Below are 55,006 nucleotides of genomic sequence, written 5' to 3'. Positions count from 1 at the left end.
ATCCGGATCGAGGCCATAGATCGAGCACTGGCCCTGCTCTCGGCACTCGCCGAGGCCGGGCCTGCCGGCGCGAGCCTCGCGCGGCTGTCGGAGCTGACCGGGGTGAACAAGTCGACCGCCCATCGCGCCCTTTCGACGTTCCGCGTCCGCGAGTACGCCACCCAGCTTCCAAATGGGGATTACAGGCTCGGCCCGGGTGCCGTGGGACTGGCCGACCGGTTCCTCAGCCGGGACAACCTCGTTGCCGTCCTGCATCCGGCACTCGTGCAGCTCTCACGGCAGGCCGAGGAACTCGTCCACCTGGGCTCCTGGTCCGACGACCAGGTGGTCTACCTGGACAAGGTGGAGCCGGCCACCCGCGCGATCCGGGTTTGGTCGGCGGTGGGCCAGCGTGTGCCGATTGCGACGACCGCTCTGGGACGCGCGCTTCTCGCAGCAAGGGGCACCCCCGACAGCCAGCTGGACATCTACCTCCACGGCGTCCCGCAGGACCGCGACCTCTCCGTCATGCACCTCCGCGAACAGATCTCGATGGCCCGGGAACGCGGCTACTCCACGGAGAACGAGGAGAACGAGCCGGGGGTGGCGTGCGTCGGGATGGCGCTCATGCGGGGCGACGACGCCGTCGCAGCCCTGTCCGTGACCTCGCTGGCGGCGCGGATGACGCCGGACCGGCAGGCGGAACTGGCCGCGATGATCCGAGAGGAACTACCGGCGCTCCTGCCCCAGGGAATCACCCTCTTCACTGGACTGGCCAAATAGTCAGGGCTCCCGCCTCCCCGGCTACGAGCGCCTGCGAGGTATGATCACCCCCACACCAGTCGGGGGCGTTGGCGCAGCCGGTTAGCGCAGGTGGCTCATAACCACTCGGTCGCGGGTTCGAGCCCCGCACGCCCCACCAGCAGTAAAAACCCTTGTCAGTTCGGTCTTTCTTGTGCGGCACGACCCGGATCCCGAATCGGGGAGGGGGCCGAGTGCTTGGAGGTAGCAATCAAATAGGATTCACATATGACCCGGGTCACGCCTCAAGTTGCTCTACTGGTGGATGCTGACAACGCCGCCCTCGGCAGCCTCAACCAAGTCCTGACGATCCTCGGCGAGCACGGAGAGGTAAATATCCGGCGCGCGTACGGCAACTGGTTCAAGTCCGCCCTCAGGGCCTGGGACACCGAACTGAACCGGAGAGGCATCCGGCCGATACAGCAGTCGGACCCCGTGAAAGGCAAGAACGCAACCGACCTCGCACTGGTGATCGACGCCATTGAACTTCACCACACCGTGACTCCGGACGTTTATGGGCCGGTTTCCAGCGACAGCGACTACACGCCGCTGGCGCATTTCCTGCGCGAGCGCGGCGCGAAGGTAATTGGGTTCGGAAACGCTAACACGGCCGCGTCGTTCCAAGCGGCATGCACGTTGTTCTGCGTCCTGGCGGATCCGAACGTTGGCAAGCCGAAGACCGAGCCAAAGCGACAGCCGACCTTGGCCCAGCTCCTCTCGGGAGCAATCACGAAGAACGCTGACAAGCAGGGGTGGGCTCGGGTCAGCGCAGTTGCGAACCACATGCGCCAGCAACACGGGCAGGCAGCCAAGGACCACGGGAAGTCGACGTGGACCAAGGTGCTCAAAGCCACGCCCGATTACGAGTTCCGCAACGAGGGCACGACGAACGTGGCCGTCCGCCCAGCAAGCCGCTGAAGTCGTCGCCTATTCCTGCCCCATGGCAGTCAGTGCTGCCTGGTCGCCCGAGGTGATGACGTGGCGGTCCTGCCGTCCTATCGTGGGGTGATGGCAAGGATCAAACGGCGCGAGGACACCAATCCTGACGAGGGAGAGCGCAAGTACGGCGACGTGGAGTTCGCCGATCCGGTGAACAACAAGTACCCGATCGACACCGAAGAGCATGTCAGGGCGGCGTGGTCCTACATCAACAAGGAAGGCAACGCTGACAAGTATTCCTCCGCGGAGGAGGTCGACCGGATAAAGGAACGAATCAAGACCGCGGGGAAACGGTTCGGCATTGAGTTCAGCGACGACTGATACGTCACCTGAGCGAAAGCGCGTGCTTGTGCTCCGAGTGATCTCAAACGCCCGCTGCGTGCCCAAACCTCATCCGCGGCACCCGGAACGACGGGTTTGGGACGCACACTGGGTACATGGTTCGGATCATCAGATTCATGTTCGACTGGGGTCACCCCTGGCCTCGCTCACCTGCCCGAGCAACATGGCACTCTCACTCGACAGGCTTGCCCGGCTGGCGGAACCCCCAGGGTCGGCTGCCGCTGCCACTGGTGACTCAAAGGCGGCAGAGTCGCAGACCGTCGATGGCCGAGACTTCAAACTGTGCGGCTCGATCCCCACAACGTCATCGGTAACGCTTTGCCGTGACGGTGAGCTGCACGTAGTGAAGGTCACTCAGCCGGGAACCGTATTCCGGTCACCTAGGATCATCGACATGGCCATCACCCGGGAAGAACTGACTGCGATTCTGGCCGAGGCCGACCCCGTTGGACTGGTCGCGGGCGGTGCGCCCCGCGACGAGTACGCCGCAGAGGCCGACGCCATCCTCGCCCTCAAAGGCGTCCCCACACTGACCGAGATCACCGGGGTCTTCGCGGTGAGCTTCAGTGAGCCAGGTGCGTGCTCCAGGGAGAAGGCGCGTTGGATCGCCGAGGAGATCGAACGCCGCGCCTCCCGCTGACGTTGGTCCTGCGCCAACCCGCGACGCCCGACGAGGGCCCGCCACACCTTCCCGTCAGAGATGAACTTCGACGTCCGCCGGGTTCTCGATCACGAGGAACAGGAAACTGATGAAACGGCGCGTCCCGGACGACGGCAGCAGTTCCTCGGGGGTGTCGTCGGCGACCGGCGGCTCGTGCAGCGAAGTGATCCGCAGCCCCGAGCCATTGACCGCCCGGTAGATGTCCTCAAGGGTGCGGTGCCACATGAACAGGCTCGCCTCCCGGCCAGCGAAGTCGTGCTTCAACTCGTACTGCTCGATTCCGAAGTATCTGTTCTCGGTCATCGCGAAGGCGAGCGGGTGGTTGACGGCCGCGATCAGCCGTCCCCCTGGTCGCAACACCCGCCTGACCTCCTGCAACGGGGCCTCCCAGTCCCGTAGGTAATGCAGAACGAGCGAGGCGCAGGCGACATCGAAACTGTCGTCGTCATACGGCAGCGGATCGGCGAGGTCTGCCACGCGCAGGTCCGCGGAGTCGCCGAGGCGACGCCTGGCGATGTCCAGCATGGCGGGGCTCAGGTCAAAGCCGGCAACTCGGGCACCTCGCTGCACCAACTGCTCGGCCATCGGACCGGCTCCGCATCCGATGTCGAGCACATCCAGCCCCTCCACGTCGCCCGCGAGGTCCAGCATCGCTGGACGCGCGTAGTAGGCGTTGAGGAGGCTGCGTTCATTCTCGGCGTTGTAGTGCTCAGCGAAACTGTCGTAGTCGGTCTCCATCAATCTCCCCGGACGGCGCGCTCGATCGTCGCGACATCGATCTTCTGCATTTCCAGCATCGCAGCGAACGCGCGCGCGGACACGCCGGGTTCGTCCGACTCCATGGCTTCGCTGAGGACCCGCGGGGTGATCTGCCACGAGACACCCCACCGGTCCTTGCACCAACCGCAGGCGCTCTCCTGCCCGCCGTTGCCGACGATGGCGTCCCAGTAACGGTCGGTCTCCGCTTGATCATCCGTGGCGATCTGGAAAGAGAAGGCCTCGCTCTGCTTGAACTCGGGGCCACCGTTCAGTCCCAGGCAGGGTATGCCACAGACCGTGAAGTTGACCGTCAGGACCTCACCCGCCTCGCCGCCGGGGAAGTCTCCGGGCGCCCGCTGCACGGCACCAACCTCGCTGTCGGGGAACACCGAGGCGTAGAACTCAGCCGCCGCCTCCGCATCCTTGTCGTACCACAAGCAGATCGTGTTCTTGGGGATCGCCATCACCATCTCCTTCGACTGGACAGGCCGACACAATAACTCGCCAAGGGACCACGGGACAGGGGGCAGCACGGATAGGTTGGCTGGAGAAGAACGTGACGGATCTCGCTGTCAAGTTTCGCGGAGGTCTATCAATGTATACCCCCCGGGGGTATGGTCAAGGCAGGAGGTACACCCATGAGCCACCAGCACCAGCATCCCGACCCTGAAACACGACATGACGGCCACGTGGAGCACACCGGAAGCCGGGTCGAAGACTCCAGACCTGAAGTCGACGTCGCCACAGCCGGACACGACGACCACACCCAACACACCGGACACGACGACCACACCCAACACACCGGACACGACGACCACACCCAACACACCGGACACGACGACCACACCCAACACGCCGGACACGGTGGGCATGCCGGGCACGGCGACCATGTGGGTCAGTTCCGTCGGCTCTTCTGGATCATGCTGGTCATCGGCATCCCTGTCGTCGGGTTCTCCGCGATGTTCGCCTCGTTGGTCGGCTACAGCGTCCCGGATTGGGCGATGTGGTTCTCCCCCTTGCTGGGCACGGTCATGTACGTGTGGGGCGGCAGGCCCTTCCTGACTGGCGCCGTCGGCGAGATCCGAGCGCGCAAGCCGGGGATGATGCTGCTCATCGGGCTCGCCATCACCGTCGCGTTCGTCGCTTCCTGGGGAGCGAGCCTCGGGCTGCTCCCTCACCAGCTCGACTTCTGGTGGGAACTCGCCCTCCTGATCGTCATCATGCTGCTGGGCCACTGGATCGAGATGCGGTCGCTGGCCCAGACCACGTCGGCACTGGACTCCCTCGCTGCACTGCTGCCTGACGAGGCCGAGCGGCTTGTCGGCGACGCGGTCGAGACCGTAGCGCCGTCCGAGCTGAGGGTCGGCGACCTGGTGCTCGTCCGTCCGGGTGGTCGCGTCCCCGCAGACGGGCGGGTGGCCGGCGGCTCGGCGAGCATGGACGAATCGATGATCACCGGTGAGTCGAAGACCGTGCGGCGGGCCGAGGGCGACACCGTCGTGGCCGGCACCGTCGCCACCGACTCCGGACTGCGCGTCGAGGTCACCGCCATCGGCGACGACACCACGCTCGCGGGCATCCAGAAGCTGGTGGCAGACGCCCAGTCCTCAACGTCCCGGGCGCAACGCATCGCGGACCGCGCAGCCGGCTGGCTGTTCTGGTTCGCCCTCGTCGCGGCAGTCATCACCGCCATAGTCTGGGGCATCCTGGGCCTCCCACAGGCAGGAGTGGTCCGTACCATCACGGTCCTGGTCATCGCCTGCCCCCACGCACTTGGGCTCGCCATCCCGCTGGTGGTCTCGATCGCAACTGAGCGGGCCGCCCGTGGCGGCGTCCTCGTCAAGGACCGGTTGGCACTGGAGAGCATGCGCACGGTGGACACCGTGCTGTTCGACAAGACCGGAACGCTCACCAAGGGAACGCCGGCCGTGACCGCGATCGAACCAGCCGACGGCTTCGATTCCGACGAGTTGCTCGCCCTCGCGGCAGCTGCAGAAACCTACTCCGAGCACCCGCTCGCGACAGCCATCACCAAGGCGGCGGCCGCCAGGGACCTGAGGGTTCCCAGGGCCAGCGACTTCTCGTCGTCCCCCGCCGTCGGCGTGAGCGCGGAGGTCGACGGCCGAAGTGTCAAGGTCGGCGGTCCTTACCTGCTCGAGCAGGAGGGCGCCCGCGAACTGGTCGTCGCCGAGCAGTGGCGAGGCGAAGGCGCCATCATCCTGCACGTCCTGGTGGACGGACAGGTGGCCGGCGCACTGAGGCTCGCCGACGAAGTACGACAGGAGTCGTTGGCGGCCGTCCGGCAGTTGCACGAGCGCGACGTCCAGGTGGTCATGATCACAGGCGACGCCGAGGCCGTCGCGGCCTCCGTGGCTGCCGAGCTGGGCATCGACCGGTACTTCGCGGGCGTCCGGCCCGAGGACAAGGCGCAGAAGGTGGCCCAACTCCAGGACGAGGGCCGCAAGGTGGCCATGGTGGGCGACGGCGTGAACGACGCTCCGGCGCTGGCCCAGGCCGACGTCGGCATCGCGATCGGTGCCGGCACTGACGTGGCGATCGCCTCGGCGGGTGTGATCCTCGCCAGCGACGACCCGCGCTCGGTGGTGTCAGTGATCAGGCTCTCCGAGGCCAGCTACGCCAAGATGAAGCAGAACCTGTGGTGGGCGGCGGGCTACAACCTGCTGGCTGTTCCGCTGGCGGCCGGTGTGTTGGCACCGTTCGGGTTCGTGCTGCCGATGTCGGTCGGCGCCATCCTGATGTCGCTGTCCACAGTGATCGTCGCCCTCAACGCGCAACTGCTGCGTCGACTGGACCTGACCCCCGGGGCAGCTGACTGACGCTTCACTGAGGGACGGGAGGAGGCCCGCTCTCGTCCCTCAGTGAAGCCGATGTGGCCGCGTTGAGCCTGTCGACTGCGCGCTCAATCCGTCGGGCGCGGCTGGTGTCACTGGGGGCGGTCACCACACTGTGCAGGACTGAGTACCTCTCCTGCTTGCCCAGTGCATCGAAGGCGGCCTGCGCGCCGGGCGACGCAGCGAGAGCCGCGGCCAGGTCGTCGGGGACCTCCACAGTGGAGGGCCCCGCGTAGGCACGTTGCCAGCGCCCATCGGCCTTGGCGCGTGCGACCTCAGCCTGGCCGCGTTGCCGCATCCGGCCCTCGTCGATCAGTCGCCCGACGATTCCCACGTTGCGCTGTGACCACAGCGACGCCTTGCGCCGTGGGGTGAACCTGACTCGGTAGACCGCGTCGTCGATTCTCTTGCTCTGGCCATCGATCCACCCGCTGCACAGCGCCTCCTCCACCGCCTGCGCGTAGCTGAGTGATGTCGGCGCTGTGGTCCCCTTCTTGGCCAGGAACAGCCAGACGCCGTCGGACTCCCCTTCGTTCCGGTCCAGCCACGCCCGCCAGGCATCCTGGTCCGGAAGGATCAGGACCTCAGGTTCTTCACCGGTCATGGCTGTGGCCTCAACTCCCCGACGTGCCAGCGTCCTCAGGACTTGACTAGCCGCGCGATCGCCGTCGACGCCTCTTTGAGCATCGCGTCCGCTTCCGGGCCACCGCCCTTGGCGGCGTCGACGACGCAGTGGGCGATGTGGTCATCCAGGAGCGCGAGGGCAACGTTTTCTAGGGCGGCCGTCATCGCGCTGATCTGGGTGAGGATGTCGATGCAGTACACGTCCTCGCTGATCATCCGGTGGACGCCGCGGGCCTGGCCCTCGATCCGCCGCAGGCGCGCGAGGTAGCGCTCCTTGTCACTCATGTAGCCGTGGTGGTGACCGTGCTCATGGTCCGGCTCGTGCGTGTGACCGGCAGCATGGTCGTGCCCCTGCGCGTCATCGGTGGACGCCTTCTCGGTGGTCTCGCTCATCCCAGTCTCCTCGCCAGCTCCTCCAGCCAGTCGGCCACACCGTCGGGCCCGTCACAGATGACGTCGGCCACCTCGACGAGGGCTGGCTGCTCTTCAGAAGAGCTTACGACGGCGCAGCAATCGATCCCCGCCGCCCTCAGCTCCGGGAGCAACTCGAAGGCCGGCAAATCCCCCAGGTCGTCTCCGACCATGGCCACCGCCGTGGGACGAAACTCCTCGACAAGGTCACGCAGCGCGTCGCCCTTGGTCTTGTTGGAGGCTCGCAGTTCCAGGACCAGCTTGCCGGGTTCGGCGTGCAGGCCGTGGCGCTCCCCGATGCGGCGGATCTCCGGCTCCAGCAGTCTTAGGGCGCCCACCGGGTCGTCGGCGCGTCGGGTGTGCACCCCGATCGCACGGCCCTTGTCCTCGAGGTGCACCCCGGCCACACCGCTCCCGCGGGCCGCGTGGTCCGCGAGCAGGGCGACGAGTTCCCGCTTCGCCGCCACCACGGCCCCTGGCGTCTCCGGCGCGTGCAACTCGCCTGTGGCCGCGTCGTATCGCTCAACCCCGTACTGGCCGAGCACCAGCACCCTCTCGAGGCCCGGCCGCCCGTCGAGCTCACCGAGCCGCCGCACCGCCTCGACGCCCCGGCCGGTGATGATGGCGATCTGTCCCAGACGCCCTCCCAGCTTCCCAAGGGCGTCGGCAGCCGCGTCGTGCATCCGCGAGTCCTCGGGGTCCGGGACCAGATTGGCCAACGTGCCGTCGAAGTCCAGGGCGAGCAGCGTCCGACGCGGCGCGGCGGTGACCTGGTCAGGGAAATCGGTGCCGGCTTGGGTCGAGGCATGCCATGTGGATGGGAGCATGACTCCAGCGTGCCACGTCACCCCGGTAGGGTGAACCAAACACATGGAGGTAGACAAGTGAACGACGAGAGGCCCATCGCTGAAGCTGGCGCAACGTTCGTGGTTGTGGCCAACCGGCTTTCCGTGGACCGGATCACAGACCCCGAGGGCGAGGTCTCCTGGCGAACCGCCCCCGGCGGCCTTGTGACCGCACTCGAGCCCGTGATGCGCAAACGGGGCGGCGCGTGGGTCGGATGGCACGGCGCCCCCGACGAGGAGGTGGAGCCCTTCCACCACGACGGCTACATCATCGAACCAGTTGCCCTCAGCACCGAGGAGGTGGAGGAGTACTACGAGGGGATGTCGAACGCGACCCTGTGGCCGCTGTTCCACGACGGCGTCGCCTTCCCCGAGTTCCACCGTGAGTGGTGGGATTCCTACGTCAAGGTCAACCAGCGCTTCGCGGACCACGCGGCACAGGTGTCCGCCAAGGGTGCGACAGTGTGGGTGCAGGACTACCAGCTACTCCTGGTCCCCCAGATGCTGCGGGACCAGCGCCCCGACCTGAAGATCGGGTTCTTCCTGCACATCCCGTTCCCACCCACCGAATTGTTCCTGCAACTCCCCTGGCGCAAGGAACTCATTGAGGGGATGCTCGGCGCCGACCTTGTTGGGTTCCAGGTGCCCGGCGGCGCCAGCAACTTCCTGAGGCTCGTCCGGACGCGCACCACCCACAAGGTGGACCGCGACCGCGTCCGCGTCGATGCCACCCACGTCTGCGTCGCACGGGCATTCCCGATCTCGATCGACACCGAGGGGTTCCGCGAGCTCGCGGAGTCGCCCGAGGTGATCGCTGAGGCCGAGGCGATCCGCGCTGAGCTCGGCAACCCGAAGACGATCTTCCTGGGCGTCGATCGCCTCGACTACACCAAGGGCCTGCGGCAACGGGTGCGAGCGATGGGCGAGCTGTTCACCGAGGGCGAGCTTGATCCCGAGAACACGGTGTTCTTCCAGATCGCCACTCCGTCACGGGAGCGCGTCGAGGAGTACCGACGCCTTCGCGACGACATCGACCTGCTGGTGGGCCGCATCAATTCCGAGGTGGGCGGCGTCGGCCGCCCGGCCATCGTGTACCGCCACTCGTCCTTCCCGCGCACCACGATGGCGGCCCTCTACCGGATCGCCGACGTCATGGTGGTCACGCCGCTACGCGATGGCATGAACCTGGTGGCCAAGGAGTACATCGCCTGTCATCCCACCGACACCGGCGCCCTGGTGCTCAGCGAGTTCGCCGGCGCCGCCCGCGAACTCCGCCAGGCCTACCTCGTGAACCCGTATGACCTGAACGGGATGAAGGAGGTGCTGATGCAGGCCTACACCGACGCACCGGCGGCCAAGCGTCGTCGGATGCGTGCACTGCGCAGGCAGGTAAACGAGCACACCATCAACCACTGGGCCGATGCCTTCCTGTCGGAACTGGACGAGATCGGGACCAACCGCGCCCGCCAGTCCTGATTTCTCACCGGCGCGGGAGGTCTGGTAACGTAACTGCTCGCGCGGTTGTTCACAGCCGCCGATCCCTGGTAGCTCAATTGGCAGAGCATTCGACTGTTAATCGAAGGGTTACTGGTTCGAGTCCAGTCCGGGGAGCCAGCAGGAGTTCATCTCCGACAAGGCGTTTCACCCTTCCGCCAGCACTTTCATCTTCCAGGGTGCAATCTGTCCACCCACCCGCACACGCGTCGAGCCGCTACGCTCTTGGCAACCTGTGGACGAGACCAAGGAGCTGGGCCATGGCCAAGATTTCAGTGATCGGTGGAACCGGATTTGCCGGCGGGGCGGTGGTCCGGGAGGCGGCCCGACGAGGCCACGAAGTGATTTGCCTGAGCCGCCACGAACCGGAGCCCCAGGTGCCCGGGGTCGAGTACCTGACCGGTTCTGCGCTGGATCATGATGTCCTGGCGCGGGTCGTGTCAGAGGCCGACGTCGTCTTCGAAGCCTTGTCGCCACGCGGTGACATGGCCGGCCGGGTGGAGGCCGTGTTCGAGGATCTCCTGACCCTGGCCGCGGAACACGGTTCGCGTCTGGGCGTGCTCGGCGGAGCGTCCTCGCTGCTGGTGTCAGAGAATGGCCCACGGCTGTTCGATGCCGGACCGGTGGCCCCTGAGGTCCTGCCGGAGGTTGAGTTGGGGATGCACAAACTCGAGAGACTTCTCGCAGCCCCGGAAGGCCTGGACTGGTTCTACTTGAGCCCGCCAGCGGAGTTCGGAGCCTGGGTGCCCAGCACCGAGACGGGCCAGTACCGCACCAGCGACGACGTCCTGCTCAGGGACAGCGAGGGCAAGTCGGAGATCTCCGCCGCAGACCTGGCCATCGCCGTCCTGGACGAGATCGAGCAGCCGGCACACCGTCGTCGGCGATTCCACGTCGCGCACTGATCCCCACGCGAGCCGAGCGGTCTCAGCCCAGCTTGATCGGCTTGCCGAATGAGGCCCGTTCAACCACCGGGTGGTGGCTGAGGATCGACACCCTGTTGAACGCGTTGATCGTGGTAGCGGCGTAGATCAGCAGGGCCAACTGGTCATCGGTGAGGTCCTCACGCATCGAGTCGTACTCCACCTCGGTCAGCCGCAGCTGGGAGACCAGCGACACCGCCTCCGCGATGTTCAGGGCTGCCTTCTCGATTCGGTTGAAAAGGTCCGTTTCCCGCCAGGTGGCCAGCACCGCGATCCGCTGTGGTGACTCGCCGGCACGCAGGGCGAGATGCGTGTGCAGGTGCAGGCAGTACGCGCACCCGTTGATCTGTGAAGCCCGCAGGTTGACGAGTTCGAGGGTCGACTTCTCGATCCCGAGTTCCGCGGCTCTCGCGCGCACCTCCGTGGCTACGGCGGTCATGGCCGAGTGAATGGTGGGAAGTTGCCTGTCGATGAAGACCCAGCGAGGTGCGTCCGCCATGAACGGACCCTACCGCCATTGGAGATCGCCGGGGGAGAGTCAGATACGCTCGGGACCCGGGCTCACCAGGCAGCGGATCTCCGGGTCAGGCACGGGGAATCAGGCCCACTCCGCCTTCAGGGCATCGGTGCGCTCGACGACGAAAGCCGCGGTGGCCGGATCGGCAAGACTCGCTCCCCCGCTCGCCGAGGCGTACCAGGTGATCTCGTCGCTGCCGTCGAGTCGTCTGCGACCAACGATCTGCACCGTGCCCCTGGTCAGGTCGTGCGATTCGGTGGCGACGGTGGAGGCCTGCACCCGCTCCCTGAACAGCTCCGGGAGCCTGCCGACAGAGTCCAATTCAGCCTCGATCCGGCGCCCATCCGTGATCGTCCACGTGAACGTCGAGACGTCGGCACGCCACGCTCCCCTGAGGACCTCCTCCCAACCCCAGATCTCCCACTCCCCCAAGTGGCGTCGCGCCAGGATTTCCCGGGCAGCGACAACGGTGGTCTCCGGCCCAGACCCGTGGGCAAGGACGGTGACGCTGCGACCCGCCGCCTGCTCGAGTTCTCGCAGGAGGGACTTGTCCAGGCGCGGCGAAATGAAACTCATGGCACCCATTGTGCCCCTCACGAGGGAGGCAGATAGATTCAGCAGAATCAGAAAGGACTGATCGTGCTGCTGGAGACACAGCTGGACCTCGCCTGGTGGACGGTGTTGCCCTTCGTCGCCTTGCTGTTGTGCATCGCGATCCTGCCGCTGGTGCCCGCCACCGAGCACTGGTGGGAGAAGAACAGCAGCAAGCTCATTGTCGCTCTCGCGCTCGGATTGCCCGTGGCCGTCTACATGACCGTGCTGGCTGGTTCTTCCCCAGTGGTTCACGCCATGGTTGAGTACGCACAGTTCATCATCCTGCTGCTGGCGCTGTTCACCATCTCCGGCGGCATCCACCTGTCCGGTGACATCGAGGCCAAGCCTCGCACCAACGTGACGTTCATAGCCATCGGTGCCGTTGTGGCGTCGTTCATCGGGACGACGGGCGCCGCGATGCTGCTGATCCGCCCACTTCTGAAGACCAATGCCGAGCGCAAGCTCAAGACCCACACGGTCATCTTCTTCATCTTCTCCGTCGCCAACGCAGGCGGCCTCCTGACCCCCCTGGGAGACCCGCCGCTGTTCCTCGGCCTGCTGCGCGGCGTCCCCTTCGAATGGACCTTCACGCTGTTCCCCCAGTGGCTGTTCGTCAACGCGCTGCTGCTGATCTCCTATTACGCCCTTGACAAGGTCATGTACGCGAGGGAGGATCCCAGCGACATCGCCTTTGACCACGAGAACGTGCAGTCCCTGCTCCTCTTGGGACGCCGTCACTTCATCTTCATCACGATGGTGGTGATCGGCGTTGCCGTGGTCCCCTCGGTGGACCTGCACACCATCGAGGAGGGCACCGCCGCATGGTTCCAATACGTGCCCTGGCGTGAGGCCTTGATGCTCACCGCAGCCGGAATGTCCCTCGCCTTCGGTGACCGCCGGACGCGCTATCAGGACAACCAGTTCAGCTGGACACCCATCGTCGAGGTCGCCGCGCTGTTCGTGGGGATCTTCCTGACCATGATCCCAGCGCTGCGGGTACTGGGCCAACTGGCGCCCTCGCTGCCCCTCACCGACATCACCTTCTACCTGTTCACCGGCGGCCTGTCCGCGTTCCTGGACAACGCGCCCACATACGCGACGTTCTTCGAGATGGCGCAAACGCTTGGAGAGGTCACGCCTGGGGCCGTGATGGTCGCGGGAGTACAGTCCTCCTTCCTGACGGCGATCAGCCTCGGTGCAGTCTTCTTCGGCGCCATGACCTACATAGGCAACGGGCCGAACTTCATGGTCAAGGCTGTCGCGGAGGGGGCTGGCGTCAAGATGCCCAGCTTCGGCGGCTACATCGGGTGGTCCTGCCGGTACTTGCTGCCCATTCTGCTGGCCATGATGTGCCTGTTCATCGCGGGCCAGTGGTGGGCGAAGGGGATCGGTGTGCTGCTGACCGCCGGGATCCTCGTCCTTGCCTACCGGAACTCCCGCAACGCCGTGGTCCGGGAGCCGATCACCGTCTGAGTGTTGCCCTCGGGGGTCCCGGTGTTGTCAGCCACTCCCAAGATGTTGGCAGTTGGCGGGTTCGTGTTGCCGGACCGTCAAGCCGCACCCGCCGGCGGCCCTTCGAACGGCGAGGCTTGCCGTCATGAACCTCTCCGTCACCCGAATCGATGACAAGCTCCTCACAGGTGAGGAGGAGGTGGACCTGGCTCGCGCGATCGAGGCCGGCGTCTATGCCGAACATCTCCTCGGCAACGGGGACACCTCCCGGCCGCGGGACGGTGATGCCCTGCAGGTGATCGCGGCGGCTGGACGCCTCGCATGGCAGGAGCTGTGGACCGGCAACCTGCGGCTGGTCATGCACCATGCCTCCGACTTCTCGCGCAGGCACGGTCTTCCCTTCGAGGAGCTATTCCAGGAGGGCTGCCTCGGCCTGGCCGGAGCGATGCAGCGCTACGACTTCCGGCGGGGGCTGCGCTTCACCACCCTCGCACACGAGTACGTGCTTCGCGCCGTAGCCGCCAGCGCAGCCAGGAGATGCGGCATGCTGGAAGGTCCCCTGCACCGGCAGCGAATTCGGCAGCGGATCCGCAAGACCGCGGAACACGTCGGTGAGACCGGGATCCGGGAGCTGGCGCGACTGGCCGGCGTCAGCGTCGAGGCGGCAGTGGCGGCCCAGAGCCGCACCACGACCCTGGACGAGATCCCATCTGCGCTCGCGGTCTACGTCCAGGAGTACGACAGGGTCGACGGCGTCGGGACAGATTTCCTCAACCTGATCGGCGACGAGGCGGGAGAGTTCCTCAGGCTCCGGTTTGGGGTCGGACGCCCGGAACACAGCCTGCGACAGCTGGCGACGAAGCTCGGGATCTCGGAGTCGACCGCGCGCAGGCTGGAGGCAGGTGCCCTGGACCTTGCCAGGACGGTGCTCTCGCAGGACGACGAACGCTGCGTGCTTCCAAGCAGCACCCGAACGGACCCGACGATGAAGGCGATGGGCAGCCGGTTGTGGGCGTTGTCGGCGGGAGGTTCCTGAGGGAGACCAGACCTTCGACAGCTCAGGGCAAACGGGGGCGCTACTCGCCGGCGCTGGCCGTCAGCAGATGTTTGCGCTGCATCTCCAGCCGGGTAAGTTCCGCGAACTGACTGCGGTGCCCGGCGGGGTCCTTCACCGGGTCCGTGCGCTGAAGCTTGGACTTGCAGTCGGCGATCTCCCTCACGACCCTGGTCAGCTGGAGCCGGCTGGTGTGCGCCAGCGAGTACGCGTCGGTGGCCTCGCGGACCAGCGGCTCCACCAGGAGTGAGACCAGCAGCTGCTTGACGAGGTCGTTGGGCGCGGCTGAGCGTAGGTGGTCCGCCCACCCCTCGGCCAGGGGTGTGGCACTGATCACGCGGAACACCGCGGCGTAGCCGGGGTGGGTGAAGTCGTCCGGGAGGACGCCGTTCCAGGCGGCGTCGAAGGTCAGTGGGTGCTGCAGCATCAGCTTCAGGGTGTCGCGTTGCAGCCGCAGGGTCCGGTCGTTCGGGTCGGGCCAGTTGACGTCGACCTCGGGGGGCGCCTCCTCCTCGGCGATCGCATCGGCCTGTGAACCCCTGCGCTGGCTGCTCAACACCTCCCGCCGGACGTCCTCGATGTCCATGCCGAGCATTCCCGCCAGCTCACGCAGGTACTGGCTCACCAGGGAACCGTCGCGGATAGAACCGACGAGTCCCGCGGCCTCGCGCAGGGCCCCGAGGCGGCCGTCAGCGCGGTCGAGGTCGTATCCCGCCAGGACGTTGGCCATCACGAACCGGTACAGCGGGACGCGTCGACCCACGAGCTCCCGGACGGCTGCGTCGCCGTGCTCCAGGCGCAGGTCGCAGGGATCGAGGCCCGAGGGCTCGACGGCGACGTAGGTCTGCGCGATGAAGTTCTGGTCCCCCTTGAACACCTTCAGGGCCGCCTTCTGGCCCGCGGCGTCGCCGTCGAAGGTGAAGATGACCTCACCGTGCAGGCCGTCCTGGGTGCCCATCAAGCGCTGCAGCAGCCGCGCGTGGTCGTCGCCGAAGGCGGTGCCGCAACTGGCGACGGCGGTGTCGACGCCGGACAGGTGTGCGGCCATGACGTCGGTGTAGCCCTCGACGATCACCGCCTGCGAACGCTTCCCGATGCTCTGGCGGGCAAGGTCCAGGCCGTAGAGGACGTGCGACTTCTTGTAGACGGGGGTCTCAGCGGTGTTGATGTACTTGGCGGGCAGCCGGTCGTCGTCGTGGATCCGCCTGGCGCCGAAGCCGAGCACGGCCTGCCCGGAGTCGCGGATGGGCCACAGCAGGCGGCCGACGAAGAAGTCGCGGCCGTTGTCCCGGATCAGTCCCGCCGCCTTGAGGGTGGCGTCGTCGAAACCCTTGGACCTCAGGGCGTGCCTCAGCGCCTGGCCGTGGCGCGGTGCGTAACCCACCCGGAAGCGGAGCGCGGCCGCCCGGTCGAAACCGCGCCCGTCGAGGAACTGCCTGCCGACAACAGCCTCCGGCGTCTCCAATTGCGTCGCGAAGAACTCCTCGGCGGCCTCGTTCGCCTCCAGGATCCGCTTGCGCATGCCCGGCGGCTGACCCGGCCCGGTGCCGTCGTCGACCGTCCTGAGCTGGATTCCGGCTCGGTCGGCCAGCACCTGGATGGCCTCGGTGAAGCTCAGGTTCTGCTGGCGCTGGAGGAACGTGATGACGTCGCCGCCCTCGCCGCAGCCGAAGCAGTAGTAGAACCCCCGCGAAGGTGTGACGGTGAAGCTGGGGGTCTTCTCGTCGTGGAACGGGCAGAGTCCCTTGAGGGAGCCGCCGCCAGCGTTGCGCAGAGCGACGTACTCGGAGACGACCTCGTCGATCCTGGTCCGCTCACGGACCGACGCGATGTCGTCCTCGTTGATGCGGCCAGCCATGGCGGGAAGTCTAGCCGCTGGCGGGTAGCCGCCCGCACACGGCCTCGATCAACCTCAAGGAGTCTCAGGCGCCGCGTCCGATACCCCTGGGGAGTTGCGCCGGATCCCAGCCAAGGAGCTTCTGGGCCTTCTTGAAGGCGAACCGGTCAGTCATGCCACCCACGTAGGTGACCACACCACGGACGGCGTCCTCGGTGCGGTAGCCGTCCGGCAGCGCCCCCGGGTGCTGCAGGTAGTACTCGACCAGTCCACGCAGCACCCGCACCACCGTCTGGGACTGCAGCACGGACTCCGGCCGGGTGTAGATGCGCTCGTAGTTGAACCGCCGCAGCTCCCCCAGCGCCTCGCCGGATTCCTTGTCCATGCCCACCACGCCGGTCTCCGAGGTGGTGGCAATGACCGCGTTGATGAACGTCGAGAGCTGTTCGCGACGGGTGGTCCCGGCCACCTCACGCACCACTGGCGGGATGTCGGACTCCGACACGATGCCGGCGTGGATGGCGTCCTCGAGGTCGTGGGCGCAGTACGCGATCCGGTCCGCCCAGCTGACGATCTCTCCCTCGATCGTCGACGGCGCGGGCCTGGACCAGGAGTGGTTGCGGATGCCGTCGAGCGTCTCTGCACACAGGTTCAGGTCCGCCAGCACCACGTCGGCTCCCCACGGCCCGTGGTCGTAGCCGCCCGGGATGAACTCGTCGAAGGCGTCCTCCGACGCGTGACCACCCGGTCCGTGGCCGCAGTCGTGGCCCAGCGCCATCGCGTCGGCGAGGGTGACGTTTACGCCCACCCCGCGGGCCATGGCGACGGCGCACTGCGCCACCTCGATGGCGTGGGTCAGGCGGGTGCGCTGGTGGTCGTTGGGGAAGACCACTACCTGCGTCTTGCCAGCCAGCCGGCGGAATGCCGCGGAATGGACGATCCGGTCCCGGTCCCGCTCGAAACAGGTGCGGAACGGATCGGGTTCCTCCTCGCGGGCCCGATTGCCGGCCCCGACGGAGAAAGTGGCGTGCGGGTCCAGCAGTGCCCGCTCCGCCTCCTCCCGGCGCTCTCGCACGCGGGCACCACCGCCCGCGAGGGTCGCGCTGGAGCCGCGATGGGCCGTGACGACGTCGTCGCCGTGACCGTGCATCGTCTGGGCCCACAACCGGGTCCGGGGCAGGAGGTGTTCGTCCATTTCAGCGACCAACCTACCCAATCCTGCCCGCGTTCAGCGCTCCTCCCGCGGCTGCCACTGGGTGAGTTGGTTGCCGACGTAGACCTGGCGGGGACGCTGGATGCGCTGGTTGGGGTTGTCGTGGACCTCTTTCCAGTGCGCGATCCAGCCGGGCGTGCGGCCGATCGCGAACAGGACGGTGAAGAAGTCCTTCGGGATCCCCAGCGCCCGCAGGATGAGGCCGGAGTAGAAGTCGACGTTCGGGTAGAGCCTGCGCTCCCGGAAGTAGTCGTCGGACAGCGCAGCCTCTTCCACCTCCCGGGCGATGTCGAGCAGTGGGTCGCTCACGTGCATGGACTCCAGCAAATCGTGGGCCGCAGTCTTGAGGATCTTCGCGCGGGGGTCGAAGTTGCGGTAGATGCGGTGGCCGAAGCCCATCAGCCTCACCCCGGAGGACTTGTCCTTCGCCTGGCTGATGTAGCGCGAGACGGGGATCCCACGGTCGTGGATGCCTTCCAGCATGTCCACCACCGCCATGTTCGCACCACCGTGCAGGGGGCCCCACAGCGCCGTGACGCCCGCCGAGACGGACGTGAACAGGTTCGCACCGCCCGAGGCGACCATCCGCACTGTCGAGGTGGAGCAGTTCTGCTCGTGGTCAGCGTGCAGCACCAGGAACATGTTGAGCGCGTGCGCCTGCTCCGGCGTCGCCTCGAACTCCCGGTAGGGCTGGGAGAACATCATGTGCAGGAAGTTCTCCGCATACGGCAGGTCCGGGCGGGGGAACGCGATGGCCTGTCCCACGTGGGACTTGTAGGTTGCGGCGGCGATGGTGCGGGTCTTCGAGATCAGGGCGGCTGCGGCCCTGCGGAAGCCGACCTCGTCGGTGATGTGGATCTCGGGCAGGTCGTAGGCCTGGATCGCGTTGATCATCGCCGACAACACGGCCATCGGGTGCGCGTCGATCGGGAAGCCGTCGAAGTGCTTGCGCATGTCTCGGTGAAGGGCGGCGCTCTCCGTGAGCAGCCCGCGGAAGTCGTCGCGCTCCTGGGTGTCCGGGAGCTCGCCGAAGATCAGGAGCTCAGCGGTCTCGATGAACGAGGACCGCTCGGCGAGGTCCTCGATGGGGACGCCCCGGTAGCGCAGGATCCCGCGCTCTCCGTCGATGAAAGTGATGGCCGAGCGGCAGGATCCCGTGTTGCCGTAGCCGTCGTCGAGGGTGATGAGTCCCGTGGTCCTGCGGAGCCCGGAGATGTCGATGGCGCGCTCGCCCTCGGTCCCGGTGATGATGGGCAGTTCGTGGCTGACGCCGTCGATGGTCAGGATTGCTGTGCTTTCCATTGGTGCCTCCTTCGGTTTCCGCAGCCTAGCCACCGGGCCGCGCACCGATTGCGGCGCCCCCGCTCAACCGCCGCTGGTGTCCAGTTCCGCGTCGCCCAGGTCGAGATCGGTCCCCGAGGTGTCGTCGTACCAGCCGTGGGGCACGACCACCTTCGAGCGGGGTGTTCCCTGCCTGCCACGAGGTGTTCCCAGTTCCGACGTCGGGAAGGCGGCATCTGCGTCGAGCTGTTCGACGAGGTCGCGCAGTTCTCCCATGGTCGAGACCATGGCGAACCGGCGCCGCGGCTCCCCCACGGGGTAACCCTTGAAGTACCAGGCCATGTGCTTGCGGATGTCGACAAGCCCGCGCTCGCCCATGATGCCCACGAGCAGTTCGGCGTGGCGGATGATCATCCGGCCCACCTCCCCGAGGGTGGGGCGGCGACGGTGGGCCTGTCCGGTGAACGCGGCGGCGAGGTCGCCGAACAGCCATGGCCGCCCAAGGCATCCCCGACCGATGACGACGCCGTCGCAGCCCGTCCGGCGCATCATCTCCAGCGCGTCTTCTGCCTCCCAGATGTCGCCGTTGCCCAGCACAGGGATGTCGACGGCGGCCTTGAGTTCCGCGATCCGCTCCCAGTCCGCCTCGCCGGAGTAGGCCTGCTGCACCGTACGGCCATGCAGCGCGATGGCGGCTGCGCCCTCCTCCTGTGCGATGCGGCCGGCATCCAGGAAGGTGTGGTGGTCGTCGTCGATCCCGACACGGGTCTTGATGGTGACCGGCACCCCGAACTCGTCGGCGGCCCTCACCGTCTCACGCACGATGGCCCGCAACCGGTCCCGCTTGTAGGGCAGCACTCCCCCACCGCCCTTGCGGGTCACCTTGGGTACAGGGCAGCCGAAGTTGAGGTCGATGTGCCCGACGGCGTAGTCGCGCGCCAGGATCCGGGCGGCCTCCGCCATCACCCCGGGGTCCACGCCGTAGAGCTGGACCGAGCGCGTGGTCTCTCCTGGGTCGAACTGGAGCATGTCACGCGTCTTGTGGTCCCCCACGACGAGGCCGCGGGAAGTGATCATCTCGCACACGTAGAGACCGGCGCCCTGCTCCCGGCACAGCTGCCTGTAGGCCGCATTGGTCACGCCCGCCATGGGCGCGAGCACCACGGGGAGGTCGACGACGACGGCGTCCGCGCGGCTGGGCGCGCTGAGCCGAAGCGGTCTGTACGCAGTGACGGTATCGGCGGTCATGGTCCTCCAAGCTTGGCAACCACACGATTCTACGACGCGAGACCCCGTTGTCCGACTTCTTGAAATGTGGCCCGCTGGGATGGAACGGTGTACCCATGAGCATCAACGCCGCTACCCAGCCGATCAATGTGCACCGCTTCGGCAACCCCGACGCGCCCCCGTTGGTGCTGGTGCACGGCCTCACCGAGGACGGCACCGCCTGGCCGGATGCCGTCTTCCGGTGGGCCTTCCACTGGGACATCCACGCCGTCGACCTGCGCGGCCACGGCCTCTCACCCCGCTTCACCGAGGAAGACGTGGCGAGCAGCAACCAGCTCTGGCTGGAGGACCTACTGACCATCCTGCGTGGACTGCCTCGGCCAGCGGTCCTGGTCGGTCACTCGCTGGGCGGGTTGATCACGCTCCTGGCCGCCGTCGAGGCGCCGGAACTCGTGCGGGCGGTGGTCCTGGAGGATCCCGCAAAGACGAGCGACGGACCGGACCCCGCCTTTGTGCGAGAGCAGCAGGAGTTCCTGTCCGCCTTCCCCGATCGAACCGCCTCCGAGATCGAGCGGATGAGACGTGAGACCAACTGGTCGGAGTCGGAGATCCTGGCCTGGGCGAACTCAAAGGCCCTCGTGGACCCGCTGATGATCGAGCGCGCCCTCTGGCTCAGCGAACCCGAGTGGGAGTCGTTGTTCGGCCGCCTGACGGTGCCGACGCTGTTGGTCCTGCCGACCGACGGCGGGATGGGCCCCGACCCGGACGGTTACGACAACCCGCTGGTGGAGCGGGTGCTGATCGCCGACGCCGGGCACTGCGTCCGGCGCGACGCGCCCGGGCAGTACTACGCGGTCGTCGAAGAGTTCCTTGCACGCCACCGCGTCACGGTTCAGGAGCCGATCACCTCGAGCAATCCCGACGTGTAGTCGCTTTCGCCGTCCACCGCCTTGCCCGATGCGGTTTGATGGGGCAATGACGAATTCGCTGTTGCATCCCTCCGAGCTTGAGTTCCGCCTTCCCGACTACGCCAACCTCACCGACTCGGACTACCGGGAGGCGCTCCTCGTGGGCATGGCCGAGCAGCTGACGGTGCTGGACGCGATCGCCACCAACTCGAACGCTCCGACGGTGGCCAACACCCTGGCCGACTGGGAGCGCAGCGAGGCAACCCTGAGGCGTGGCCTCAACGCGTTCTGGGTGGCGAAGTCCGCAGACACCAACCCGGAACGCGATGCCATCTACGAGGAGTTCGCGCCCAAGTTGGCTGCGCACAGTGACAAGATCCTGCTCGATGCCCGCCTGTACGAGCGCCTGACCGCACTTCGGGACCGTGCGGATTCGGGCTCGGAGACCCTCGACGAGCAGGACTCCCACCTCCTGCAGGAGCGGTTGCGCGAGTACGTCCGCGGCGGCATCACCCTGTCCGAGGACGACCAGACCCGGTTGCGCGAGATCAACGTCGAGCTGGCCAGGCTCTCGGCCCAGTTCCAGGAAAAGGTCGTGGCCGGTCGCAACGCCGCAGGGGTGCACGTCACCGACGAGTCGGAACTCGACGGCCTGCCCGAGGACGACCGTGCCACTGCCCGCGCTTCGGCCGAGGCCGCCGGCCTCGACGGCTGGCTCCTCGACATCGTCAACACCACCGGCCAGCCGGCGCTGGACTACCTGACCAATCGGTCCCTGCGCGAGCGGATCTTCCGCGCCTCCATCAGCCGCGGCCTGGAGGGCGAGCACGACACCCGCGAACTCGTCATCCGAAGCGTCCGCCTACGGCACGAACGCGCCCGCCTGCTCGGGTTCGAGCACCACGCCGCCTACGTCGCCGACGACGGCTGCGCCCGCACCACGAAGGCCGTCAACGACCTGCTCGCACGCGTCGCCCCCGGGGTCCTCGAGCTCGTGGAGCGAGAGGCCGTCGAACTGCAGCGCCTGCTGGCCGAAGACGTCCCGGGCGCGACCCTGGAGCCGTGGGACTGGCAGTTCTACGCCGCCCGCGCCGCTGCTGCGAACGCCGTCGACCAGCAGGCGCTCCGTCCGTACCTGGAGTTCGAGCGGGTACTGCAGGAAGGCGTCTTCGCGGCGGCCACCGCGCTGTACGGGATCACCTTCCACGAGCGGCCCGAGCTCGTGGGCTACACCCCGGACGCGCGGGTCTTTGAGGTCCGGGAGGCCGACGGCGCCGCCGTCGGCGTGGTCGTGATCGACCCGTTCACGCGGCCAACCAAGCAGGGCGGCGCCTGGATGACCAGCATCGTGGACCAGTCCCACCTGCTCGGCGACCTGCCGGTGGTCACCAACACCTGCAACTTCCCCAAGCCCGCCGAGGGCTCACCCAGCCTGCTTTCGTGGGACAACGTCATCACGCTGTTCCACGAGTTCGGACACGACCTCCACGGGTTGTTGTCGGACGTGAAGTACCCCTCGCGGTCGGGAACAGCTGTGCCGCGCGACTTCGTGGAGTTCCCCTCGCAGGTCAACGAGATCTGGGCCTGGGAGCCCCAGCTGATTGCCCGCTTCGCCGTCCACCACGAGACGGGCGAGCCGATCCCGTCGGAATGGATCGACGCCCTTGTGGCCGGTCGGCGTCAGGGCCTCGGCTACTCAACCTTCGAGGCGCTGGCCGCGCAGTTCCTCGACCAGGTTTGGCACCAGACCCCAGCCGAGTCCCTCCCAACCAGCGCGGAGGACGTCGAGACGTTCGAAGCCGCTGCGCTGGAGGAAGCGGGCGTCAACTTCCCACTGGTCCCGCCGCGGTACCGGAGCACCTACTTCCAGCACATCTTCGCCAGCGGCTACTCCGCGGCGTACTACTCCTACCTGTGGTCGGAGGTGATGGACGCCGACACCGTCGCCTGGTTCAACGAGTTCGGCGGCCTGTCACGAGAAGCCGGGGAGCGTTTCCGACGCCGGTTGCTGGCCCCGGGCGGTTCCGTGGAGGCGATGGACTCCTATCGCGACTTCCGCGGCGCCGATCCCGACGTGGCGCACCTCCTGGAGCGGCTCGGCCTGGAGTGAGGCCTCGCCCGCAGGCGCTGGCTCAGCCCGGGCGGCGCTCTGTCACCGTGGCGGCGATGGTCCTGAAGACCTGGTCGTCGACGACGACTCCCACGTGTCTCAGGGCGATGACACACGCTCCCACGATCCCGTCAGGGACCGGTTGGAGTCTACTCGCCACCGGCTCGCCCAGCTCGCGGGCGAGCCTTTCCAGCAAGCCCGTGGGGTTCGCCAGCAGGCCCCCGCCGGCGATCACGGGACCGTCCAGCGTCGGGACCATCACCGTGCGCAGGGTGGCGGCCAGTCCCCGTGCGGCACCTGAAAGGATCTCTTCGGCCACCGGGTCACCGGGGACCCGGAAACAGATGGATGCGAATCGGGCGGCGCGTACCGGCAGATCTCCGTAAAGGGCCATCTCAATGGCTCTCATGACCCTCGGTCGGCCCTTCCCGTCGAGGCTGCGATCATCGGGGTCCAGTCCCAACTCGGCCAGCAACAGCGGCGACATCGCAGTGCGCGGACCGCGTCCGTCGAGGTCGAAGAGTACCGCCCTCGCGACGTGGAGCCCGATCCAGAATCCGGACCCCACGTCGCCCAGAAGCCACCCGAGCCCGTCGGAGTGGCGCACGGACCGGCCGCTCTCGATGCGATGCGCCACGGCACCGGTTCCGGAGACGATCACGTAGCCGGACTCCAGGTGCGTTCCGGAGGCGAAAGCCGCGTGACCATCGGCGGCCAGGACCACTGGAGCCGAGACTCCGAGTGGGGCGAGGGTCTCTGCCACCAATCCGGTGAACGCAGGGCGATGGCCGCCGCCGGCTGCCGCCACCACCACGACGGCGACGGAGTCAGGGTCCACACCGCCCGCTGCGAGTGCTGCCGAGGTACCGGACCCGATTGACTCGGCCGCCTTCGGATCCCCGGAGGACAGCGGGTTGGCGGAACCGGCGAAGCCCAGACCCAGGCATGCACCGTCGGTGCCGACGACAGCGGTACGGGAGCTGGTCCCGCCGGCGTCGACGGCGATCACCACCGGCCCCGCTGCATGGTAGGTGCTCATGTTGTTGACACCCCGAACGGTACGAAAGTAGCTTTCACAAGGACAGGCTACAGACGAACACCGCCCGCGGCCCGGCCGGTACCCGGCGGGCCAGGCAACGTCGAAGTGCCAGCCTCGCCGTCGTCCATCAATCCACGCAAGGAGCACCATGCACAGCCTGACCACCGCCTTCGCAACCGAGGTCGCCGACCGACTCCGCACCCTGGACGCCGAGGCCGCGAGCGGACGCTTCGACCGCGCGATCGCCATCATGGTGGAGACGTTCGCCCGCGGCGGTGTGCTGCACGCCTTCGGCACCGGGCACTCCGAGGCCTTCGCGATGGAGATCGCGGGTCGCGCAGGAGGGTTCATCCCCACCCATCACATGATGCTGAAGGACCTGTTCCTGATCGGCTCCCGCAAAAGCGTCTCGGAAATCGGGGGTGCCGAGCTCGAGCGCGACGACAGCGTCGCCGACGAGCTGTACGACCTCTACGACATCCGCGCCGACGACGCGTTCATCATCGCGTCCAACTCCGGAGCCAACGGCTCCACGGTGGGCCTTGCGCGGCGGGCCAGGGCCGAGGGCCTGCCGGTGATCGCCGTCACGAGTCTGGAGCACAGCAAGGGCGTCACCTCCAAGCACCCCAGCGGCAAGCGCCTGTTCGAGGTGGCCGATGTGGTGATCGACAACCATGCCCCCTACGGCGACGCCACCCTCGAGCTCACCGACGGACTCAAGGTCGGGCCGGTCTCCTCCCTCACGGCCGCCTACATCGCGCAACTGCTCACCATCGAGACCGCGGCGCAGCTCCAGGAGCGCGGGACCCTGCCGCCGATGTTCATCTCCGCCAACATCCCTGGTGGCGACGAGCACAACCATGACCTGCAGGAGCGCTACGGGGCCCGCATCCGCCCCCACGCCTACCTGAAGTGAGACCGCGTCGCCGGGCTCAGCCCTGACCGCGAGGCACGTTTGGTCCGAGCTCCGTGGGGTCGAGGTAGGCCGACGGTTCATCGATGGCCCGGCTCAGCACTGGGGTGAGGACGACCTTGGCGTCGTAGCCGCTGAACGAGCGCCGGTAGTCACCGACGGATTCCCAGCGGCTGAGGATGGCCCAAAGACCTGGGTCATCCAGGTTCCGGACCAGTTCAGCGCCGAGGCATCCGGGCCTGCCCAGCCAGAACCGGATGACTTCACCAGCCTGCGCCTCGAAGGCGGCATCGACGTGGCGGAATCGGGAGATGGCCAGGAGCATGGGTTGGAGCCTAGCCCAGCTGCGCTTGACATCTCCCCCATCCCTTATTGATACTGATTCTCATGCGAAGCAATCGTCTTTCCGTGCCCCTGGCGGCAGCCGCCCTCCTCCTTTCGGCCTGTGGGGCGGACGCGCCGACCGGACCGGACTCGGAGGAAGGCCTGCAGGTCGCAGCGGCGTTCTACCCCCTCGCCTACGCCGCCGAACTGGCAGGGGGTGAGGGCGTCACCGTCTCCAACCTCACCACCCCCGGCGTCGAAGCACACGACCTTGAACTGTCACCGCAGCAGATCGTCGCTCTCACAGAGGCCGACGTCGTGGTCTACCTCGAAGGCTTCCAGCCCGCCGTCGACGACGCCATCGCCCAGGCCGGGCCGGCCAAGGTGATCGAGGTGTCGCAATTCGCTGAGCTGACCGAAGGGCCGGCCGGGGAGAGCGACGAGGGGCATGCGGACGAGGAAGAGCACACGGACCTGGATCCGCACTTCTGGCTCGATCCAGCCAGGCTCGCCGACGTCACCTCCGCCATCTCCGAGGAACTGGCGGCCGTTGCGCCTGAGCAGGCCGAGAAGTTCGCCGCCAACGCCTCCCGTGGCACCGACGAACTGGCGGTCCTGGACGAGGAGTTCACCTCCGGACTGGCCGAGTGCGAGCGCCGCGAGATCTTCGTCGCCCACGCCGCCTTCGGCTACCTGACCGAGCGCTACGACCTCGAGCAGATCTCCGTCGCCGGGCTCTCCCCCGAGTCCGAGCCCTCCCCAGCCCGCGTGGCGGAGGTCCAGGCGCTGGCACGGGAGCACGGCGCCACCACCATCTTCTTCGAGTCCCAGGCCTCGGATGCAGTCGCCCAGTCGATCGCTGGCGACCTCGGCCTCAAGACCGCCGTCCTCGACCCCATCGAGTCCGTCGGACCCGACTCGGCGGGCCAGGACTATCCTTCGATCATGCGCGCCAACCTCCAGGCCATCAGGGACGCCAATGGCTGCTCCTGATGCTGACCTGATCGCCGCCGACGGGATCTTCGTCTCACTCGGAGGGCTACCCATCCTGCGCGACGTGAGCCTCCACGTCGCCCCCCGTGAGGCCGTGGCCGTGCTCGGCGGCAACGGATCTGGCAAGTCAACACTGATCCGAGCGGTCGTCGGGCTGAACCCCATCCAGGAGGGCAGCGTGCGCCTCTTCGGTGAACCGCTGGAGGCCTTCAGGGACTGGGCGCGGATCGGCTACGTGCCGCAGCACTCGACCCTCAACGTCAATAACGCCACGGTGACCGAGATCGCGTCGTCGGGCCGACTGTCCCACCACAAGCCCTTCCGGTGGTTCCGCAAGGCAGACCGGGTCGCCGTCGAACACGCCCTGGAACTCGTCGGTCTCGCGGACCGCGCGAAGTGGCCTTTCCGGACCTTGTCCGGGGGGCAGAAGCAACGGACGCTGATCGCCAGGGCCCTGTCCACGGAGCCGGAGCTGCTGGTCATGGACGAGCCGTTCGCGGGCGTGGACCTCCACAGCCAGGCCGGCCTGGCCAACCTCCTGGCCGGGCTGCGTGCCGACGGCATGGGGATGGCGGTGGTGCTGCACGAACTGGGCCCAATGGCCCCGGTGCTGGACCGCAGCATCACGCTGTGCGACGGCCGCGTCGTCGAACACGAGCGGGCAGGCTCGGCGGCCAACTGCGAGCCCAGCAGCTTCGAGGACTCCGCCGTGGGCCTCCTCGACCCGGTTCCCAGGGGCCAGTGATGGAGGTCTTCTCCTACCCGTTCATGCAGCGGGCACTGCTCGCCGCGGTGCTGAGTGGTCTGGTGGCGCCCGCGATCGGCATCTACATCGTGCAGCGCAAGCTCAGCCTCCTGGGCGACGGTCTGGGGCACGTGGCGATCATGGGCGTCGGACTGGCGTTCCTGACGAACACCTCTCCGTTGCCGATGGCGATCATCGTCAGCGTCCTCGGGGCCGTGGCTGTGGAACTGGCGCGGCAGCACGGCAAGGCCTCCGGCGACCTCGGGCTCGCGATCCTGTTCTACGGTGGCCTCGCGGCAGGCGCGATGATGGCCGGCATCTCCGGCCAGGGCGCCGCAGGCCTGTCTGCCTTTCTGTTCGGCTCCCTGACCTCGGTGACCAACACCGACCTCTGGGTGATCCTCGGCCTCGCCGTGGTGATCCTCGCGCTCACCATCGGGTTGTCGCCCCGCCTGTTCGCCGTCGCGGCCGACGAGGACTACGCCCGGGTGCTCGGGGTGCGGGTCAACCTGCTGAACCTCATGGTCGTGGTGCTGGCCGCGGTAACGGTCAGCCTGTCGATGCGCACCGTCGGGCTGCTGCTCATCAGCGCTCTCATGGTCATCCCGGTGGCGACGTCGCAGCAGCTGTTCGTCGGCTTCAAGGCGGCCTTCTACGGCGCCATGGGAGTCGGGGTGGTCGCGGCGATCATCGGCACCGTCGGCTCCTTCTACCTGGACACCGCATCGGGCGCGACCATCGTCGTCGTGGCCATCGGCCTGCTCGGGGTCGGCTGGCTGGTGGCCGGGCCCATCCAGCGGTCCCGCCGGTTCATCCCCTACATCGAGGACCACGGCGACCACCTGCACGAGCCCGCCGAGAACCACGACGACGAGTTCGCCCACCGCGAGGGTGTCCAGGTGATCCAGCACGGCGACCATCTCGACTTCGTGCACGACGGCCACCGACACGCACGCCACGGAGACCACTATGACGAGCACTGAACCCGACCGCCCCAGTCCGATGACCCGCCAGACCTGGCAGCGGGCAGCGGTGCGGGACCTGCTCGGCCGCATGCCGGAGTTCCGCACCGCGGCCCAGGTCCACGACGACCTCAAACAGCTCGGCGACAAGGTCGGGCTGGCCACCGTGTACCGGGCTCTGCAGGCGATGGCCGACGCAGGCGAGGTGGACGTCCTGCGCACCCCGGACGGGGAGTCGGCCTACCGCCGCTGCTCCGGCGGGCACCACCACCATCTGGTCTGCCGCGAATGCGCCGCCACCGTGGAGATTTCGGCCAGGTCGGTCGAGGACTGGGCCCACAACGTCGCGGCCGAGCACGGCTTCACCGACGCCGGCCACGAGATCGAGATCTTCGGGCTGTGCGCGGAGTGCTCAGCGCTCAAGGAACGGGATTGAGCGCAACGCCCTGTCGAGGTGCCAGTTCGCGAACGCCACCACCAGCCCGTGGCAGCGCCTGACCACCGACGGATCCGCGGCCCCCACCGTCGCCCAGTCCCCGGTCAGCAGCGCAGTAAGGTGCCGCAGGGTCTCAGCATCCACCCGCGCCGACGACGGCGGCCGGCACCGGACGCACACCATGCCGCCGCCCTGCGGATTGAACCAGCCGACGTCCTGGGTGATGCCGCAGCTGGAACAGGACTCCAGCACCACCGCCCACCCGGCGATGGCCAGTGAGCGCAGGAGGTAGGAGTCGACCACGGCCGCCGGAGACATCTCCGGCTTGCCCATGGCGAGAACGGCTCCGAGAAGGAGACGGTACTGGGGCAGGGACGGGACCCCGTCCTCGGCGACAAGACGTTCGGCGGCCTCCACCAGGACCTGGCCGGCGGTGAACCGGTCGTAGTCGCTCCCCAGCAGGCTGGGGTGCAGCGTCTCGGCCTGGGTGACCACCTCCAGCGAACCGCGACCCTCCGCGAACTGGACGTCGATGTGGCTGAAGGGCTCCAGCCGGGAGCCGAACTTGCTGCTGGTGCGCCGCACCCCTTTGGCGACCGCGCGGACCTTCCCGTGGCTGCGCGTCAGCAGGCAGATGATCCGGTCGGCCTCGCCCAGCTGGTACGTGCGCAGCACAACTGCTTCGTCACGGTAGGTGGCCACCGGCCCAGTCTACGAGCCGCCCCCACGCCGTCCCGGTAGGCTCGGCGCGTGGCAGACTCCTACCGGCCCCCGCCCCCTCATCCCAGCGGTGCACAGGCGCCGAAGATTCCGGCGAAGGCCCTGCCGAGGCACGTCGCGATAGTGATGGACGGAAACGGGCGGTGGGCCAAGCAGCGTGGCCTGAAGCGGACCGAGGGGCACGCCCGGGGTGAGAGCTCGCTGCTCGACGTCATCCACGGCGCCCTCGAACTCGGCATCCCCTACCTGTCGGCCTATGCCTTCTCCACCGAGAACTGGAAGCGTTCGCCGGACGAGGTGCGCTGGCTGATGGGCTTCAACCGGGACGTGATCCACCGTCGCCGCGATGAGTTGGACGCGATGGGCGTGCGGATCCGGTGGGCGGGTCGTCGGCCGAGGCTCTGGGGGTCGGTGATCCGGGAACTGGAGACCGCCGAGGCGCAGAGCCGGGACAACGACAAGCTGACCCTCCAGTTCTGCGTCAACTACGGCGGGCGGGCCGAGATCGTCGACGCCGCCCGGGAGATCGCACGCGAGGCGGCGGCAGGGAGACTCGACCCGGATCGGCTCACCGAGGCCAGGTTCGCCAAGTTCCTCGACGAGCCGGACATCCCCGACGTCGACCTGTTCCTGCGCAGCTCCGGCGAGCAACGCACGTCGAACTTCCTGCTGTGGCAGTCCGCCTACGCCGAGTTCATCTTCCTCGACCGCCTCTGGCCCGACTTCGACCGCCGGGACCTGTGGGCCGCCGTCGAGCAGTACAGCACCCGCGAGCGACGCTTCGGCAGCGCCTGATTCGGCTCCGGAACGCATTCTCTAAGGGACCCACACGACGCGAGCGGTCAGGTGGTCCACTTCCGAGGCGCGGGGACCCGTAACTGCCGGGCGCAAACCGTCAGCCTTGCGGGCCTACGACGTGCAGGGTGATCTGGGACTGGTTCAACAACCGGACCGGGGGCCCGGTCACCCCGATGCCCGAATCGATGTACATGGTGGTGGCGCCCTGGCGATAGGCACCCTTGTCGAACCTGGGGAACATCTCCCCGGGTGTGTACAGGGCACCGACGAGCGGGAGTCTCACCTGGCCACCGTGGGTGTGACCGCAGACCGCGTAGTCCACACCGTGCTCCACAAGCTCCGGGAAGATCTGCGGGGAGTGGGTGATTACGAACCTGAACCCGTCCCTCGGCACGCTCTCGAGGCTGGCGGCCAGGTCACCGTGCCCGGAATAGTAGTCGTCCACGCCCACCAACGACAACGTCCCCCAGCGCCCCGAGATCGGCACAGCCTCGTTAACCAGGTGTTCGACGCCCAGTTCGCGCAGTAGCTGGTGCTCCGCTGACTGCTCCGGCGACCAGTGGTCATGGTTGCCGTCGACGTAGAACACCGGTGGCCCGAGCGAGACCAGTCCCTCGATCAGCCGCCGGGCCGGGTCGAGCGATGCGTTGTGCGTGTTCACCAGGTCACCAGTCACCGCGATCACGTCGGCCTCGGCAGCGCGGGCGAGCTCGATGATCTCGTCGATCTGCCCGGGCCGCGACAGATTGTGGAAGTCGGTCAGCTGGAGCAGCCGGAACTCGCCACCCAGTTCGCCGGTGGAGTGGGTGACCGTGGTCAACCGGGTGTTGGACACCTCCCATTGCATCCGGACGAACAGCGCCACGACGCCGACCAGGGCAAGCACGATCGCAAAGAACAGCAGTTGCCGTCGGCTTCCGTCCCGCTGCGCTTCGACGGCTCCCCCGGCAGAGGTCACCTGGCTCAAGCCCTGTCGGCGCGGTTCAGGGCGCTCAGGATTGCCTTCATCGATGCGCTCGTGATGCTCGGGTCGATCCCGACGCCCCAGAACACTCGCGCGTCCTCGCCCTCGCCCACCTCGCACTCGACGTAGGCCGCGGCTTTCGCGTCCCCGCCGGATTCCATGGCGTGCTCGGCGTAGTCGAGGACGCGCACATGCGCACCCGCCTCGACCAGCGCGTCGACGAACGCTGAGACCGGGCCGTTGCCCTCGCCCTCGAGTTCGGTCTCGCCGTCGGGTCCCACCACGGTTGCCCGGATGTGGAACTCGCCGTTCTGCGAAGTGGAACCAGCCGAGGACAGGGACCACTTTCCGGGCGTGAGGTACTCGCTGTGGAAGAAGTCAACCATCTGCGCGGCGGTGACCTCACCGCCCTCGGTGTCGGTGTGGCTCTGCACGACGCGGCTGAACTCCATCTGCAGCCGACGGGGCAGGTCCAGTTTCGCCTCGGACTTCATCAGGTAGGCCATGCCGCCCTTGCCCGACTGCGAGTTGACCCGGATGACGGCCTCGTAGGTGCGCCCGACGTCGTGCGGGTCGATGGGCAGGTATGGCGCCTCCCAGTCGATCTCGTCGACGCTCTTGCCCTGCTTGCCGGCCTCGACCTCCAGATACTCCAGGCCCTTCTTGATCGCATCCTGATGGGAGCCGGAGAATGCCGTGTAGACCAGGTCGCCAGCGTACGGGTGGCGCGGGTGCACCGGCAGGCCGGTGCAGTATTCGACGGTGCGGCGCACGTGGTCGATGTCGGAGAAGTCCAGCTGTGGGTCGACGCCCTGGGTGTACAGGTTCAGCGCCAGCGTCACCAGGTCGACGTTGCCGGTGCGCTCACCGTGCCCGAACAGGCAGCCCTCGACCCGGTCCGCTCCGGCCATCTGCCCCAGTTCGGCGGCGGCGACGGCGGTGCCGCGATCATTGTGGGGGTGCAGGGACACCGACACGTTCTCGCGGTTGCGGACGTGGCGGCAGAAGTACTCGATCTGGTCGGCGTAAGTGTTGGGAGTGGAACGCTCCACCGTCGCTGGCAGGTTGAAGATGATCTCCCGGTCCGCGCTCGGCTGCCAGACGTCGGCCACTGCGTTGCAGACCTCGATGGCGAAATCTGTGGGGGTCTGGGTGAAGATCTCGGGTGAGTACTGGTAGCCGAACTCGACGTCGCGCAGCAGCTGGTCGGCGTACCTCATGACGTGCTCCGTGCCGCGTACGGCCATGTCGACGCACTCGGCCTCCGACATCCGGAACACCACCCGGCGGAAGAGTTCCGCCGTCGCGTTGTACATGTGGATGTTGGCGCGCTTGGCCCCCACCAGCGACTCAGCCGTCCGGCTGATCAGGTCCTCGCGGGCCTGGGTCAGTACGGTGATCGTGACGTCGTCGGGAACCCGGTCACCGTCGATGAGCTGGCGGATGAAGTCGAAGTCTGTCAGTGAAGCGGACGGAAAGCCGACCTCGATCTCCTTGAAGCCCAGGTCCACCAGCATCTCGAACATTCGCAGCTTGCGGGCGGGGGTCATCGGGTCGATCAGTGCCTGGTTGCCGTCGCGCAGGTCGGTGGAGAGCCAGCGTGGCGCCTTGGTGATCTTCTGGTCCGGCCAGGTGCGGTCGGGGACCGTGACGGGCTGGAATGGCTTGTAGCGACCCACGGGCATTGGGGTGGGCTGCTGCACGGGCTTGGACTGGATGCGGGTGTTGATTTCCATGGGAGGTGCTCCTCAGCTGGGGGTGGTGGGCGCCAGACACGACAAGGCTCCGCAGCGAGGGGGCTGGCCTGATGGAATCAGTTTCGGACCCCGCTGCGGCAACCAAGGAGCAGAAGCTGCTGTGCCACGCCCGCGACTCTAACCGCCAAGCGGGTCGCGGGCAAGCACGAACCGCATGCTGGACGGGGTCGGCCGACTCGTCGTCGCGGTCTTCAGGGGTCCGTGCCGGACTCGCCCACCTGTTCCCGTTCGTGGTTGACCAGCGTTATCGCTCGCCACCAGCCGTAGAGCGCTGGTGGGCAGCAACAACGCTGGTGAACCGCCGAAAGCGCTGGTCAACGGCCCGAAGCGCTGGTGACCCCAGGGAGAATCGCGCCCGGGCTCGACGGCGACAGCCCGCTCCCCTTCGTGGTTGACCAGCGTTATCGCTCGCCACCAGCCGTATAGCGCTGGTGGGCAGCAACAACGCTGGTCAACCGCCGAAAGCGCTGGTCAACCGCTGGAAGCGCTGGCGAACCCAGGAAAGCGCCGGTGAACCCGGAGAGACGCTGGTGAACGCCCCGCCGACGCGTCGCCGCGGCGTCGGCTGCCACAGGCGCGGGGAAAACAGCCCTCAGAAGCCGAGCCGGTTCAGGTACTTGGGGTCGCGCTGCCACTCTTTGAGCACCTTGACATGCAGGCTCAGATGGACGGGCGTGCCCAGCAGGCTGTTGATCTGCCCACGGGCGCGCGTACCGATGTCCTTGAGCCGCTCCCCCTTGTGGCCGATCACGATGCCCTTCTGCGACTCGCGCTCCACGACGATGGACGCGAACACGTCCAGCAGCGGCTTGTCCTCCGGCCGGTCGGGACGCGGCAGGATCTCGTCGATGACGACGGCGATGGAGTGGGGCAGTTCGTCGCGCACTCCCTCCAGGGCGGCCTCGCGAATCAGTTCCGCGATGAGGGTCTCCTCGGGCTCGTCGGTGATCTCACCGTCCGGGTAGTAGGCGGGACCCTCCGGCAGCAGCCCCAGCAGGACCTCCTCGACGTCCTCGAGTTGTTCCCCCGTCTCCGCGGAGCAGGGCACGACGGCGGCCCAGTCGATTCCCAGTTCCTCGCCGAGCTTGGAGATGTCGACGAGGTGGGACAGCACCCGTTCCTTGCTCACCAGGTCCGTCTTCGTGGCGAGGGCGACGATGGTCGGTTTGTTCTCAAGCTCGGCGATCTGCTTGGCGATGAACGTGTCCCCAGGCCCGATCCGCTGGTCACAGGGGAGGCAGATGCCGACGATGTCGACCGCACCCCAGGTCTCGGCCACCAGGTCGTTGAGCCGCTCCCCCAGGAGGGTGCGCGGCTTGTGCAGCCCGGGTGTGTCGATCAGGACGAGCTGTCCACCGGGTCGTGTGATGATCCCCCGAACGGCGTGCCTGGTGGTTTGCGGCTTCGACGACGCGATGGCGATCTTCTGCCCCACCAGCGCGTTGGTGAGGGTCGACTTGCCGGCGTTGGGCCTGCCGACGAAGCAGGCGAAGCCCGAGCGGAAGCCCTCGTTGGTGGTTGTCTCAGTCATCGTCCTCAGCATCCCCTTCTGGGTGGGCCGGCTGGAGTTCCTCCGCCGTGAGTTGGCGCACCAGCACTGTGCCTACCTGGTGGCGACGGCCGACGGCGCGGTCTGCGACCATCTCGATACCGTCGAAGATCACTTTCGAACCCGGGATCGGGACGACGTTGAGCAGTTTGGCCATGAGTCCGCCGACGGTCTCGACGTCCTCGTCGTCCCATTCCAGGTGGAACAGGTCTCCGAGCTCGTCCAGCGGCAACCGCGACGACACCCGGTAGCGCCCCTCCCCGAGCTCGACGACGTTGGGGATCTCCTCGTCGTACTCGTCGACGATCTCGCCCACGATCTCCTCGACGACATCCTCCATCGTGCACAGTCCCGCGGTTCCTCCGAACTCGTCTATGACGATGACGAGGTGCGAGTGACGAAGCTGCATGTCGCGCAGGAGTTCGCCCGCGGGCTTGGAATCCGGGACGAACGTGGCCGGACGCATGTGCTCCCCCACCGTCTCGGTCCGCTCCGCGTCGGGGAAGTCGTAGATCCGCTTGCTGACGTCCTTCATGTAGACGACGCCGAGGACGTCGTCGATGCCACCTTCACCGACCACCGGGATCCGGGAGAAACCGGAGCGCAGGGACAGCGACAGGAGCTGGCGCAGCGTCCGGTCCGCCGGGATGTAGACCATGTCCGGGCGCGGGACCATGACTTCCTTGACCAGCGTGTCGCCCAGCTCGAAGACCGAGTGGATCATCTTCGACTCGCGGGCCTCGATCAGGTCATTGGCCTCGGCCAGGTCGACGTACTCGCGCAACTCAGCCTCAGAGGCGAACGGCCCGTCGGCGAAGCCCCGACCGGGGGTGAGCGCGTTCCCGAGCAGGACCATCAGCGCAGCCACCGGACCCAGCACTGTCGTGAGAACCGAGACCATGAGCGCGAAGGCGCGCATGACGGACTCCGGCTTCTGACGGCCGATGGTGCGGGGGGCCACCCCCCAGAAGATGAACGAGACCAGCAGCATGACACCCACCGTGAGGCCGACCCGGCCCCACAACCCCGATACGTTGTCGAACACCACCAACGCCACGAGCACGATCGTCGAGATCTCGAGCAACATGCGGGTGAACATCACCGCGTTGATCGACGGCGCAGGATCCTGCGCCATCTCCCTGATCCTGCCCGCGCCGGGGATCCCCTCGTCAACCATCCGCTCGGCGCGCCCACGGGAAATGACGGACAGCGCGGTCTCGATTGCTGCCAGCAGGGATGCGATGATCGCGCAGACCAGCGCGACGGCCAGTGTTGTCCACTCCGACGGCGTCACGGTGCGGGATCAACTCTCTTCCACGAAGGGGCTAGGGGCTGGGCCAGTCTATAGGAGAAGGCCGCAACTCCGGGGGCTGCGCCAGGAGGGTGGGCGTGCGGGAGTTGACGTTTCCAGCACCGCGTGACCCGCGTGGGTCTAGTGTTGAAAGACCACGCAGTCTCACGGACGGAGAAACAACCATGCCGGACTGGCCGATTTGGGTATGGGTGATCATCGCGCTGGTGCTGATCGCCCTTGTGATTGGAATCATCGTGGCCGCCACTCGCGGCAACCGGAGCGCCAATCTCGAACGCGCCCAGGAACTACGCGCAAAAGCACATGAGAACGATCGGGTCGTCGAGGCCCGCCAGCAGCGTGCGGATGACCTCGCCGCCCGCGCCGAAGCAGTACGGCAGGAAGCCCGCACTGAGGGTGAGCGAGCCGAGGCGCTGCGCCTGCAGGCCGCCGAGGCCGAGGAGCGGGCCGCGGCAGCGGCAGAGGTTGCCGAGGTTCGCGACGACGAGGCGCAGCACAGCCGCGAACGGCTGGCTGAGGTTCAACGCGAACGGGAAGAGGCACTCCGCAAGGCGGACGAACTCGACCCGCGAACGGACCGCACTGACCACCGCGACGACCTCCATGATCGCGACGACCTCACGGACCGCCGCGACGACCTGTCCGACGGCGTCCCGGGGGCACGACGGGACGACCTTCACGACGACCGCGACGCTCCCTTGGGCGACGAGCGGCGCGATGACGTTGAGCAGCCCCACGAGGTGCGCCACGGTGATGGCACCCGCACCGGCGACGAGGACGTTCGCCACGACGTCGACGACGTGCCGCGCGACGAGCAGGGACGCAGGCTGGACCCCTACGGCAACCCGGTCGACGAAGACCGGCACTGAGAAGGAAGCAGGAGGAGCAGATGACCACCAACCGTGGCGACGACTTCGTCGCTGACGACCGCAACCTCGACAACCCCGGACCCGACATCCCCGGTACCGGTACCGGAGACCCGGCCTACGCGGGCGGGCGCAATCTGGACAACCCCGGGCCCGACGGTCCGCACACGGGCGTCGGGGAGCCGCTGATCGCCGACGAGGAGAACGCGTCCAATCCCGGACCCGACGACTCACACGTCGGCGTCGGCGATCCGATCATCGCCGACGAGGAGAACGTCTCCAACCCCGGTCCCGACCTGACCCGTCAGGGCACCGTCGACGATCCGTATGGCGGTCCCGGAACGCCCGAGTCCCCGGACTCGGCTGACTCGCCCTACTCCCCCTACACGCCGGAGTCACCGGCCTCGCCGCCCAGGGTGGAGGAGACGACCACCGGCGGCATCCTCGGCACCGAGGTCAACAGGCAGCGCGATGCCGACGGCTTCTACCGCGACGAGTTCGGCAACCGCGTCGACGACTCCGGCAACCGCGTGGACGAGGACGGCAACCCCGTCGACGCCAGCGGGAACCCCGTCGATCCGCTCACAGCGGCGGATCCCTACGCCCGAAACCCTCTGCCTGACGACGATGACAGCGGCGCCCCGCCGATCCCACCGATCCCGCCGGGATCGCGCTGACGATTGAACACCAAGCGCCCGGTGCCTGCCGTGAGCAGGCACCGGGCGCTTCGTTGGTCCTGGAACTCAGAAGATCGGCTTGCCGCCGGTGACGCCCAGCACGGTGCCCGAGACGTAGCTGGCCTCGTCGGAGGCCAGGAAGACGAAGGCAGCCGCCACCTCCACGGGATGCCCGGCCCGGCCCAGCGGCGTGTCGGAACCGAAGCCGTCCACCTTCTTCTCACTCATCGTCGCAGGGATGAGCGGGGTCCAGATGGGTCCGGGTGCGACGGCGTTCACGCGCGTGTTCTGCGGGCCAAGCTCAGCCGCCAGGTTGACCGCCAGGTTGTTGAGGGCCGCCTTCGTCGCTGCGTAGTCCAGCAACTGCTCCGAGGGGCTGAAGGCCTGCACGGAGGTGGTGATGATGATGCTGCCGTCGCGGAGTTCGTCCTCGAGTGCCTTGGTCAGCCAGAACGGGCCGAAGACGTTGGTCTCGAAGGTACGCACCACCTGCTCGTCGGGGAACTCCCCGATCTCGTCATGGGTCATCTGGAACGCCGCGTTGCACACCAGGACGTCAATGCCACCGAGCAACTCCACGGCCTTGGCGGCCAGCTCGCGGTTGGCCTTGGCGTCGCGGAGGTCGGTGGCGACGGCCTCGCCCTTGCGCCCCTGCGCCCGGACCAGTTCGACGGTGTCCTGGGCGTCCTCGGCCTCCTGCGGGAGGTGGGCGATGACGACGTCGGCGCCCTCCTTGGCGAAGGTGATGGCGACGGCGCGGCCGATGCCGGAGTCACCACCGGTGATGAGGGCCCGCTTGCCCTCCAGGCGACCACGGCCGACCCAGGACTGCTCGCCGTGGTCGGGCTGGGGGTCGAGCTCGGCCGTCCGGCCGGGCCACGCCTGCTGCTGCGCGGGGATACTGGTCAGGTCTGCTCTATCCATATCCCCATCTTGCTTGCCAGCGGGATCAGTTGGCAGCGGGTACGGCAATTCGGCCCGCACGGATCCTCAACAGCCGAAGCACGACGCCGGCCACGAGAACCACCACGCCGGCCACCACTGACTGCCACGGCAACGTCGCCACGAGCACCAAGCAGGCCAGAGCCCCGGCAACCTGCAGCCAGCGCGGGTATCGACGGTATGCCGCGTCCTGGGTGTGGGCGGCCACGTTGGCGACGAAGTAGTACAGCAGGACCCCGAAGGACGAGAAGCCGATGGCACCGCGGAGATCGGCAAGGAGGATGACCAACGTCAGGATGCCGCCCAGCACGAGGTCCACTCGATGTGGCACCTTGTGCACCGGGTGGGTGGTGGCGAACCAGACGGGAAGGTCGGCGTTGCGGGCCATCGCGAGCCACGTCCGGCCGATACCGCTCAGCAGTCCCAGCAGCGCGCCCGCGCTCGCCGCCAGAGCGGCCGCGACCAGCACCGCCTTCGCCCAGGGCGACGACGCCACCAGCAGCATCAGCGGCGCGCTCGCCGTCGCCAGCGCCTCCGAGCCGACCAGCATCAGCAGCGTCACGGCCACCCCGGCGTAGAGCACCAGCGTCACCAGCAAAGCTGACACGATGGCCAGCGGGATGGTGCGTTCCGGTGCCCGGACCTCCTCTCCCATCGTCGCGATCCGTGCGTAGCCGGCGAAGGCGAAGAACATCAGGCCGGCTGACTGCAGCAGCCCGTACCAGCCACCGAGGCCGGCGGGAACCGCGATCGGGGATGCAGCTGCAATGGGCAGGCTCCCCCACCCGACCCCGAGCGCGACGAGCAGCCCCGCGAGGGCGATGACCACAAGCACCTTCGCGACCTGGGCAGTTCTGGTGACCCCGAAGTAGTTGATGCCCACCAGCACCCACACGACCGCGATGGCCACCGGCTTGTGCCAGGCCTGCGGCGCCCAGTAGGCGGCGAAGGTCATGGCCATGGCCGCGCAGGAGGCGGTCTTCCCGATGACGAAGCTCCAGCCAGCAAAGTAGCCGGGCCACTGTCCCAGCCGCTGCCGTCCGTAGAGGTAGGTGCCACCGGCGCTCGGGTACTGGGCGGCCAACTGCGCAGACGACGTGGCGTTGCACCAAGCGACGAACCCGGCGATCAACAGGCCCAGGAGCAGCGCCTCCCCAGCCGCGGCTGCCGCCGGCGCGAACACGGCGAACACCCCCGCGCCCACCATGGAGGCGACACCGATGAAGAACGCATCCTCGACGCCCAGACGCCGGCTGAGTTCGCTGGTTGCCACAGCGCTGGCGTCAGCGCGACCGGTCGGCCCGGGCAATGTCCCAGGCTGCGATGATCTTGTCGTTCAGGCCGAACATGACCGCCTTCTCCTCGGGCTCGGCATGGTCGTGTCCGAGCAGGTGGAGCAGCCCATGGACCAGCAGGTACTCGGCCTCGGCGTCGGGCTCGCGACCATTCTCCGCCGCCTGGCGCCGCGTCACCTGGGGACACAGGACGATGTCACCCAGCAGGCCCATCGGCGGGTCCTCGTCCTCGTCGGGCGCACGGAGCTCGTCCATTGGGAAGCTCATCACGTCGGTGGGGCCGGGAAGATCCATGAACCGTTCGTGGTAGCCCGCCATGGTTTCCTCGTCGACGAGGAGAATGGAGAGCTCTGCCTGCGGGTGGATCCGCAGCTTCTCGAGCGCGAAGGAGGCCAGCGCGACGAGGCCCTGCTCGTCGGCCGCCATGCCGGACTCGTTGTTGATGTCGATCATCGGCCGGTCCTCGGACGGTGTTCGGCGGGGGGCGCGTTGAGGCTGTCGAACTGGTCATAGGCGGCGACGATCTTGCCGACCAGCCGGTGCCGCACGACGTCGCGTGCCGTCAGCGTGCAGAAGGCGATGTCCTCTACGCCGTCGAGGATGCCCTGCACCTGCCGCAGGCCGCTGCGGATGCCGCCGGGGAGGTCAACCTGGGTGACGTCGCCGGTGACCACCACCTTGGAGTTGAACCCCAGCCTGGTCAGGAACATCTTCATCTGCTCGCTCGAGGTGTTCTGTGCCTCGTCCAGGATGATGAACGCGTCGTTGAGGGTGCGTCCGCGCATGTAGGCGAGGGGGGCCACTTCGACGGTGCCGGAGGTCAGGAGCTTCGGCACGGCGTCGGGTTCCACCATGTCGTGCAGGGCGTCGTAAAGCGGCCGCAGGTACGGGTCGATCTTGTCGCTGAGGGTGCCGGGAAGGAACCCGAGGCGCTCGCCGGCCTCGATGGCGGGGCGGGTGAGGATGATACGGCTGACCTGCTTGGCCTGCAGGGCTTGCACGGCTTTGGCCATCGCCAGGTAGGTCTTGCCCGTGCCCGCGGGGCCGATCCCGAACACGACGGTGTGGGCGTCGATGGCATCGACGTAGCGCTTCTGGTTCAGCGTCTTGGGGCGCACCGTCTTGCCGCGGGCGGAGATGATGTCCGCGGTGAGGATCTCGCTGGGGCTGGCGTCGGGGTCCCTCGACATGCCGACGACGCGTTCCACGTCCTCGCCAGTGAGGCCTTGGCCAGTGCGGATGATCGTGATCAGCTCGGTGATGACGTCGGCCGCGTGGGCGACGTCGGCGGTGTTGCCGCTGAGGGTGATCTGTCCGCCGCGGACATGGATCTCCGCGTCCAGTTCCCGCTCGAGGATTCGCAGGAAGTCATCCCGCGGGCCGAGCAGATTCACCATGTCCATGGAGGCCGGCACGTGCACGGTACGCGTTCCGAGCTGGGTCTCCAGTGCGTTCGAGGGAGTCAGGGCTGGCCTTCCTCTGGTCCGTCGTGAGCGCCGCCCGCCCACGTGGCAGCCAGTCTAGGCCACGGCCGAAGGCTCCGGGATGACTCAGTCGTCGAGTTGGTCCTCGTCTTCGTCGGAGATCACATGCATCGCGGCCTCCTCGGCGCTTGCGGCACCGCCGGAGTAGCCAACGTCGACGCCCAGGGTGTGCTGCCGACCACCCGGGCCCTGCACGCCCATCAGGCGACCGGCACGCTCCGTCCCGACCTGCCGCTTCTCGTCGCCGTTGTGCCACTTCTCGCCGTCGTCGGTGTTCGTCGGATCCTCTTCGGGGACCTCCTGCTTGACGCGCATCTCGAGGGTCTCGCCCTGACGCATCTCGGCCGGGGTGTTGCCGAAGCGCTGTGCTGGCGACCAGCCCTCGGGGGCGGTGTAGCCCTCGTCGAGGACGTCGGCGACCCCACGGTCGATGAGCGAGTCACCCTCCTGCAGCTGGTCCAGCTGTTCGGACTCGTCAGGCACCTGTTCGTTGGTGAAATCGTCGGCTTCCATGGAGCAATCCTGCCACCCCTCTATGGTTGACCGGTGACAAACCCCTCCGATTCCCAGTTCGCGCGCCCCGCGCGGGGCAACTTCGACCTGATCGTGGCGCTGTTCTGCGCTTTTCTGCTGATCTCGAACGTCTCGGCCGTGAAGCTCATCCAGTTCGGTCCCGACGTCGAGCTGTTCGGCTTCCCCGTGCTGCCGATCATCACCGACGGAGGCGCCTTCCTCTTCCCCCTGACCTACATCCTCGGCGATGTCCTGGCGGAGGTGTTCGGGCTGAGGGGTGCGCGGCGCGCGATCCTGATCGGGTTCGCGGTCTCGATCCTTGCCTCGGTGGTCTTCCTCGTCGTGGGGGCCGCTCCCCCGGCGGCGGACTGGGGCGGTCAGGAGGCCTTCAGCACCATCCTCGGGTTCGTGCCCAGGATCGTGCTCGCGAGCGCACTGGGCTACCTGGCTGGGCAGTTCCTGAACGCGTTCGTCCTGGTCAAGCTGAAGGAGCGTTCGCACGAGGGCTCGCTGTGGGCGCGGCTGCTGGGCTCCACCCTCGTCGGCGAGGCGGCCGACACCGTCATCTTCTGCGTCGTCGCCTTCGGCGGCGTCGTCGGGCTTGGCACGCTGGGCAACTACATCATCGTGGGCTACGTCTACAAGGTTCTGGTGGAGATCATCTTCCTGCCGGTGACCTACCGGGTGATCGCGCTGGTCAAGAAGCACGAGCCCACCTACGGGACGGTGCCCGACTCAGCCAGGGCCCAGTAGCGCGGAGATGACCAGCAGCGAAGCGACAGACGCGATGGTCGACCAGAACACGGAGTCGCGCGCCAGCAGTTCGCTCTCGTCGTAGCGCGTGGCGATGACGTGGACGTTCTGCGCGGCCGGTAGGGCTCCGAGCACCACGACGGCGTAGAGCTCAGCACCCTCGAGGCCGAACGCCCGCCCGATCAGCCAGGCGGCCAGCGGATGGAGAACCACCTTCAGCGCCACCGTGAACCAGGCCTGGGCGCTGTGCGCTCCGATACCCGGCAGCGGGTCCAGGCGCAGCGAGACTCCGAAGGCCATCAGCATCAGTGGGACGGCGATCCCGCCCACCATGTCGATGGGCGCCCAGACCGGATCGGGGATCGTGATCCCGGCGAGATTGAACAGCAGTCCGGCGATGATGGCGATCGTGATGGGGTTGCGAAACGGCAGCGACAGGTAGCGGACCAGCCCCATCCGGGTGCCGGCGGCCCGGGCACTGGCAACGTCCAGGATGGCCAGGCAGGCGGGCATGATGATGGCCACCTGGAGCAGGAGGATGGGCGCCATCCAGGTGGCATCGCCGAGCAGCGCCAACGCCACCGGGAGGCCGAAGTTCGCGGCGTTGGTGTAGGAGCTGGCCATGAACCCGATCACGGAGCCGCCGAGGGTGGGACGGAAGACGGTCTTGGCGACGGCCAGGTAGACCAGTCCCGCAGCCACGATCGCGAGTGCCGAGACCAGCACCGTGCCGGAGAAGACGTGGGTCAGCGACGCCCGTGCCACGAGCCCGAACAACAGCGCGGGCGATCCGACGTTGAACGCGAGCACGGCCATCAGCTTTCGGCCCTTCTGGTCACTCAGACCGAGGTGCGCCACGAGCCAACCGACACCGATCACCACCCAGATGGTCGAGATTCCCGCGATGGCGTCCTGCACGCCCTGAGACTATCGGGGGCTTGCCCGTGCTGCGCATTCCGTGCGCCCCCACCTCCACAGCGCTGGCTTGGGCCGGCAACGGTGGCGCGGAGGCACAACAGTGGCGCGGACCAGCGACGGTGGCGCGGACCGTCAGGAACCCTCTGGCCAGCTGTCGGGCACCCCGGCACCGCCCTCGACCACGTGTTCCTCCGCACCGGGCAGATCAGACCACGAGTCCTCGGGGCGGTAGCCCAGCTCGAGCATCGTGTTGGTCAGGTCCCAGCGCCGGTTGGGGTTGTCTGAGACCGCGTAGTACAGGCCGAAGCGGACTTCGGCCTCGATCGATCTCCGGAAGACCCGCTCGGTGTCGTCGGGGCTGAGCCACATGGCGCGCAACACGTCCTCGTCGGCGGCCAGCGGGTCCTCGGTGACCCATCCGATCCGCAGGGCGATGAAGTCCAGGCCATGCTCGTCGTGGTAGAAGCGCCCGAGCAGTTCACCGAAGCCCTTGGACACCCCGTAGAGCGAGTCGCCCCTGGGAAGGTGGTGCGGGTACACCGGCCACTGCTCAAGCCGGTCGTACATTCCCATGGCGTGGTTGGAGGAGGCATAGACCACACGCCGGACCCCTGCCAGGCGGGCTGCCTCCAGCACGTTGCGGGTGCCGATGATGTTGGCGCTCAGGACGTCATCCCAGTCCGACTCGGGCGACGCGGCCCCAGCCAGGTGGCAGACGGTGTCGACCCCCTCCATGAGCGGCACGATGTCGTCCAGCCGGGTGACGTCTGCTTTGCGGAGCACCCGCTCCTGTTCCTCATTGGCAGGGGTCCTGCCGTGTTGGATGAGCTCGTAGTCCCCCGCCAACCGCTCGACGAGCAGCAGCCCGATCCCCCCGGTGGCTCCGGTGATCAGTACTCGGCGCTTGTTCGGCATCCGGCCTCCTTCGGTAGGCCCCCGACTCTACGACGCGCCGCGTCCGGCGTGGCGGCGTACGTGGCTGCGGGCGTGCTCGACCGCCGGTCCCAACTCGTCGAACAGGTGCTTGTGGTGGCGCAGCGCCTTGACGACACCGACCCTGCTCACCATCCGCAGGTGGCGGGGCTGGACGCCCTTCACCAGGACGGTGATGCCTCGCGCTTCGAGGGCCTCGATGATCTCCACCAGGGCGTGCGCACCCGTCGCGTCCAGCAGCTTCAGGTGCGACATCCGCAGGATGACCACCTCGACGTCGCGGACGCTGGAGATCTCGGTCATGATCCTGTCCGCGGCCCCGAAGAACATCGAGCCCTCGAGCCGGAACAGGGCAATCCGATCGTCTCCCTCCACGGGCTCGCCCGGCAGTGTCTCGCGAGTCACGCCGGAGATCTTGGCGACGGCACGCAGCGCGAAGAACGCGGCGGCCAGGACGCCGATCTGGATGGCCTGGATCAGGTCGAACGCGACGGTGACGAACGCCGTCACCACGAACAGCAGCGCCGAGGTGCGCGACGCCCGGAGGATGGCCCTGGCAGTGCTCGCCGAGACCATCCGGGAAGCAGTCACCATGAGCACACCGGCCAGCGCCGCCAGCGGGATCCGTCCGACGAGTGACGAACCGGCGTAGACCACCACCAGCAGCAGCAAGGCGTGAACCACAGAGGAGAGCCGGGTCCGGCCACCGCTGCGGACGTTGACGGCGGTCCGGGCGATGGCGCCGGTGGCGGGCATGCCGCCGAACATGCCGGCCGCCACCGACGCGAGGCCCTGGCCGACGAGCTCACGGTCCGGTTGGTAGGGGCCGGTGCCGCCCTGGGGGCCCTGCATCCCGGAGGCGACGCGCGCCGACAGCAAGGACTCGATCGCCGCCAGCAGTGCGACGGCGAACGCTGGGCCGGAGAGCTGGGTCAGGAGGTCCAGGGACACCGTCGGGAACGCGGGCGCGGGCAGGGCGCTGGGCAGCGCGCCGATCCTGGGGATGTCCATGGCCGCCACTTCGGCCACGACCGTCGCCACGATGACGGCGATGAGGCTCGCGGGAAGCGCCTTGTGGATGCGCGGGACCAGCACCATCATCGCGACCACCGACGCCACTACAGCGAGGGTGAGCCCCACCGTGGGCCACTGCGACGACGACGCGGACAGCCACGCCGCCACCGCGGCGTTGACGCCCGGTTCGGCCTCCGTCCCCGTGGCCAGCGGCACCTGCTGCAGGAAGATGATGACGGCGATGCCGAGGGTGAAGCCCTCCACAACTGGCCAAGGGATGAATGCGACGGCGCGTCCGAGTCCGCTCAGGCCCAGCAGCAGCACGAGCACGCCCGCCATGAGGCTGACCAGCGCCATGCTCCCGACCCCGTGGCTGGCCACGATGGGGGCCAGCACGACGACCATCGCCCCGGTCGGTCCCGACACCTGCACGTGGCTGCCGCCGAAGATCGCGGCCACCAGTCCTGCCACCACCGCGGTCACCAAACCGGCCGCCGCGCCCACTCCGGAGGAGACTCCGAAGGCCAGCGCCAGTGGCAGCGCCACGATGCCGATGGTGAGGCCCGCGAAGATGTCCCCCCGCCAGGTGCGCGGGAGTTCCGCGTAGTCGTCCCGGGAGGGCAGCAGCTCGCGGACCTTTCGGCCCAACGTCCCCAGCCGCTGGTTCACGACGCGCGCCTGGTGGCGTAGAACCGGCCCAGGAACTCGCTGCGGTGGGCGTCGAAGTCCCCGGACCGCATCGAGGCGCGGATGTCGTCGACCAGGCGGACGGTGAAGCGTTCGTTGTGGATGGTCGCGAGGGTGGAGGCCAGGATCTCCTTGGCCTTGAAGAGGTGGTGCAGGTAGGCCCGGGTGTAGTGGGTGCAGGTGTAGCAGTCGCAGCCGTCCTCGAGGGGCTCGAAGGCCCTGCGGGAGGCCGCGGTGTTGACGTTGTAACGGCCGTCGGCTGTGTAGATGGCAGCGTTGCGTGCCACGCGTGAGGGGTTGACGCAGTCGAAAGTGTCGGCTCCGGCTGCGACGGCGGCGAACAGGTCGTCGGGCTCGGAGATGCCGAGCAGGTGGCGCGGTTTGTCCTCGGGAAGTTCGTCGGCCATCCAGCCGACGATGGTCCCCAGGTTCTGCTTCTCCAGCGCCCCGCCCAGACCGTAGCCGTCGAAGCCCTGGCCCTCCACCTCGAGTTCTGCCAGCCCTCGGGCGGCGGAGCGGCGCAGGTCCTCGTACTGGGCGCCCTGCACCACCCCGAACAGCGCCTGGTAAGGCTTGTCGGAACGTTCGCCGGTGAGGCGCACGTGTTCGACGAGGCAGCGCTGCGCCCAGCGATGGGTGCGCTCCACCGACTCCTCCTGGTACTGGCGGGTGTTCATCAGGGTGGTCAGCTCGTCGAAGGCGAAGATGATGTCTGCCCCCAGCTGGTGCTGGATGCCCATCGACACCTCGGGCGTGAAGCGGTGCGGGTCCCCGTTGAGGTGGCTGTTGAAGGTGACCCCGTCGTCGTCGACATGGGCGAGGCGGGTCTTGCCGTCGGCGATCACCTCGTCGTCGGCCAGGCCCTCGGTGTCCATCGCGAGGACCTTCTTGAAGCCGGACCCCAGGCTCATCACCTGGAAACCGCCGGAGTCTGTGAACGTGGGACCCGCCCAGTTCATGAACGCGCCCAGGCCGCCCGCCTCGTCGACGATGTCGGGTCCCGGCTGCAGGTAGAGGTGGTAGGCGTTGGCCAGCACGGCTTGGGCGCCGAGTTGGGCCAACGCCTCGGGCAGCACGCCCTTGACCGTGGCTTTGGTGCCCACGACGATGAACGCGGGCGTCTCGATGTCGCCGTGCGGGGTGTGGATGACGCCGGTGCGGCCGTGGCGGTCAAGGCGGGAGGTGATGTCGAATCCGAAGCTCATCTCGCCTGCCTCGCCAGCACCTCGAGCTGTGCGACGGCGACGGCACCGGCCGTGGAGGTGCGCAGGACGCCGTCGGAGATGAGCACCGGACGGGCGCCCGCGTCGGTGAAGGCGGCCAGCTCGTCTGGTGAGATTCCACCCTCGGGTCCGACGATGACCGCCACGCTCCCGCTCGCGGGCAGGGTCACGTCGGCGATGTGGTCGGTGGCCTCCTCGTGCAGGACGAGTGCCAGGTCGACGTCAGCGACGAGGGCCGCGACCTCCCGGGTGCTGGCTGAGCTCACCTGCGGCAGGAAGCTGCGGCGGGACTGCTTCATGGCCTCGCGGGCGGTCGCCTGCCACTTGGCCAGGGACTTGGCACCCCGGTCGCCCTGCCAGCGCACGATGGAGCGGGACGCCTGCCAGGCAACGATCCGCCTGACCCCCACCTCTGTGAGCATCTCCACCGCCAGATCCGACCGGTCCCCCTTGGCGAGGGCCTGGACCGCCACGAACTCCAGACCGGGTGGCGGAGTGTTGTCGATCCTGACCACCTCCACGAGCAGTTCCCCGGCTTCGGTGGAGGTCACGGGCCCCCAGACCCGGCGGCCGAGGCCGTCAGCCAGGAAGACCGTCTCCCCCGGGCGGATCCGTTTGACCGAGATCGCGTGGCGGGCCTCGTCCCCCGTGACCCTGACCGCTTCGCCGACAGCGACGTCTCCGAAGGAGGCCAGGAAGAGGGGGTCGCTCACTTGAAGGTCTCCCGCAACCAGCCCAGGACGCCGCCCTTGTGGCCGCTGTGGGCCTCCACCTCGCCGAGGGTCTCGTTGCGGGCCTCGGCCAGCTCCCGAATGATTTCGCGCTGGCGGTCGTCGAGCTTGGTCGGCGTCTGGACCAACAGGGTGATGCCGAGGTCTCCCCGGCCGCCGCCACGCAGCTTGGGGACGCCCCGGTTCTTGATGGCGATCCGTGTGCCCGACTGCGTGCCTGCCGGAACCTCGACGGCCACCGAGCGGTCGGCCTCGTCGGAGTTCTCCCACTCGGCCTCCAGGGTGGCCACGTCGACCGTGGTACCGAGCGCCGCAGCGGTCATCGGCAGTTTCACGACCATTTCGAGGTTGTCGCCGTCGCGCCGGAACGTCTCGTGCTCGGCCACCTGGATCTCGACGTACAGGTCGCCCGCGGGACCGCCACCCGGCCCGACCTCGCCCTGGCTCTCCAGGTGGATGCGGATGCCGGTGCTCACACCCGCGGGGATTCGCACCGAGATGTTGCGCACGGAACGCACCCGCCCCTCGCCGGAGCACTCACCGCAGGGGCGCGGGATGATGGTTCCGTAACCGCGACAGGTGGGGCAGGGTTGTGAGGTGCGGATGTCGCCGATGAAGCTGCGCTGGATCTGGGAGACCTCACCGTTGCCGTCACAGGTGGCGCAGGTCACCGGCTCGGAGCCTGGCTCGCCGCCGCGGCCCTGGCACTTCGGACAGACCACCGCGGTGTCGACCTTGATGGACTTCGTGGTGCCGAAAACCGCCTCGTGGAGCTGGAGCCGGACCCGGATCAGCGCGTCCTGACCCTGACGCACCCGGGATCGAGGCCCGCGCGTGCCCTGGGCACCGAACATGGCGTCGACGAGGTTGGAGAAGTCGAACCCGCCCGCGAAGCCGCCACCGAAGCCGGAGAACCCGGCGCCCTGGTTGGACATCGGATCCCCGCCGCGGTCGTAGACGGCGCGCTTGTTCGGGTCGCTCAGGACCTCGTAGGCCTCGTTGAGTTCCTTGAACTTGTCCGCGGCGTCGTCGTCCTGGGCGACGTCGGGGTGCACCTTCATCGCCTGCTTGCGGTAGGCCTTCTTGATCTGCTCGGCGGTTGCGTCCTGGTCGAGCCCGAGAATGCCGTAGTAGTCCTTGCTCATGCGGGTTGGTTCAGCCTTCCGTCAGGAATCGGCTCACGTACCGCGCGACGGCGCGGACGGATGCGATGGTCGTTGGGTAGTCCATGCGGGTGGGTCCGACGATCCCGAGGCTGGCGCTCAGGTCGCCTCCGGAACCGTACCCGGAGGCCACGAGGGAGGTGGACTGGAAACCCTCGGCCTTGTTCTCCTGCCCGATCCGGATGGTCACGTCGTCGCCGGAGGCCTCGCTCAGCAGGCGAAGCAGGACCACCTGCTCCTCCAGCGCCTCCAGCAGCGGCCGAAAATTGTTCTGGAAGTTGGCGTCGAAGGACGCGACGTTGGGGACACCGGCGACCACGACGTGGGCGGCGTGCTCCGGGCCCAGCAGCTCCAGCAGCGTGGCGACGATGGGCGCGGCGAGCGCGCGGTCCGACGGCGAGAACTCGTCGAGGGCCCGCCCCAGTGCCTGGGCCGCATCGGCGGCGGTGTGCCCGACGACGGCCTCCAGCAACCGGCCACGGATCGGGGCCAGGAGCTGCTCGTCGGGCACCTGGAACTCCAGCACGGTCTGGTCCACGCGGCCCGCGGAGTTGACCACCAGCACCAGCAGGCGGTCGTTGGTGAGCGGGACCAGTTCCACGTGGCGGACGACCGCGCGCTGCGCGATCGGGTACTGCACGATTGCCACCTGGCGGGTGAGCTGTGCCAGCAGCCGCACCGTCCGGGTGACGAGGTCGTCCATGTCCATGGCCCCGGACAGGAAGGTGGAGATGGCGCGACGCTCGGCGGGCGACAGCGGCTTGATCCCTGCCAGGCGGTCCACGAACAGCCGATAGCCCTTGTCCGTGGGGATCCGACCAGCGCTGGTGTGGGGCTGCATGATGTAGCCCTCCTCCTCCAGCACGGCCATGTCGTTGCGCACGGTGGCCGAGGACACGTCCAGTTGGTGGCGGTCGACGAGGGCCTTGGACCCCACGGGCTCGCGACGGTCCACGTAGTCGGTGACGATGGCGCGCAGCACGGCCAGCTTGCGGTCGTCGAGCATCTTCACCTCCGGTCTGATTCTGGCACTCACGGGATGCGAGTGCCAGTGTAGTTCCGGTTGCGCGTGCTTTCCGAATCGTAAGGGGAGGTAGGCCAATCCGCGCGGGAGTGCCTCAGGCCGCCGCGATCAGCCCGACGCCGGCCCCGATCACCCCGAGCACCACCGCCACCCCGCCCGCCACTATTGACCACCTCATGGCGTTGGGCTCCTTCGGATCCTCGCCGAGGACCGACAGGAAGAACCCCAGTGGCATCAGGATGGCACCTACCAGCACCCCGCTCGCCAGCGCTTCGGCCCATCCGGGGACGCCCTGGTCACGCAGGAGGAGCTGGACCACCAGCCCGAGGATCACCAGCACCCCGGCGTGGGCGTGACCGGCCCGGAAGTAGGCCCGTTGCAGTTCGTTCGTGCGCACCTTGCCGCTCACCACGCGAAGCAGGAAGGACCCGCCCCACGCGATCGCGACCACGGTCAGCAGGACGATTCCGATGGCTTGGTTGGACATCAAAGTGCCTCTCTTGGGATTGGGATGTTGGCTGCGAGGGTTCCAAGGCGGTCGTGGTCATCGGCCGGAGTAGAGCATCGCCGCGGCGCGCCGGGCGAGGTCCGCGAGCTCCTCCGGCGACTCCGGGGCGACCTTGGCGCGCGCGAGGCTGCCGGTGAGAGCGAGCGTCGAGAGCCCGTGGACCAGGGACCAGCCGGCTACGACGGCCGCACGTTCGTCCGCCGCTGTAGCGCCCTCACCCAACGATTCGACCCCACCGCGCAGCTTCGAGAAGGCGCGCTCCCCGGCCCTGGTCAGTTCGGGGTCCTCCAACAGCAGGTCAGGGCGGAACATGACCGCGAAGTGGGCGGGATGCGAGACGGCGAACTCGACGTAGGCCACACCCAGGTCAAGCAGGGACCCGCCACGGGAGCTGGTTGTGTCCAAAGCATCGGAGAGTGCGTCGAAGCCCTCGATGGCGATCGCCGTCAGGACGCCGTCGCGGGATCCGAAGTGGTGCCTGGGGGCGGTGTGCGAGACCCCCAGGTCCTGGGCGATCCCCCGCAGCGAGAGGTGCTCCGGACCGGCCCCGGCGATCACCTGCAGAGCCCGGTCCAGGACAGCGCGACGCAGGTCGCCGTGGTGATAGGTGTCAGCCATGACTGAAACTTTACAGTGGCAACTTTCCGTTGTAAAGATGCAGTTCGGCATAGTCTGGCCTCATGTCAGCAACCCCCGCCATCAACTGGCTCGAACTCACGCCCCGCGTCTTCGTCACCACCCTGGAGCCGGCCGCGGTCAACGTCGGGCTCGTCGTCGGCGACGCTGCCGCGATGCTCGTGGACGCCGGCTCCTCACCCGAGCAGGGGGAAGCGCTGCTGTCGTCGGCGACGGCCAGGGCGGGCGTTCCGGTCACGCACGTCGCGGTGACCCACAACCACTGGGACCACTGGTTCGGGATCGCGGGCATGGGAGCAGTCACCAGCATCGCGCACGAGAACCTTGCGATCACCGAACCGTCGTCGGAGACGCTCGCGAAGGCCGCGGAACAGGGGCTGCAGGAGCTGCCTCGCCCCACGGAGACCTTCTCGATCGCCCGTGCCGTGGATCTCGGCGGGCAGCGGGTTGAACTCGTCCACTTCGGCGGCGGCCACACCAACTGCGACGTGTTCGTCCTCGTCCCCGGGGAGAACATCACGTTCGCCGGAGACATGCTCGAGGAGGGCGCGGATCCGCAGTTCGACCCGACCTCCAACATCAGCAACTGGCCGACCGCCCTCGACGGCGTGCTGGGGGCGGCCAATGAGCACACCAGATTCGTCCCCGGCCACGGCGACGTCGTCGACCGCAACTTCGGCTTCATCCAGCGAGCCCACGTCGGGATGCTCTACGGAAACACCGAGTACCTGATCCAGCAGGGAACCAAGCTCTCCGACGCCGCGGCCGCGGCCGAGTGGCCCTTCAGCACCGAGACGCTGGCCGTAGCACTCCCGCTGGTCTACGCCGAGCTCGAGGCCAAGGGAATCAAGCCCCGCACGCAGCTGCCGATCACGGGGCTGTGAGTCAGAGCTTCCAGTGCTGCTGGGCCGCCATCCAGACGAGCACGTCGTTGGCCACCAGAAGTCCCCGGGAACGGGACAGCACCGAGTAGGCCAACCCGTCCATGGTGCGGCTCACGCCGCCGTTCTCGGTCAGCATCAGGGACCCCGCCAGATGGTCCCAGGGCTGCAGTGACATGTAGTAGACGTAGTCGAACTCCCCGTGCAGCACCGCCGGGTAGTCGAAGCAGCACGCGAACTTGGTGTGCACCACGGGGCTCAGTGCGCCGTCGCCGGTGAACCCAAGATGGGCGTTCTTGGAGGAGGCCCCGAGCGGCAGGCGGTCGTGCTTCTCAGGGACGACCGCCTCGTCGTTCATCCGCAGGCCCGCGCCGCGCTCGGCGACGTAGGCGCGCCCGGTCTGCGGCTGCCAGATCCAGCCGCGGGTGGTCACGCCACCACGCGTCTCGGCGATGATCACGCCGTGCTCGTCCTTGCCGCGCACGAAGTTCGCGGTGCCGTCGATGGGGTCGATGATGAAGGCGTGGTCCGCGTTCGGCAGCAGGTCCCGCAGTTTGGGGTCGGCGAAGATGGCCTCCTCCCCCACCACCAGCGCATCCGGATTGGCCGCGCGCAGGCGTGCCGTGATCAGCTCCTCGGCCTCCTTGTCGGCGATCGTGACGAAGTCGGCCTCGTGGGTCTTGGTCTCGATGTCGGCAGCGGCGAGGCTCCTGAACCGGGGCGTGATCACCTCCTCGGCGGTCTCCTTCATCAACTCGAGGACGGCGGCGGTATCCATGCGCCCCACCCTATCGTCGTGCTCGGGAGGCCCTGCGCCCCTGGCATCGCACGAGGTCAGCCATCCTGCGGGTGGTCCTGGGTGACGAAGTCGATGAGCCGTTCCACCAGGGTGTTGAAGTGCGGTTCGAGGTCCCGCCAACTGCCCACGCGGGCCAGGATGGCCTGCCACCCCCGGGCGATGTCGGCCTGGTCGTGATGCGGCAGCCCGAGGGCGGCCAGGGTGCCCTTCTTGAAATCGACGTCGCGTGGGATCTGGGGCCAGGCCTTGAGACCGACACGGGCGGGCTTCACGGCGTGCCAGACGTCGATGTACTCATGCCCCTCGACCAGCACGACGTCGCGGAACCCGGCCTTGTGCACCTGGGCGACGATCCGCGACTCCTTGCTCCCCGGCACGAGGTGGTCCACCAGCACCCCCAGACGACGGCCGGGCTCGGGGCGGAACTCCGCGACGACGTCGGGCAGGTCGTCGATCCCGCCGAGGAACTCGACGACGACGCCGACGTGGCGGAGGTCGTCGCCCCAGACCTTCTCCACCAGTTCGGCGTCGTGGCGTCCTTCGACGTAGATGCGGCTGGGCAGGGCCACCCGCGCTTGCGCCGGCTCAGTCGTGGCCCGGGAGCCCGAGGCGGTGTACTTGGGCTTGCGCGGGGCGTTGCGCAGGGGCGGACGCAGGGCCACCGGCTGGCCCTCCAACAGGAACCCGGGGCCGAAGGGGAAGCTGCGACGCTTGCCGCGACGATCCTCCAGGACCACGATCCCGTTCTCCCAGCCGACGACCGCGCCAACGAAGTCGTCGAACTCCACGACGAGGTCCAACTCGACGGGGACATCGCGGGTCTGCTTCAGATGGGCCTTCTGCCAGCCGGGTGCGAGCACATCAGATGAGTATCGATCCACCCGGTGAAGGCTAGGCCCGCCCGGCCTCCAATCGCAGGAACGCCACCCCACCTCCCGGGAATCGCCTCTGCCGTGTGCAGACTGGGGACATGACTGTCCACGACCTGCGGAACCGACGGCTCAACTACGACTCAGCAACGCTGGCTGACGGTCAGGCCTCCGACCCCTTCGAGCTGTTCGCCCGTTGGATGGACGACGCAACCCACGCCCAGGACGCGGGGAGCCTGTTCGAGGCGACGGCGATGACGCTGGCCACCGCTCACCCGGGACCTGACGGCAACTGGCAGCCGGAGACGCGGGTGGTGCTGCTGAAGGCCTGGGATCCGACGGGATTCCTGTTCTTCACCAACTACGACTCGGCCAAGGGCCGCGAGGTGGACGCGAACCCGCGGGGGTGTCTGCATTTCCACTGGCCGGAACTCCACCGCCAGGTTCGCATCGACGGCCCTGTCCGCAGGTCGTCGGCGGCTGTGTCCGAGGAGTACTTCTCGATGCGCCCCCGGGGCTCGCAGATCGGCGCCTGGGCATCCCGGCAGAGCCAGCCGATCGCGTCACGGCAGGAACTTGAAGCGAGGGTGGCCGAGGCCGAGGCCCGGTTCGAGGGTGCCGAGGTGCCGCGCCCGCCGTTCTGGGGTGGCCTCGTCGTCGCACCGGAGAAGATCGAGTTCTGGCAGGGTCGCCCGTCGCGCCTGCACGACCGGATCCAGTTCACCTCGGTTGCGCGCGGGTGGGAGTCGGTCAGACTGGCGCCCTGAGCGCGACGCCTCCCCACAGCCCTGGGCTGCGGGGAGGCGTCAGACCTGCATCAGGCCAGGCTGACCTACCGGTTCCAGGAGACGGTCGTGCGCCAGACCAGGATCACCGCAGCGATCAGGAAGCCCGGGATGAACCCGATCGGCATCGCCGCCGGATCATCGCCGGTGACCATCACGTCGAGGAAGTTGAGACCGACCAGCCCCAGGGTGTCACCGTCCATCCCGAATCCGAGCGGGATGACGATCATGAACGCCATCAATGCCAGCTGCATGGCCACGTACAGCAGCACCCACACGACGATCGGCCCGCCGATTCCCATGGAGTTGAACCGCTTCTCGCTGCCAACCGAAGCGCAGAAGAAGTACTGGACGAGAGTCATCGTCAGCACGAGCAGCACCAGGAGCGGCACCACGAACCAGGCCCACCCGGGCATGAGTGCGGCGGCCTCGGTCAGGAAGTCCCCGACGATGTCGAAGACGTCGAAAGGCCGCAGGCCCAGGGACGCGGCGTTCCCGAAGAACGTCACCAGCCCCAGCAGAAGCCCCCACACCACCGAGCCGATCACCACGACCACTGCCCAGGCCAGCTTCGCCCAGTAGATGGTTGAGCCCCTGATGGGCAGGGTCTGGGTGAAGTAACCGGTGCGGCGGTAGCTGGAGGTCCAGTAGTCGATCCCAAGCGCCAGCTGGATGGCCGGGACCAGCCCGATGGTGGCCAACAGGCCCATCACCAGGCCGAGTTGGGCGATCATGGGCCACTGCGTCGCGGCGAACAGTGCTCCGGCCGCGGCCAGCAGCGTAGCCACCCCGAGGATCTGCAGGACCAGCCCACGCGTGCGGATGGCCTCGTGCTTGATCAGTTTGCCGACCATTGGTAGACCTCCTTGAACAGTTGGTCGATGCTCTTGTTGTGCTCGTGGCGCAGGTCGTCGACCTGGCCGGTGAGCTGGACCTTGCCGTAGCGCATCATCACGACGGCGTCGAGGAT

The 55,006-nt window shown here is 67.8% G+C and carries 58 protein-coding genes and 2 tRNA genes (2 of these 60 cut by a window edge); 24 read left to right on the top strand and 36 right to left on the bottom strand.

The features are described from left to right. The 5 genes from LKO27_RS04775 to LKO27_RS04755 form a co-directional block, all read left to right on the top strand. Positions 1-762, top strand: partial view of an IclR family transcriptional regulator gene (locus LKO27_RS04775; RefSeq protein WP_227735726.1) — the 3' portion only. It extends 12 nt beyond the left edge of the window; only the last 762 of its 774 coding nucleotides appear in the window; its start codon lies beyond the left edge, outside the window; the stop codon is at positions 760-762. A gap of 62 nt (positions 763-824) precedes the next feature. Continuing rightward, positions 825-901 (top strand) — tRNA-Ile (locus LKO27_RS04770). Between the two features lie 107 nt (positions 902-1,008). Next, on the top strand, positions 1,009-1,698 hold the full coding sequence (locus LKO27_RS04765; protein ID WP_227735725.1) for an NYN domain-containing protein: 690 nt from the start codon (positions 1,009-1,011) through the stop codon (positions 1,696-1,698). Positions 1,699-1,788: 90 nt separating this feature from the next. Then, positions 1,789-2,040 (top strand): DUF6582 domain-containing protein, encoded by a 252-nt coding sequence (locus LKO27_RS04760; protein WP_227735724.1) that lies wholly within the window; start codon positions 1,789-1,791, stop codon positions 2,038-2,040. A 415-nt stretch (positions 2,041-2,455) separates the two neighbouring features. After that, the gene (locus tag LKO27_RS04755; RefSeq protein WP_227735723.1) at positions 2,456-2,701 is read left to right on the top strand and encodes a hypothetical protein; all 246 of its coding nucleotides are present in this window, start codon (positions 2,456-2,458) and stop codon (positions 2,699-2,701) included. Positions 2,702-2,755: 54 nt separating this feature from the next. Here LKO27_RS04755 and LKO27_RS04750 read toward each other — a convergent pair whose 3' ends face one another. After that, positions 2,756-3,460: a class I SAM-dependent methyltransferase gene (locus tag LKO27_RS04750; RefSeq protein ID WP_227735722.1), complete on the bottom strand. Its 705-nt coding sequence runs from the start codon at positions 3,458-3,460 to the stop codon at positions 2,756-2,758. After that, complete coding sequence (locus tag LKO27_RS04745; RefSeq protein WP_227735721.1) at positions 3,460-3,945, bottom strand: VOC family protein; 486 nt, start codon at positions 3,943-3,945, stop codon at positions 3,460-3,462. Before LKO27_RS04745 ends, LKO27_RS04750 begins: the two co-directional genes overlap by 1 nt. 174 nt (positions 3,946-4,119) lie before the next feature. Between LKO27_RS04745 and LKO27_RS04740 the strand changes: the two genes are divergently transcribed. Continuing rightward, positions 4,120-6,318: a heavy metal translocating P-type ATPase gene (locus LKO27_RS04740; RefSeq protein WP_227735720.1), complete on the top strand. Its 2,199-nt coding sequence runs from the start codon at positions 4,120-4,122 to the stop codon at positions 6,316-6,318. 4 nt (positions 6,319-6,322) lie between these two features. Here the strand turns inward: LKO27_RS04740 and LKO27_RS04735 are convergent, their stop codons facing one another. The 3 genes from LKO27_RS04735 to otsB form a co-directional block, all read right to left on the bottom strand. Next, positions 6,323-6,937 carry a YdeI family protein gene (locus tag LKO27_RS04735; protein WP_227735719.1) on the bottom strand — a complete coding sequence of 205 codons (615 nt, stop codon included), beginning with the start codon at positions 6,935-6,937 and terminating at the stop codon, positions 6,323-6,325. 35 nt (positions 6,938-6,972) lie between these two features. Beyond that, entirely contained in the window at positions 6,973-7,242 is a 270-nt protein-coding gene (locus tag LKO27_RS04730) for a metal-sensitive transcriptional regulator (protein WP_227737211.1), read from the bottom strand. A gap of 104 nt (positions 7,243-7,346) precedes the next feature. Continuing rightward, on the bottom strand, positions 7,347-8,195 hold the full coding sequence (gene otsB / locus LKO27_RS04725) for a trehalose-phosphatase (RefSeq protein ID WP_227735718.1): 849 nt from the start codon (positions 8,193-8,195) through the stop codon (positions 7,347-7,349). A gap of 57 nt (positions 8,196-8,252) precedes the next feature. Between otsB and LKO27_RS04720 the strand changes: the two genes are divergently transcribed. From LKO27_RS04720 to LKO27_RS04710, 3 genes are all read left to right on the top strand, one after another. Further along, a complete protein-coding gene (locus LKO27_RS04720; RefSeq protein WP_227735717.1) occupies positions 8,253-9,689 on the top strand; it encodes a trehalose-6-phosphate synthase in 1,437 nt (478 codons plus the stop codon). A 62-nt stretch (positions 9,690-9,751) separates the two neighbouring features. After that, positions 9,752-9,827 (top strand) — tRNA-Asn (locus tag LKO27_RS04715). 140 nt (positions 9,828-9,967) lie between these two features. Beyond that, positions 9,968-10,612 carry an NAD(P)-dependent oxidoreductase gene (locus tag LKO27_RS04710; RefSeq protein ID WP_227735716.1) on the top strand — a complete coding sequence of 215 codons (645 nt, stop codon included), beginning with the start codon at positions 9,968-9,970 and terminating at the stop codon, positions 10,610-10,612. 22 nt (positions 10,613-10,634) lie between these two features. Here LKO27_RS04710 and LKO27_RS04705 read toward each other — a convergent pair whose 3' ends face one another. Both LKO27_RS04705 and LKO27_RS04700 read right to left on the bottom strand, forming a co-directional pair. Beyond that, on the bottom strand, positions 10,635-11,129 hold the full coding sequence (locus LKO27_RS04705) for a carboxymuconolactone decarboxylase family protein (RefSeq protein ID WP_227735715.1): 495 nt from the start codon (positions 11,127-11,129) through the stop codon (positions 10,635-10,637). A 99-nt stretch (positions 11,130-11,228) separates the two neighbouring features. Then, entirely contained in the window at positions 11,229-11,723 is a 495-nt protein-coding gene (locus LKO27_RS04700) for a hypothetical protein (protein ID WP_227735714.1), read from the bottom strand. Between the two features lie 63 nt (positions 11,724-11,786). Here LKO27_RS04700 and LKO27_RS04695 point away from each other — a divergent pair, with 63 nt between their 5' ends. Further along, on the top strand, positions 11,787-13,214 hold the full coding sequence (locus tag LKO27_RS04695) for a sodium:proton antiporter (RefSeq protein WP_227735713.1): 1,428 nt from the start codon (positions 11,787-11,789) through the stop codon (positions 13,212-13,214). 124 nt (positions 13,215-13,338) lie between these two features. Then, the gene (locus LKO27_RS04690) at positions 13,339-14,229 is read left to right on the top strand and encodes a sigma-70 family RNA polymerase sigma factor (protein ID WP_227735712.1); all 891 of its coding nucleotides are present in this window, start codon (positions 13,339-13,341) and stop codon (positions 14,227-14,229) included. A gap of 40 nt (positions 14,230-14,269) precedes the next feature. On the opposite strand, the gene dnaG is transcribed toward LKO27_RS04690, so the two are convergent. The 4 genes from dnaG to dusB all read right to left on the bottom strand — a co-directional run bounded on the left by dnaG (position 14,270) and on the right by dusB (position 19,826). Next, a complete protein-coding gene (dnaG, locus tag LKO27_RS04685; RefSeq protein ID WP_227735711.1) occupies positions 14,270-16,105 on the bottom strand; it encodes a DNA primase in 1,836 nt (611 codons plus the stop codon). A gap of 64 nt (positions 16,106-16,169) precedes the next feature. Beyond that, positions 16,170-17,234: an HD domain-containing protein gene (locus tag LKO27_RS04680; RefSeq protein ID WP_227737210.1), complete on the bottom strand. Its 1,065-nt coding sequence runs from the start codon at positions 17,232-17,234 to the stop codon at positions 16,170-16,172. A 78-nt stretch (positions 17,235-17,312) separates the two neighbouring features. Further along, on the bottom strand, positions 17,313-18,599 hold the full coding sequence (locus tag LKO27_RS04675; RefSeq protein ID WP_227735710.1) for a citrate synthase: 1,287 nt from the start codon (positions 18,597-18,599) through the stop codon (positions 17,313-17,315). Between the two features lie 63 nt (positions 18,600-18,662). Beyond that, the gene (dusB, locus tag LKO27_RS04670; protein WP_227735709.1) at positions 18,663-19,826 is read right to left on the bottom strand and encodes a tRNA dihydrouridine synthase DusB; all 1,164 of its coding nucleotides are present in this window, start codon (positions 19,824-19,826) and stop codon (positions 18,663-18,665) included. A gap of 95 nt (positions 19,827-19,921) precedes the next feature. Between dusB and LKO27_RS04665 the strand changes: the two genes are divergently transcribed. Together LKO27_RS04665 and LKO27_RS04660 are read left to right on the top strand one after the other, a co-directional pair. Further along, a complete protein-coding gene (locus tag LKO27_RS04665) occupies positions 19,922-20,734 on the top strand; it encodes an alpha/beta fold hydrolase (RefSeq protein ID WP_227735708.1) in 813 nt (270 codons plus the stop codon). Between the two features lie 46 nt (positions 20,735-20,780). Next, positions 20,781-22,823: a M3 family metallopeptidase gene (locus tag LKO27_RS04660; RefSeq protein WP_227735707.1), complete on the top strand. Its 2,043-nt coding sequence runs from the start codon at positions 20,781-20,783 to the stop codon at positions 22,821-22,823. A 22-nt stretch (positions 22,824-22,845) separates the two neighbouring features. Here LKO27_RS04660 and LKO27_RS04655 read toward each other — a convergent pair whose 3' ends face one another. Continuing rightward, positions 22,846-23,862 (bottom strand): N-acetylglucosamine kinase, encoded by a 1,017-nt coding sequence (locus LKO27_RS04655; RefSeq protein ID WP_227735706.1) that lies wholly within the window; start codon positions 23,860-23,862, stop codon positions 22,846-22,848. A gap of 148 nt (positions 23,863-24,010) precedes the next feature. Between LKO27_RS04655 and LKO27_RS04650 the strand changes: the two genes are divergently transcribed. Beyond that, complete coding sequence (locus tag LKO27_RS04650) at positions 24,011-24,778, top strand: sugar isomerase domain-containing protein (RefSeq protein ID WP_227735705.1); 768 nt, start codon at positions 24,011-24,013, stop codon at positions 24,776-24,778. Between the two features lie 16 nt (positions 24,779-24,794). Here the strand turns inward: LKO27_RS04650 and LKO27_RS04645 are convergent, their stop codons facing one another. Next, positions 24,795-25,100 carry an antibiotic biosynthesis monooxygenase gene (locus LKO27_RS04645; protein WP_227735704.1) on the bottom strand — a complete coding sequence of 102 codons (306 nt, stop codon included), beginning with the start codon at positions 25,098-25,100 and terminating at the stop codon, positions 24,795-24,797. A 62-nt stretch (positions 25,101-25,162) separates the two neighbouring features. Between LKO27_RS04645 and LKO27_RS04640 the strand changes: the two genes are divergently transcribed. From LKO27_RS04640 to LKO27_RS04625, 4 genes are read left to right on the top strand one after another with little or no spacing between them, the layout of a single operon-like run. Continuing rightward, complete coding sequence (locus LKO27_RS04640; protein ID WP_227735703.1) at positions 25,163-26,092, top strand: metal ABC transporter substrate-binding protein; 930 nt, start codon at positions 25,163-25,165, stop codon at positions 26,090-26,092. Further along, the gene (locus LKO27_RS04635) at positions 26,079-26,837 is read left to right on the top strand and encodes a metal ABC transporter ATP-binding protein (RefSeq protein ID WP_227735702.1); all 759 of its coding nucleotides are present in this window, start codon (positions 26,079-26,081) and stop codon (positions 26,835-26,837) included. Before LKO27_RS04640 ends, LKO27_RS04635 begins: the two co-directional genes overlap by 14 nt. Continuing rightward, positions 26,837-27,820, top strand: coding sequence for a metal ABC transporter permease (locus tag LKO27_RS04630; RefSeq protein ID WP_227735701.1), 984 nt, complete (start codon positions 26,837-26,839; stop codon positions 27,818-27,820). Before LKO27_RS04635 ends, LKO27_RS04630 begins: the two co-directional genes overlap by 1 nt. Continuing rightward, positions 27,807-28,235, top strand: a complete 429-nt coding sequence (locus tag LKO27_RS04625) for a Fur family transcriptional regulator (protein ID WP_227735700.1) — start codon at positions 27,807-27,809, stop codon at positions 28,233-28,235. Before LKO27_RS04630 ends, LKO27_RS04625 begins: the two co-directional genes overlap by 14 nt. Here LKO27_RS04625 and recO read toward each other — a convergent pair. Then, complete coding sequence (gene recO / locus LKO27_RS04620; RefSeq protein ID WP_227735699.1) at positions 28,212-28,937, bottom strand: DNA repair protein RecO; 726 nt, start codon at positions 28,935-28,937, stop codon at positions 28,212-28,214. The two genes, LKO27_RS04625 and recO, sit on opposite strands and share 24 nt — an antisense overlap. A 48-nt stretch (positions 28,938-28,985) precedes the next feature. Here recO and LKO27_RS04615 point away from each other — a divergent pair, with 48 nt between their 5' ends. Continuing rightward, a complete protein-coding gene (locus LKO27_RS04615) occupies positions 28,986-29,750 on the top strand; it encodes an isoprenyl transferase (protein WP_227735698.1) in 765 nt (254 codons plus the stop codon). 100 nt (positions 29,751-29,850) lie between these two features. Here the strand turns inward: LKO27_RS04615 and LKO27_RS04610 are convergent, their stop codons facing one another. The 4 genes from LKO27_RS04610 to LKO27_RS04595 all read right to left on the bottom strand — a co-directional run bounded on the left by LKO27_RS04610 (position 29,851) and on the right by LKO27_RS04595 (position 35,317). Beyond that, on the bottom strand, positions 29,851-30,711 hold the full coding sequence (locus LKO27_RS04610) for a metallophosphoesterase (RefSeq protein ID WP_227735697.1): 861 nt from the start codon (positions 30,709-30,711) through the stop codon (positions 29,851-29,853). 5 nt (positions 30,712-30,716) lie between these two features. Further along, positions 30,717-32,453, bottom strand: a complete 1,737-nt coding sequence (leuA, locus tag LKO27_RS04605) for a 2-isopropylmalate synthase (protein ID WP_227735696.1) — start codon at positions 32,451-32,453, stop codon at positions 30,717-30,719. 613 nt (positions 32,454-33,066) lie between these two features. Beyond that, entirely contained in the window at positions 33,067-34,005 is a 939-nt protein-coding gene (gene era, locus LKO27_RS04600; RefSeq protein WP_227735695.1) for a GTPase Era, read from the bottom strand. Next, positions 33,998-35,317 carry a hemolysin family protein gene (locus LKO27_RS04595; protein WP_227735694.1) on the bottom strand — a complete coding sequence of 440 codons (1,320 nt, stop codon included), beginning with the start codon at positions 35,315-35,317 and terminating at the stop codon, positions 33,998-34,000. The genes era and LKO27_RS04595 overlap by 8 nt, the downstream gene beginning before the upstream one ends. A 182-nt stretch (positions 35,318-35,499) precedes the next feature. Between LKO27_RS04595 and LKO27_RS04590 the strand changes: the two genes are divergently transcribed. Continuing rightward, the gene (locus tag LKO27_RS04590) at positions 35,500-36,204 is read left to right on the top strand and encodes a hypothetical protein (RefSeq protein WP_227735693.1); all 705 of its coding nucleotides are present in this window, start codon (positions 35,500-35,502) and stop codon (positions 36,202-36,204) included. A gap of 20 nt (positions 36,205-36,224) precedes the next feature. Then, a complete protein-coding gene (locus LKO27_RS04585; protein WP_227735692.1) occupies positions 36,225-36,878 on the top strand; it encodes a hypothetical protein in 654 nt (217 codons plus the stop codon). Between the two features lie 66 nt (positions 36,879-36,944). Here LKO27_RS04585 and LKO27_RS04580 read toward each other — a convergent pair whose 3' ends face one another. The 5 genes from LKO27_RS04580 to LKO27_RS04560 all read right to left on the bottom strand — a co-directional run bounded on the left by LKO27_RS04580 (position 36,945) and on the right by LKO27_RS04560 (position 41,112). Further along, positions 36,945-37,802, bottom strand: a complete 858-nt coding sequence (locus tag LKO27_RS04580) for an SDR family oxidoreductase (protein ID WP_227735691.1) — start codon at positions 37,800-37,802, stop codon at positions 36,945-36,947. Between the two features lie 25 nt (positions 37,803-37,827). Continuing rightward, the gene (locus tag LKO27_RS04575; RefSeq protein WP_227735690.1) at positions 37,828-39,129 is read right to left on the bottom strand and encodes an APC family permease; all 1,302 of its coding nucleotides are present in this window, start codon (positions 39,127-39,129) and stop codon (positions 37,828-37,830) included. Further along, on the bottom strand, positions 39,104-39,568 hold the full coding sequence (gene ybeY, locus LKO27_RS04570) for an rRNA maturation RNase YbeY (RefSeq protein WP_227735689.1): 465 nt from the start codon (positions 39,566-39,568) through the stop codon (positions 39,104-39,106). Before ybeY ends, LKO27_RS04575 begins: the two co-directional genes overlap by 26 nt. After that, on the bottom strand, positions 39,565-40,518 hold the full coding sequence (locus LKO27_RS04565) for a PhoH family protein (RefSeq protein ID WP_370629983.1): 954 nt from the start codon (positions 40,516-40,518) through the stop codon (positions 39,565-39,567). Before LKO27_RS04565 ends, ybeY begins: the two co-directional genes overlap by 4 nt. 147 nt (positions 40,519-40,665) lie before the next feature. Beyond that, positions 40,666-41,112: a DUF5709 domain-containing protein gene (locus LKO27_RS04560; RefSeq protein ID WP_227735688.1), complete on the bottom strand. Its 447-nt coding sequence runs from the start codon at positions 41,110-41,112 to the stop codon at positions 40,666-40,668. 33 nt (positions 41,113-41,145) lie between these two features. Between LKO27_RS04560 and LKO27_RS04555 the strand changes: the two genes are divergently transcribed. Further along, complete coding sequence (locus LKO27_RS04555) at positions 41,146-41,865, top strand: queuosine precursor transporter (protein ID WP_227735687.1); 720 nt, start codon at positions 41,146-41,148, stop codon at positions 41,863-41,865. Here LKO27_RS04555 and LKO27_RS15520 read toward each other — a convergent pair. The 9 genes from LKO27_RS15520 to LKO27_RS04510 all read right to left on the bottom strand — a co-directional run bounded on the left by LKO27_RS15520 (position 41,848) and on the right by LKO27_RS04510 (position 50,684). Next, positions 41,848-42,783: an AEC family transporter gene (locus LKO27_RS15520; RefSeq protein WP_227735686.1), complete on the bottom strand. Its 936-nt coding sequence runs from the start codon at positions 42,781-42,783 to the stop codon at positions 41,848-41,850. The genes LKO27_RS04555 and LKO27_RS15520 overlap by 18 nt on opposite strands. A gap of 132 nt (positions 42,784-42,915) precedes the next feature. Next, complete coding sequence (locus LKO27_RS04545; RefSeq protein ID WP_227735685.1) at positions 42,916-43,698, bottom strand: NAD(P)-dependent oxidoreductase; 783 nt, start codon at positions 43,696-43,698, stop codon at positions 42,916-42,918. A 27-nt stretch (positions 43,699-43,725) separates the two neighbouring features. Then, positions 43,726-45,399, bottom strand: a complete 1,674-nt coding sequence (locus tag LKO27_RS04540; protein ID WP_227735684.1) for a SulP family inorganic anion transporter — start codon at positions 45,397-45,399, stop codon at positions 43,726-43,728. Then, the gene (gene tgt, locus LKO27_RS04535; protein WP_227735683.1) at positions 45,396-46,622 is read right to left on the bottom strand and encodes a tRNA guanosine(34) transglycosylase Tgt; all 1,227 of its coding nucleotides are present in this window, start codon (positions 46,620-46,622) and stop codon (positions 45,396-45,398) included. The genes LKO27_RS04540 and tgt overlap by 4 nt, the downstream gene beginning before the upstream one ends. Further along, the gene (locus LKO27_RS04530; protein ID WP_227735682.1) at positions 46,619-47,353 is read right to left on the bottom strand and encodes a 16S rRNA (uracil(1498)-N(3))-methyltransferase; all 735 of its coding nucleotides are present in this window, start codon (positions 47,351-47,353) and stop codon (positions 46,619-46,621) included. Before LKO27_RS04530 ends, tgt begins: the two co-directional genes overlap by 4 nt. Next, positions 47,350-48,516 (bottom strand): molecular chaperone DnaJ, encoded by a 1,167-nt coding sequence (dnaJ, locus tag LKO27_RS04525; protein WP_227735681.1) that lies wholly within the window; start codon positions 48,514-48,516, stop codon positions 47,350-47,352. Before dnaJ ends, LKO27_RS04530 begins: the two co-directional genes overlap by 4 nt. Before the next feature lie 10 nt (positions 48,517-48,526). Continuing rightward, a complete protein-coding gene (hrcA, locus tag LKO27_RS04520) occupies positions 48,527-49,540 on the bottom strand; it encodes a heat-inducible transcriptional repressor HrcA (RefSeq protein ID WP_227737208.1) in 1,014 nt (337 codons plus the stop codon). Positions 49,541-49,652: 112 nt separating this feature from the next. Continuing rightward, positions 49,653-50,045: a hypothetical protein gene (locus LKO27_RS04515; RefSeq protein ID WP_227735680.1), complete on the bottom strand. Its 393-nt coding sequence runs from the start codon at positions 50,043-50,045 to the stop codon at positions 49,653-49,655. A gap of 57 nt (positions 50,046-50,102) precedes the next feature. Further along, a complete protein-coding gene (locus LKO27_RS04510) occupies positions 50,103-50,684 on the bottom strand; it encodes a TetR/AcrR family transcriptional regulator (protein WP_227735679.1) in 582 nt (193 codons plus the stop codon). A 62-nt stretch (positions 50,685-50,746) separates the two neighbouring features. Here LKO27_RS04510 and LKO27_RS04505 point away from each other — a divergent pair, with 62 nt between their 5' ends. Further along, positions 50,747-51,586 (top strand): MBL fold metallo-hydrolase, encoded by an 840-nt coding sequence (locus LKO27_RS04505; RefSeq protein ID WP_227735678.1) that lies wholly within the window; start codon positions 50,747-50,749, stop codon positions 51,584-51,586. A gap of 1 nt (position 51,587) precedes the next feature. Here the strand turns inward: LKO27_RS04505 and LKO27_RS04500 are convergent, their stop codons facing one another. Both LKO27_RS04500 and LKO27_RS04495 read right to left on the bottom strand, forming a co-directional pair. Further along, a complete protein-coding gene (locus LKO27_RS04500) occupies positions 51,588-52,361 on the bottom strand; it encodes an inositol monophosphatase (protein ID WP_227735677.1) in 774 nt (257 codons plus the stop codon). Between the two features lie 56 nt (positions 52,362-52,417). After that, a complete protein-coding gene (locus LKO27_RS04495) occupies positions 52,418-53,263 on the bottom strand; it encodes a DUF3097 domain-containing protein (protein ID WP_227735676.1) in 846 nt (281 codons plus the stop codon). A gap of 89 nt (positions 53,264-53,352) precedes the next feature. Between LKO27_RS04495 and pdxH the strand changes: the two genes are divergently transcribed. Continuing rightward, positions 53,353-54,018, top strand: coding sequence for a pyridoxamine 5'-phosphate oxidase (gene pdxH, locus LKO27_RS04490; RefSeq protein WP_227735675.1), 666 nt, complete (start codon positions 53,353-53,355; stop codon positions 54,016-54,018). 65 nt (positions 54,019-54,083) lie between these two features. On the opposite strand, the gene LKO27_RS04485 is transcribed toward pdxH, so the two are convergent. Together LKO27_RS04485 and LKO27_RS04480 are read right to left on the bottom strand one after the other, a co-directional pair. Beyond that, positions 54,084-54,890: a hypothetical protein gene (locus LKO27_RS04485; RefSeq protein ID WP_227735674.1), complete on the bottom strand. Its 807-nt coding sequence runs from the start codon at positions 54,888-54,890 to the stop codon at positions 54,084-54,086. Beyond that, a protein-coding gene (locus LKO27_RS04480; protein ID WP_227735673.1) for an ATP-binding cassette domain-containing protein crosses the window boundary here: on the bottom strand, positions 54,875-55,006 show its final stretch. 627 nt of this gene lie beyond the right edge of the window; only the last 132 of its 759 coding nucleotides appear in the window; its start codon lies beyond the right edge, outside the window; it ends in the stop codon at positions 54,875-54,877. The genes LKO27_RS04485 and LKO27_RS04480 overlap by 16 nt, the downstream gene beginning before the upstream one ends.

This window comes from Tessaracoccus sp. OS52, assembly GCF_020687685.1.
In the GTDB taxonomy this organism is placed as follows: domain Bacteria; phylum Actinomycetota; class Actinomycetes; order Propionibacteriales; family Propionibacteriaceae; genus Arachnia.
This window is presented reverse-complemented; position numbering and strand designations above follow the sequence as displayed.

Bases quoted from the DNA above. Each gene is read 5' to 3' on its own strand.
- LKO27_RS04765 (WP_227735725.1), top strand. From the start codon at position 1,009: ATGACCCGGGTCACGCCTCAAGTTGCTCTACTGGTGGATGCTGACAAC.
- LKO27_RS04760 (WP_227735724.1), top strand. From the start codon at position 1,789: ATGGCAAGGATCAAACGGCGCGAGGACACCAATCCTGACGAGGGAGAG.
- LKO27_RS04755 (WP_227735723.1), top strand. From the start codon at position 2,456: ATGGCCATCACCCGGGAAGAACTGACTGCGATTCTGGCCGAGGCCGAC.
- LKO27_RS04750 (WP_227735722.1), bottom strand. From the start codon at position 3,460: ATGGAGACCGACTACGACAGTTTCGCTGAGCACTACAACGCCGAGAAT.
- LKO27_RS04745 (WP_227735721.1), bottom strand. From the start codon at position 3,945: ATGGCGATCCCCAAGAACACGATCTGCTTGTGGTACGACAAGGATGCG.
- LKO27_RS04740 (WP_227735720.1), top strand. From the start codon at position 4,120: ATGAGCCACCAGCACCAGCATCCCGACCCTGAAACACGACATGACGGC.
- LKO27_RS04735 (WP_227735719.1), bottom strand. From the start codon at position 6,937: ATGACCGGTGAAGAACCTGAGGTCCTGATCCTTCCGGACCAGGATGCC.
- LKO27_RS04730 (WP_227737211.1), bottom strand. From the start codon at position 7,242: ATGAGTGACAAGGAGCGCTACCTCGCGCGCCTGCGGCGGATCGAGGGC.
- otsB (WP_227735718.1), bottom strand. From the start codon at position 8,195: ATGCTCCCATCCACATGGCATGCCTCGACCCAAGCCGGCACCGATTTC.
- LKO27_RS04710 (WP_227735716.1), top strand. From the start codon at position 9,968: ATGGCCAAGATTTCAGTGATCGGTGGAACCGGATTTGCCGGCGGGGCG.
- LKO27_RS04705 (WP_227735715.1), bottom strand. From the start codon at position 11,129: ATGGCGGACGCACCTCGCTGGGTCTTCATCGACAGGCAACTTCCCACC.
- LKO27_RS04700 (WP_227735714.1), bottom strand. From the start codon at position 11,723: ATGAGTTTCATTTCGCCGCGCCTGGACAAGTCCCTCCTGCGAGAACTC.
- LKO27_RS04690 (WP_227735712.1), top strand. From the start codon at position 13,339: ATGAACCTCTCCGTCACCCGAATCGATGACAAGCTCCTCACAGGTGAG.
- dnaG (WP_227735711.1), bottom strand. From the start codon at position 16,105: ATGGCTGGCCGCATCAACGAGGACGACATCGCGTCGGTCCGTGAGCGG.
- LKO27_RS04680 (WP_227737210.1), bottom strand. From the start codon at position 17,234: ATGCACGGTCACGGCGACGACGTCGTCACGGCCCATCGCGGCTCCAGC.
- LKO27_RS04675 (WP_227735710.1), bottom strand. From the start codon at position 18,599: ATGGAAAGCACAGCAATCCTGACCATCGACGGCGTCAGCCACGAACTG.
- dusB (WP_227735709.1), bottom strand. From the start codon at position 19,826: ATGACCGCCGATACCGTCACTGCGTACAGACCGCTTCGGCTCAGCGCG.
- LKO27_RS04665 (WP_227735708.1), top strand. From the start codon at position 19,922: ATGAGCATCAACGCCGCTACCCAGCCGATCAATGTGCACCGCTTCGGC.
- LKO27_RS04660 (WP_227735707.1), top strand. From the start codon at position 20,781: ATGACGAATTCGCTGTTGCATCCCTCCGAGCTTGAGTTCCGCCTTCCC.
- LKO27_RS04655 (WP_227735706.1), bottom strand. From the start codon at position 23,862: ATGAGCACCTACCATGCAGCGGGGCCGGTGGTGATCGCCGTCGACGCC.
- LKO27_RS04650 (WP_227735705.1), top strand. From the start codon at position 24,011: ATGCACAGCCTGACCACCGCCTTCGCAACCGAGGTCGCCGACCGACTC.
- LKO27_RS04645 (WP_227735704.1), bottom strand. From the start codon at position 25,100: ATGCTCCTGGCCATCTCCCGATTCCGCCACGTCGATGCCGCCTTCGAG.
- LKO27_RS04640 (WP_227735703.1), top strand. From the start codon at position 25,163: ATGCGAAGCAATCGTCTTTCCGTGCCCCTGGCGGCAGCCGCCCTCCTC.
- LKO27_RS04635 (WP_227735702.1), top strand. From the start codon at position 26,079: ATGGCTGCTCCTGATGCTGACCTGATCGCCGCCGACGGGATCTTCGTC.
- LKO27_RS04630 (WP_227735701.1), top strand. From the start codon at position 26,837: ATGGAGGTCTTCTCCTACCCGTTCATGCAGCGGGCACTGCTCGCCGCG.
- LKO27_RS04625 (WP_227735700.1), top strand. From the start codon at position 27,807: ATGACGAGCACTGAACCCGACCGCCCCAGTCCGATGACCCGCCAGACC.
- leuA (WP_227735696.1), bottom strand. From the start codon at position 32,453: ATGGAAATCAACACCCGCATCCAGTCCAAGCCCGTGCAGCAGCCCACC.
- era (WP_227735695.1), bottom strand. From the start codon at position 34,005: ATGACTGAGACAACCACCAACGAGGGCTTCCGCTCGGGCTTCGCCTGC.
- LKO27_RS04590 (WP_227735693.1), top strand. From the start codon at position 35,500: ATGCCGGACTGGCCGATTTGGGTATGGGTGATCATCGCGCTGGTGCTG.
- LKO27_RS04585 (WP_227735692.1), top strand. From the start codon at position 36,225: ATGACCACCAACCGTGGCGACGACTTCGTCGCTGACGACCGCAACCTC.
- LKO27_RS04580 (WP_227735691.1), bottom strand. From the start codon at position 37,802: ATGGATAGAGCAGACCTGACCAGTATCCCCGCGCAGCAGCAGGCGTGG.
- ybeY (WP_227735689.1), bottom strand. From the start codon at position 39,568: ATGATCGACATCAACAACGAGTCCGGCATGGCGGCCGACGAGCAGGGC.
- LKO27_RS04565 (WP_370629983.1), bottom strand. From the start codon at position 40,518: ATGGACATGGTGAATCTGCTCGGCCCGCGGGATGACTTCCTGCGAATC.
- LKO27_RS04560 (WP_227735688.1), bottom strand. From the start codon at position 41,112: ATGGAAGCCGACGATTTCACCAACGAACAGGTGCCTGACGAGTCCGAA.
- LKO27_RS04545 (WP_227735685.1), bottom strand. From the start codon at position 43,698: ATGCCGAACAAGCGCCGAGTACTGATCACCGGAGCCACCGGGGGGATC.
- tgt (WP_227735683.1), bottom strand. From the start codon at position 46,622: ATGAGCTTCGGATTCGACATCACCTCCCGCCTTGACCGCCACGGCCGC.
- dnaJ (WP_227735681.1), bottom strand. From the start codon at position 48,516: ATGAGCAAGGACTACTACGGCATTCTCGGGCTCGACCAGGACGCAACC.
- hrcA (WP_227737208.1), bottom strand. From the start codon at position 49,540: ATGCTCGACGACCGCAAGCTGGCCGTGCTGCGCGCCATCGTCACCGAC.
- LKO27_RS04515 (WP_227735680.1), bottom strand. From the start codon at position 50,045: ATGTCCAACCAAGCCATCGGAATCGTCCTGCTGACCGTGGTCGCGATC.
- LKO27_RS04510 (WP_227735679.1), bottom strand. From the start codon at position 50,684: ATGGCTGACACCTATCACCACGGCGACCTGCGTCGCGCTGTCCTGGAC.
- LKO27_RS04505 (WP_227735678.1), top strand. From the start codon at position 50,747: ATGTCAGCAACCCCCGCCATCAACTGGCTCGAACTCACGCCCCGCGTC.
- LKO27_RS04500 (WP_227735677.1), bottom strand. From the start codon at position 52,361: ATGGATACCGCCGCCGTCCTCGAGTTGATGAAGGAGACCGCCGAGGAG.
- pdxH (WP_227735675.1), top strand. From the start codon at position 53,353: ATGACTGTCCACGACCTGCGGAACCGACGGCTCAACTACGACTCAGCA.
- LKO27_RS04485 (WP_227735674.1), bottom strand. From the start codon at position 54,890: ATGGTCGGCAAACTGATCAAGCACGAGGCCATCCGCACGCGTGGGCTG.